At 29.6% G+C, this 57,671-nt stretch carries 61 protein-coding genes (1 of these 61 running past the window's edge); 35 read left to right on the top strand and 26 right to left on the bottom strand.

Annotated features, from left to right (window positions below; all coding sequences use genetic code 11):
* Positions 1 to 706, top strand: the 3' portion of a protein-coding gene (locus tag BA195_RS07505; protein ID WP_068704082.1) for an NAD(P)H-dependent flavin oxidoreductase. Its footprint begins 236 nt before the window's first position; 706 of the gene's 942 nt are visible here — the last part of the coding sequence; the start codon falls outside the window, past its left edge; the stop codon is at positions 704 to 706.
* A gap of 68 nt (positions 707 to 774) precedes the next feature.
* Here the strand turns inward: BA195_RS07505 and ribB are convergent, their stop codons facing one another.
* The 6 genes from ribB to tpx all read right to left on the bottom strand — a co-directional run bounded on the left by ribB (position 775) and on the right by tpx (position 7,495).
* Entirely contained in the window at positions 775 to 1,917 is a 1,143-nt protein-coding gene (gene ribB, locus BA195_RS07500; RefSeq protein WP_068704080.1) for a 3,4-dihydroxy-2-butanone-4-phosphate synthase, read from the bottom strand.
* Positions 1,918 to 1,919: 2 nt separating this feature from the next.
* Positions 1,920 to 3,368 carry an LptF/LptG family permease gene (locus tag BA195_RS07495; RefSeq protein WP_068704078.1) on the bottom strand — a complete coding sequence of 483 codons (1,449 nt, stop codon included), beginning with the start codon at positions 3,366 to 3,368 and terminating at the stop codon, positions 1,920 to 1,922.
* An 87-nt stretch (positions 3,369 to 3,455) separates the two neighbouring features.
* A complete protein-coding gene (gene lolA1 / locus BA195_RS07490; RefSeq protein ID WP_068704076.1) occupies positions 3,456 to 4,109 on the bottom strand; it encodes an outer membrane lipoprotein periplasmic chaperone LolA1 in 654 nt (217 codons plus the stop codon).
* 38 nt (positions 4,110 to 4,147) lie between these two features.
* Positions 4,148 to 6,583, bottom strand: coding sequence for a DNA translocase FtsK (locus BA195_RS07485; protein ID WP_068704073.1), 2,436 nt, complete (start codon positions 6,581 to 6,583; stop codon positions 4,148 to 4,150).
* A gap of 27 nt (positions 6,584 to 6,610) precedes the next feature.
* Positions 6,611 to 6,991 carry a diacylglycerol kinase family protein gene (locus BA195_RS07480; protein WP_068704071.1) on the bottom strand — a complete coding sequence of 127 codons (381 nt, stop codon included), beginning with the start codon at positions 6,989 to 6,991 and terminating at the stop codon, positions 6,611 to 6,613.
* A gap of 6 nt (positions 6,992 to 6,997) precedes the next feature.
* On the bottom strand, positions 6,998 to 7,495 hold the full coding sequence (tpx, locus tag BA195_RS07475) for a thiol peroxidase (RefSeq protein WP_068704070.1): 498 nt from the start codon (positions 7,493 to 7,495) through the stop codon (positions 6,998 to 7,000).
* Between the two features lie 101 nt (positions 7,496 to 7,596).
* On the opposite strand from tpx, the gene BA195_RS07470 reads away from it, so the two are divergent.
* Entirely contained in the window at positions 7,597 to 8,988 is a 1,392-nt protein-coding gene (locus BA195_RS07470) for an MATE family efflux transporter (protein WP_068704069.1), read from the top strand.
* Between the two features lie 21 nt (positions 8,989 to 9,009).
* Positions 9,010 to 9,234, top strand: coding sequence for a hypothetical protein (locus tag BA195_RS07465; protein ID WP_068704067.1), 225 nt, complete (start codon positions 9,010 to 9,012; stop codon positions 9,232 to 9,234).
* Positions 9,235 to 9,321: 87 nt separating this feature from the next.
* On the opposite strand, the gene BA195_RS07460 is transcribed toward BA195_RS07465, so the two are convergent.
* The 3 genes from BA195_RS07460 to BA195_RS07450 form a co-directional block, all read right to left on the bottom strand.
* Positions 9,322 to 10,419, bottom strand: coding sequence for an SMP-30/gluconolactonase/LRE family protein (locus BA195_RS07460; protein ID WP_068704796.1), 1,098 nt, complete (start codon positions 10,417 to 10,419; stop codon positions 9,322 to 9,324).
* 72 nt (positions 10,420 to 10,491) lie between these two features.
* On the bottom strand, positions 10,492 to 11,067 hold the full coding sequence (locus BA195_RS07455) for a Crp/Fnr family transcriptional regulator (RefSeq protein WP_068704066.1): 576 nt from the start codon (positions 11,065 to 11,067) through the stop codon (positions 10,492 to 10,494).
* 89 nt (positions 11,068 to 11,156) lie between these two features.
* On the bottom strand, positions 11,157 to 13,364 hold the full coding sequence (locus BA195_RS07450) for an endonuclease MutS2 (RefSeq protein WP_068704065.1): 2,208 nt from the start codon (positions 13,362 to 13,364) through the stop codon (positions 11,157 to 11,159).
* Positions 13,365 to 13,401: 37 nt separating this feature from the next.
* Here BA195_RS07450 and ung point away from each other — a divergent pair, with 37 nt between their 5' ends.
* Positions 13,402 to 14,064 carry a uracil-DNA glycosylase gene (gene ung, locus BA195_RS07445; protein ID WP_068704064.1) on the top strand — a complete coding sequence of 221 codons (663 nt, stop codon included), beginning with the start codon at positions 13,402 to 13,404 and terminating at the stop codon, positions 14,062 to 14,064.
* Here the strand turns inward: ung and BA195_RS07440 are convergent.
* From BA195_RS07440 to BA195_RS07415, 6 genes are all read right to left on the bottom strand, one after another.
* Complete coding sequence (locus BA195_RS07440; protein WP_068704063.1) at positions 14,051 to 15,073, bottom strand: glycosyltransferase family protein; 1,023 nt, start codon at positions 15,071 to 15,073, stop codon at positions 14,051 to 14,053. The genes ung and BA195_RS07440 overlap by 14 nt on opposite strands.
* 4 nt (positions 15,074 to 15,077) lie before the next feature.
* A complete protein-coding gene (locus BA195_RS07435; protein ID WP_068704058.1) occupies positions 15,078 to 15,935 on the bottom strand; it encodes a UDP-2,3-diacylglucosamine diphosphatase in 858 nt (285 codons plus the stop codon).
* A gap of 174 nt (positions 15,936 to 16,109) precedes the next feature.
* Positions 16,110 to 19,463 carry a preprotein translocase subunit SecA gene (gene secA / locus BA195_RS07430; RefSeq protein WP_068704056.1) on the bottom strand — a complete coding sequence of 1,118 codons (3,354 nt, stop codon included), beginning with the start codon at positions 19,461 to 19,463 and terminating at the stop codon, positions 16,110 to 16,112.
* Between the two features lie 133 nt (positions 19,464 to 19,596).
* Complete coding sequence (locus BA195_RS07425; RefSeq protein WP_028889331.1) at positions 19,597 to 19,818, bottom strand: DUF2795 domain-containing protein; 222 nt, start codon at positions 19,816 to 19,818, stop codon at positions 19,597 to 19,599.
* Between the two features lie 101 nt (positions 19,819 to 19,919).
* On the bottom strand, positions 19,920 to 20,492 hold the full coding sequence (locus tag BA195_RS07420; RefSeq protein ID WP_068704054.1) for a cob(I)yrinic acid a,c-diamide adenosyltransferase: 573 nt from the start codon (positions 20,490 to 20,492) through the stop codon (positions 19,920 to 19,922).
* Between the two features lie 16 nt (positions 20,493 to 20,508).
* The gene (locus BA195_RS07415; protein ID WP_068704052.1) at positions 20,509 to 20,916 is read right to left on the bottom strand and encodes an acyl-CoA thioesterase; all 408 of its coding nucleotides are present in this window, start codon (positions 20,914 to 20,916) and stop codon (positions 20,509 to 20,511) included.
* 171 nt (positions 20,917 to 21,087) lie between these two features.
* Between BA195_RS07415 and dnaA the strand changes: the two genes are divergently transcribed.
* Genes dnaA through BA195_RS07400 form a run of 3 tightly spaced genes read left to right on the top strand, consistent with a single transcriptional unit; the run spans position 21,088 to position 23,677 of the window.
* Positions 21,088 to 22,512: a chromosomal replication initiator protein DnaA gene (gene dnaA, locus BA195_RS07410; RefSeq protein ID WP_068704051.1), complete on the top strand. Its 1,425-nt coding sequence runs from the start codon at positions 21,088 to 21,090 to the stop codon at positions 22,510 to 22,512.
* A 2-nt stretch (positions 22,513 to 22,514) separates the two neighbouring features.
* Positions 22,515 to 22,970 (top strand): low molecular weight protein-tyrosine-phosphatase, encoded by a 456-nt coding sequence (locus BA195_RS07405; RefSeq protein WP_068704050.1) that lies wholly within the window; start codon positions 22,515 to 22,517, stop codon positions 22,968 to 22,970.
* Positions 22,970 to 23,677: an SAM-dependent methyltransferase gene (locus tag BA195_RS07400; protein ID WP_068704048.1), complete on the top strand. Its 708-nt coding sequence runs from the start codon at positions 22,970 to 22,972 to the stop codon at positions 23,675 to 23,677. The genes BA195_RS07405 and BA195_RS07400 overlap by 1 nt, the downstream gene beginning before the upstream one ends.
* Before the next feature lie 51 nt (positions 23,678 to 23,728).
* On the opposite strand, the gene BA195_RS14540 is transcribed toward BA195_RS07400, so the two are convergent.
* The 4 genes from BA195_RS14540 to dapF all read right to left on the bottom strand — a co-directional run bounded on the left by BA195_RS14540 (position 23,729) and on the right by dapF (position 26,834).
* Positions 23,729 to 24,319, bottom strand: coding sequence for a peptidoglycan-binding protein LysM (locus BA195_RS14540; protein ID WP_084443149.1), 591 nt, complete (start codon positions 24,317 to 24,319; stop codon positions 23,729 to 23,731).
* A gap of 199 nt (positions 24,320 to 24,518) precedes the next feature.
* A complete protein-coding gene (mltG, locus tag BA195_RS07395) occupies positions 24,519 to 25,547 on the bottom strand; it encodes an endolytic transglycosylase MltG (protein WP_068704047.1) in 1,029 nt (342 codons plus the stop codon).
* Positions 25,540 to 26,064 (bottom strand): GNAT family N-acetyltransferase, encoded by a 525-nt coding sequence (locus BA195_RS07390; RefSeq protein ID WP_068704046.1) that lies wholly within the window; start codon positions 26,062 to 26,064, stop codon positions 25,540 to 25,542. Before BA195_RS07390 ends, mltG begins: the two co-directional genes overlap by 8 nt.
* Complete coding sequence (gene dapF / locus BA195_RS07385) at positions 26,064 to 26,834, bottom strand: diaminopimelate epimerase (protein WP_068704045.1); 771 nt, start codon at positions 26,832 to 26,834, stop codon at positions 26,064 to 26,066. Before dapF ends, BA195_RS07390 begins: the two co-directional genes overlap by 1 nt.
* Before the next feature lie 133 nt (positions 26,835 to 26,967).
* Between dapF and BA195_RS07380 the strand changes: the two genes are divergently transcribed.
* The 20 genes from BA195_RS07380 to BA195_RS07290 all read left to right on the top strand — a co-directional run bounded on the left by BA195_RS07380 (position 26,968) and on the right by BA195_RS07290 (position 46,050).
* Positions 26,968 to 28,344: a trypsin-like peptidase domain-containing protein gene (locus BA195_RS07380; protein WP_068704043.1), complete on the top strand. Its 1,377-nt coding sequence runs from the start codon at positions 26,968 to 26,970 to the stop codon at positions 28,342 to 28,344.
* Between the two features lie 134 nt (positions 28,345 to 28,478).
* Positions 28,479 to 29,921, top strand: a complete 1,443-nt coding sequence (locus BA195_RS07375) for a glyceraldehyde-3-phosphate dehydrogenase (RefSeq protein ID WP_068704042.1) — start codon at positions 28,479 to 28,481, stop codon at positions 29,919 to 29,921.
* Between the two features lie 105 nt (positions 29,922 to 30,026).
* Complete coding sequence (locus tag BA195_RS07370; RefSeq protein ID WP_141677670.1) at positions 30,027 to 30,401, top strand: hypothetical protein; 375 nt, start codon at positions 30,027 to 30,029, stop codon at positions 30,399 to 30,401.
* Between the two features lie 369 nt (positions 30,402 to 30,770).
* Positions 30,771 to 31,334 (top strand): hypothetical protein, encoded by a 564-nt coding sequence (locus BA195_RS07365; protein ID WP_068704040.1) that lies wholly within the window; start codon positions 30,771 to 30,773, stop codon positions 31,332 to 31,334.
* Positions 31,335 to 31,358: 24 nt separating this feature from the next.
* Positions 31,359 to 33,356 carry an NAD-dependent DNA ligase LigA gene (gene ligA, locus BA195_RS07360; RefSeq protein ID WP_068704038.1) on the top strand — a complete coding sequence of 666 codons (1,998 nt, stop codon included), beginning with the start codon at positions 31,359 to 31,361 and terminating at the stop codon, positions 33,354 to 33,356.
* 49 nt (positions 33,357 to 33,405) lie between these two features.
* A complete protein-coding gene (locus tag BA195_RS07355) occupies positions 33,406 to 34,071 on the top strand; it encodes a lysoplasmalogenase (protein WP_068704035.1) in 666 nt (221 codons plus the stop codon).
* 176 nt (positions 34,072 to 34,247) lie between these two features.
* Positions 34,248 to 34,916, top strand: a complete 669-nt coding sequence (locus tag BA195_RS07350; protein ID WP_068704032.1) for a lysoplasmalogenase — start codon at positions 34,248 to 34,250, stop codon at positions 34,914 to 34,916.
* Positions 34,917 to 34,918: 2 nt separating this feature from the next.
* Positions 34,919 to 35,992 (top strand): esterase-like activity of phytase family protein, encoded by a 1,074-nt coding sequence (locus BA195_RS07345; protein WP_068704031.1) that lies wholly within the window; start codon positions 34,919 to 34,921, stop codon positions 35,990 to 35,992.
* Between the two features lie 28 nt (positions 35,993 to 36,020).
* Positions 36,021 to 36,533 (top strand): DUF6913 domain-containing protein, encoded by a 513-nt coding sequence (locus BA195_RS07340; RefSeq protein WP_068704030.1) that lies wholly within the window; start codon positions 36,021 to 36,023, stop codon positions 36,531 to 36,533.
* Entirely contained in the window at positions 36,533 to 37,408 is an 876-nt protein-coding gene (gene dapA / locus BA195_RS07335; protein WP_068704029.1) for a 4-hydroxy-tetrahydrodipicolinate synthase, read from the top strand. Before BA195_RS07340 ends, dapA begins: the two co-directional genes overlap by 1 nt.
* A gap of 128 nt (positions 37,409 to 37,536) precedes the next feature.
* On the top strand, positions 37,537 to 38,052 hold the full coding sequence (locus BA195_RS07330) for a ferritin (protein WP_068704028.1): 516 nt from the start codon (positions 37,537 to 37,539) through the stop codon (positions 38,050 to 38,052).
* A 120-nt stretch (positions 38,053 to 38,172) separates the two neighbouring features.
* Positions 38,173 to 38,994 carry an outer membrane protein assembly factor BamD gene (locus BA195_RS07325; protein WP_068704027.1) on the top strand — a complete coding sequence of 274 codons (822 nt, stop codon included), beginning with the start codon at positions 38,173 to 38,175 and terminating at the stop codon, positions 38,992 to 38,994.
* Positions 38,995 to 38,997: 3 nt separating this feature from the next.
* The gene (locus BA195_RS07320; RefSeq protein ID WP_068704026.1) at positions 38,998 to 39,318 is read left to right on the top strand and encodes a DNA-directed RNA polymerase subunit omega; all 321 of its coding nucleotides are present in this window, start codon (positions 38,998 to 39,000) and stop codon (positions 39,316 to 39,318) included.
* A gap of 1 nt (position 39,319) precedes the next feature.
* The gene (gene coaBC, locus BA195_RS07315; protein WP_068704024.1) at positions 39,320 to 40,528 is read left to right on the top strand and encodes a bifunctional phosphopantothenoylcysteine decarboxylase/phosphopantothenate--cysteine ligase CoaBC; all 1,209 of its coding nucleotides are present in this window, start codon (positions 39,320 to 39,322) and stop codon (positions 40,526 to 40,528) included.
* A gap of 79 nt (positions 40,529 to 40,607) precedes the next feature.
* Positions 40,608 to 41,498 (top strand): type IX secretion system protein PorD, encoded by an 891-nt coding sequence (gene porD, locus BA195_RS07310; protein WP_068704023.1) that lies wholly within the window; start codon positions 40,608 to 40,610, stop codon positions 41,496 to 41,498.
* Positions 41,499 to 41,500: 2 nt separating this feature from the next.
* On the top strand, positions 41,501 to 41,665 hold the full coding sequence (locus tag BA195_RS14385) for a hypothetical protein (RefSeq protein WP_176714969.1): 165 nt from the start codon (positions 41,501 to 41,503) through the stop codon (positions 41,663 to 41,665).
* 70 nt (positions 41,666 to 41,735) lie between these two features.
* Positions 41,736 to 43,388, top strand: coding sequence for a DNA repair protein RecN (gene recN, locus BA195_RS07305; protein ID WP_068704021.1), 1,653 nt, complete (start codon positions 41,736 to 41,738; stop codon positions 43,386 to 43,388).
* Between the two features lie 49 nt (positions 43,389 to 43,437).
* The gene (locus BA195_RS07300; protein WP_068704018.1) at positions 43,438 to 44,244 is read left to right on the top strand and encodes an enoyl-ACP reductase FabI; all 807 of its coding nucleotides are present in this window, start codon (positions 43,438 to 43,440) and stop codon (positions 44,242 to 44,244) included.
* A 73-nt stretch (positions 44,245 to 44,317) separates the two neighbouring features.
* Positions 44,318 to 45,097 carry a DUF3050 domain-containing protein gene (locus BA195_RS07295; RefSeq protein WP_068704794.1) on the top strand — a complete coding sequence of 260 codons (780 nt, stop codon included), beginning with the start codon at positions 44,318 to 44,320 and terminating at the stop codon, positions 45,095 to 45,097.
* Positions 45,097 to 46,050, top strand: a complete 954-nt coding sequence (locus tag BA195_RS07290) for a glycosyltransferase family 2 protein (RefSeq protein ID WP_176714968.1) — start codon at positions 45,097 to 45,099, stop codon at positions 46,048 to 46,050. Before BA195_RS07295 ends, BA195_RS07290 begins: the two co-directional genes overlap by 1 nt.
* A gap of 27 nt (positions 46,051 to 46,077) precedes the next feature.
* Here the strand turns inward: BA195_RS07290 and arsC are convergent, their stop codons facing one another.
* On the bottom strand, positions 46,078 to 46,419 hold the full coding sequence (arsC, locus tag BA195_RS07285; protein WP_068704016.1) for an arsenate reductase (glutaredoxin): 342 nt from the start codon (positions 46,417 to 46,419) through the stop codon (positions 46,078 to 46,080).
* Between the two features lie 65 nt (positions 46,420 to 46,484).
* The gene (gene prfB, locus BA195_RS07280) at positions 46,485 to 47,582 is read right to left on the bottom strand and encodes a peptide chain release factor 2 (RefSeq protein WP_068704015.1); all 1,098 of its coding nucleotides are present in this window, start codon (positions 47,580 to 47,582) and stop codon (positions 46,485 to 46,487) included.
* A gap of 34 nt (positions 47,583 to 47,616) precedes the next feature.
* Here prfB and BA195_RS07275 point away from each other — a divergent pair, with 34 nt between their 5' ends.
* Positions 47,617 to 48,636, top strand: a complete 1,020-nt coding sequence (locus BA195_RS07275; protein WP_068704014.1) for a threonine aldolase family protein — start codon at positions 47,617 to 47,619, stop codon at positions 48,634 to 48,636.
* On the opposite strand, the gene BA195_RS07270 is transcribed toward BA195_RS07275, so the two are convergent.
* The 3 genes from BA195_RS07270 to BA195_RS07260 all read right to left on the bottom strand — a co-directional run bounded on the left by BA195_RS07270 (position 48,633) and on the right by BA195_RS07260 (position 50,365).
* A complete protein-coding gene (locus tag BA195_RS07270) occupies positions 48,633 to 49,115 on the bottom strand; it encodes a hypothetical protein (RefSeq protein ID WP_068704013.1) in 483 nt (160 codons plus the stop codon). The two genes, BA195_RS07275 and BA195_RS07270, sit on opposite strands and share 4 nt — an antisense overlap.
* Before the next feature lie 104 nt (positions 49,116 to 49,219).
* Complete coding sequence (locus tag BA195_RS07265) at positions 49,220 to 49,867, bottom strand: hypothetical protein (RefSeq protein ID WP_068704011.1); 648 nt, start codon at positions 49,865 to 49,867, stop codon at positions 49,220 to 49,222.
* 3 nt (positions 49,868 to 49,870) lie between these two features.
* On the bottom strand, positions 49,871 to 50,365 hold the full coding sequence (locus BA195_RS07260) for an RNA polymerase sigma factor (protein ID WP_068704010.1): 495 nt from the start codon (positions 50,363 to 50,365) through the stop codon (positions 49,871 to 49,873).
* A gap of 151 nt (positions 50,366 to 50,516) precedes the next feature.
* Here BA195_RS07260 and BA195_RS07255 point away from each other — a divergent pair, with 151 nt between their 5' ends.
* The 7 genes from BA195_RS07255 to BA195_RS07225 are packed head-to-tail and all read left to right on the top strand — an operon-like array spanning position 50,517 to position 54,317.
* A complete protein-coding gene (locus tag BA195_RS07255; protein ID WP_068704009.1) occupies positions 50,517 to 50,933 on the top strand; it encodes a DUF2141 domain-containing protein in 417 nt (138 codons plus the stop codon).
* A 13-nt stretch (positions 50,934 to 50,946) separates the two neighbouring features.
* Positions 50,947 to 52,302, top strand: a complete 1,356-nt coding sequence (locus tag BA195_RS07250) for a 2TM domain-containing protein (RefSeq protein WP_068704008.1) — start codon at positions 50,947 to 50,949, stop codon at positions 52,300 to 52,302.
* Entirely contained in the window at positions 52,283 to 52,594 is a 312-nt protein-coding gene (locus BA195_RS07245) for a 2TM domain-containing protein (protein ID WP_245662331.1), read from the top strand. Before BA195_RS07250 ends, BA195_RS07245 begins: the two co-directional genes overlap by 20 nt.
* Before the next feature lies 1 nt (position 52,595).
* Positions 52,596 to 52,916 carry a 2TM domain-containing protein gene (locus tag BA195_RS07240; protein WP_068704788.1) on the top strand — a complete coding sequence of 107 codons (321 nt, stop codon included), beginning with the start codon at positions 52,596 to 52,598 and terminating at the stop codon, positions 52,914 to 52,916.
* 2 nt (positions 52,917 to 52,918) lie between these two features.
* A complete protein-coding gene (locus BA195_RS07235) occupies positions 52,919 to 53,230 on the top strand; it encodes a 2TM domain-containing protein (RefSeq protein ID WP_084443116.1) in 312 nt (103 codons plus the stop codon).
* A gap of 17 nt (positions 53,231 to 53,247) precedes the next feature.
* The gene (locus BA195_RS07230) at positions 53,248 to 53,550 is read left to right on the top strand and encodes a 2TM domain-containing protein (RefSeq protein ID WP_176714967.1); all 303 of its coding nucleotides are present in this window, start codon (positions 53,248 to 53,250) and stop codon (positions 53,548 to 53,550) included.
* Positions 53,551 to 53,561: 11 nt separating this feature from the next.
* Entirely contained in the window at positions 53,562 to 54,317 is a 756-nt protein-coding gene (locus BA195_RS07225) for a LytR/AlgR family response regulator transcription factor (protein ID WP_068704007.1), read from the top strand.
* On the opposite strand, the gene BA195_RS07220 is transcribed toward BA195_RS07225, so the two are convergent.
* Complete coding sequence (locus BA195_RS07220; RefSeq protein ID WP_068704005.1) at positions 54,314 to 55,309, bottom strand: formimidoylglutamase; 996 nt, start codon at positions 55,307 to 55,309, stop codon at positions 54,314 to 54,316. The two genes, BA195_RS07225 and BA195_RS07220, sit on opposite strands and share 4 nt — an antisense overlap.
* Position 55,310: 1 nt before the next feature.
* Positions 55,311 to 56,543, bottom strand: coding sequence for an imidazolonepropionase (hutI, locus tag BA195_RS07215; RefSeq protein ID WP_068704004.1), 1,233 nt, complete (start codon positions 56,541 to 56,543; stop codon positions 55,311 to 55,313).
* Between the last annotated feature and the right edge of the window lie 1,128 nt (positions 56,544 to 57,671).

The following is a 57,671-nucleotide window of genomic DNA, read 5'->3' as shown; positions in this document are numbered from 1 at the left end:
AATCATGGATATTATTATTGAAGAAGACGTTAAAATTGTTTTTACATCCGCAGGAAACCCTAAAACTTGGACTTCTTACCTGAAGGAAAAAGGAATTACCGTTGTGCATGTTGTAAGTTCTGTAAAGTTTGCGTTAAAAGCCGAAGCGGCAGGAGTAGATGCTGTTGTTTGTGAAGGTTTTGAAGCTGGCGGACATAACGGACGTGAAGAAACCACTACACTTACCTTAATACCAATGGTAAAACAAGAGGTTAAAATACCAGTAATTTCTGCAGGAGGAATAGGATCAGGTAGAGGAATGTTAGCAGCGATGGTTTTAGGTGCAGATGGCGTACAAATTGGTAGTCGTTTTGCAGCAACTTTAGAATCTTCTGCACATGATAATTTTAAAAATACAATTGTAGATGTTAAAGACGGTGGAACACAATTAACATTAAAAGAGTTAGCACCAGTTCGTTTGGTAAAAAATAAATTCTATAATGAAGTACAAGAGTTGTATCAGCAAAATCCATCAATTGAAGATATTAAAGAATTATTAGGTCGAGCAAGAGCTAAAAAAGGTATGTTTGAAGGTGATTTAGATAATGGTGAGTTGGAAATAGGTCAAGTAGCAGGAATTATAAATGATATAAAGTCAGCTAAAGAGGTTTTAGAAGATATTCTAAAAGAATATAATGAAGTTAAATTAGCAGTAGTTAATTTGTAACTGGTGATATTTTACAAAACAAAAAAGGAAGCGATATCGCTTCCTTTTTTGTTTTATAAATATATGTTTTAATAATTTACGTAATCTACAATTTCTAATCCGTAACCAATCATACCAACACGTTTGGTTTGTTTGGAATTTGAGACTAAACGAAGTTTATGTAAGTGTAAGTCATGTAGTATTTGTGCTCCGATACCAAAATCTTTATTGTCCATTACAACATTTGGCGCTTTCATTTCTCCGTTAGTTTGGTTGTCTTTTAAGCCTCTTAAACGGTTTAATAAATTTAATGCCTGACTTTGTTGATTAATAAAAACAATCGCTCCTTTACCTTCTTTATTGATAACATTAAACATTTGGTCTAATTTTTTATCAGCATTATTTGTTAAAGTACCTAGAATGTCATTATTTATTAATGTTGAATTTATTCTTGTTAAAACTGGGTCATTTTTTGTCCAAGTACCTTTAGTTAAGGCAATGTGAATTTGATTATTGGTAGTTTGTTTATAGGCTCTTAAGCGAAAATCACCAAAACGGGTTTGAATATTAAAATCTTCTTTCTTTTCAATTAAAGAATCATGTTCCATTCTGTAAGCTACTAAATCTTCAATAGAAACAATTTTAAGGTCAAACTTTTTAGCAACTTTTAATAGTTGAGGTAAGCGAGCCATAGTACCATCTTCATTCATGATTTCAACAATCACTCCCGCAGGTTGTAAACCAGCTAAACGAGCAAAGTCGATTGCAGCTTCTGTGTGGCCAGTTCTTCTTAATACACCTCCGTTTTTAGCCTTTAAAGGAAAAATATGTCCTGGTCGAGCAAGATCAAAAGGTTTTGTTTCGTTATCAACTAAAGCAGCAATTGTTTTAGATCTATCAGCGGCAGAAATACCTGTGGTAACACCTTTACCGCGTAAGTCAACCGAAACTGTAAACGCAGTTTCCATTGGGTCGGTATTGTTGTTAACCATCATGTTTAGTTCTAGTTCTTTACAGCGATCTTCAGTAAGTGGAGTGCAAATTAAGCCCCTACCATGCGTTGCCATGAAATTAACCATTTCAGGTGTTATTTTTTCTGCGGCAGCTAAAAAGTCACCCTCATTTTCACGATCTTCATCATCAACTACAATAATAACTTTTCCGTCTTTAATATCTTGTATCGCTTCTTCAATTGTGTTTAATTGAATTTTACTTGCTGTTTGTGTTGTCATTGTTATGTTGTTTTCTCGTTTTTAGAGAATAAGTTTTTAAAAGTGTTGCTAATTGAATTTATAAAAGTTTTAAAATCAAATAAACCTTTGTCTTTACTAGCTCTAATAGTTAATATGATAGCCAAAGGTAGCATTAAAAATACACTTAGCCAAGAGCCTGTAATAGCTGTTACAGAGCTTTCTTCGGCTAAATTTCGACCAAAAGTATTGGTGAAAAAATAAAGTACATATATGGCTATTGCTAAAATCATTGGTAAACCCATACCACCTTTTCTAATTATAGAGCCTAGCGGTGCACCAATAAAGAAAAGTAATAGGCAAGAAAGAGAAAAAGCTACTCTGTTATAAAATTCAATGTCATATAAATTTAAGTATTTTCTTTTTCGTTTAAAGGATTCTTTATTTGTTTTAATATTATTTAATGTACGTTCAATTTTAGAGTTTGAAACACTTAAAATAGTTTTTATTTCTTTAGGGTTAAAGTTTTCTAGGACGTTAATTGATAGCTCTTTATTTAATAAAGAATCAGGATGGGCATATAATTTATTTATTTTAAGAGCTAAAAATAAGTTTTTAGCTCTACTAGATATGTGCGAATCATAGCTTTCTTTCATCACAGGTATAGTGTCTTTAAGTTGTCCTAAACTTAACATGTTATACTGTGTTTTATACCTTTCTTCCTCTAAGTCATCACCACTTAAAGATGAGATGTCTATGTTGATTGTGTATTGATCAAAATAAGCATGAGAAGCTGGCATTTTTTGTTTTTCTTTAGTAGTGGTTCCGTTTTTTATATGATGTTCAAAATAATAGCCATCTTCTAAAACTAAGGTCATGTACCTGCTACCTTCTTCAGAAATTATTTTCCCTTTTTTAGCTGTTATAATTTTGTTATTTCCTTTTTTTGCAGATAAATCGTAAATCATAACCTCTTTTAAAAGGTTGTTTTCTTCTCCATATTTTTCTTCAAACTTAATTTGAAAATTAGGTAACTCTGTGTTAAAGCTACCGGCAACTAAAGCAATTGAAGGCTGTTTCTTTTTTATATTTATCTTCATGTTTAGCTGTTTTAACATTGCATATGGATATACATTGTTTAAAAACACAAAGTTAATAGCACTTAAAAAAAGTGTTAAAAATACTAAAGGACGTACCATTCTAGGTAATGAAATACCTGCTGATTTTGTGGCTGCAAATTCATAGTTTTCAGATAAACTACCTAAGGTCATTATAGAAGAAAGAAGTACGCCAATGGGTAAGGCCTGAGGTGCCATTAGCAAGGTGGTATACCAAAGAAACTTTAAAATAATAACAAGACTAATTCCTTTTCCAGCAAAATTATCAAAAGCAAGCCATAACGCCTGCATTACTAATACAAATAGTATGATTAAGAATGTTGCAAAAAAAGGCTGTAAGAAGCTTTTTAAAATATATTTGTCTAATGTTTTCACAGAAGCAAAGGTACTAGGTTAGGTTGATAAAAAAACAAAAGTTTTGTTAATAGGTTAAATTATTACTAACAAATCTCTTTTTAGGTTTTAGTCAATATAATAGCCTTGTTTTATGTATTTATCTTTGTTAAAAGAAAATAAATTTTTAGAAATAGGTTGATTACTTTTAAAAGCAGTTATAGTAAAAGTTGTTTCGGCACCGTTAGATCCTATTTGAACTAGTTTATAAATATGTTTTGTTTTAGCATCAATTCCTAACTGCACCTTAATGATATCAGAATTACTATCAATAGGAGTAAGATTTACTAATTGTATTTTACGGCCGTTATTGTTTGTTAATTGCCCCATTGAAAAGTTATAACCTTCTTTGTAAAAGGTTAATAGTTTAGAAGGGTAAATAAAGCCATCTTCTTCTTCTAAATCTCCATTTGATATGTTTACCTCTTTTTCTTCTTGATTGATAACAACTAATTTTGTACCATCAAAAACAAAATTATTTCCTAAATAATCTAAGTTATATTTTTCACCAGCTAATGTAATTTTACCTCTAATTGGTGGGTCGTTGGTTATTCCTGCCTCTTTGTTTATTAAAGTTGAGTTAAAACCAATAATCATATTGTTATATGCTCCCATTTTATTAGATACTTCATCTAGTAAGTTTTTAGCTTGTGTGGCAGTATTTTGCCCTAAGATGTTAAAAGAAATAAATAATCCAATAAATAATAATCCTATTTTTTTCATGATATGTTTGTGCTTCCGATTTACGGAATAATTTATAATTATTTTTTTTCGTTTTCTAATAATTGTTCAAGAGCTATAAAGTCAGGTACTAAAACTTGTCGTGCCTTACTACCTTCAAAAGGGCCTACTATACCAGCGGCTTCTAGTTGATCTATTAATCGCCCAGCTCTATTATAACCTAGTTTTAGCTTACGTTGTAATAATGAGGCCGAACCTTGTTGTGCAGTAACAATTACTTCAGCAGCATTTTTAAACAATTTATCTCTATCTGCAATGTCTATATCAACATTTGTGCCAGCTTCTTCACCTACATATTCAGGTAATAAATAAGCGTCAGGATAGGCACGTTGCGAGCCAATAAAGTCGGTTATTTTTTCAACTTCTGGGGTGTCAACAAAAGCACATTGTATACGTGTTATATCATTTCCTCCAGAGTATAGCATATCTCCACGACCAATTAATTGATCGGCTCCTGGTGCATCTAAAATAGTTCGAGAATCAATTTTAGAAGTTACTCTAAAGGCTATTCTTGCAGGGAAATTTGCTTTAATAATACCTGTAATTACGTTTACTGACGGGCGCTGCGTAGCTACAATTAAATGAATACCAATAGCACGTGCTAATTGTGCTAAACGAGCAATTGGTGTTTCTACTTCTTTACCAGCGGTCATAATTAAATCAGCAAATTCATCAATAACTAAAACGATGTAAGGTAAAAATTGATGTCCGTTTTCAGGATTTAATTTTCGAGCTCTAAATTTTGTATTATATTCTTTAATATTACGAACCATTGCGTTTTTTAACAAGTCATAACGGTTGTCCATTTCAATACAAAGCGAGTTTAGTGTATGTACAACTTTGGTGGTATCGGTAATAATAGCTTCTTCAACATCGGGTAATTTTGCTAAATAATGACGTTCAATTTTGTTAAATAAAGTTAATTCTACTTTTTTCGGATCAACTAAAATAAATTTAACTTCAGCAGGATGTTTTCTATATAATAGTGATGTTAATACAGCATTTAATCCTACCGATTTACCTTGACCAGTAGCACCTGCCATTAATAAGTGAGGCATTTTAGCTAAATCAACCACTAGTGTTTCGTTGGCAATAGTTTTACCTAAGGCGATTGGTAATTCCATTGGACTTTCTTGAAATCTCTTAGAAGAAATAACAGAATGCATAGAAACAATAGTCGATTTTTTATTTGGCACCTCAATACCGATTGTTCCTTTTCCTGGGATTGGAGCAATAATACGAATTCCTAATGCAGAAAGAGATAAAGCAATATCATCTTCTAAGTTTTTTATTTTTGAGATTCGAATCCCTGCTTCTGGAACAATTTCATACAAGGTAATTGTTGGTCCTACGGTTGCTTTTATTTGTGCGATACCAATTTTGTAGTTTTTAAGAGTTTCTACAATTTTATTTTTATTAGCCTCAAGTTCTTCTGGGTCAATAGATATGGTTTCGTTATATTCTTTTAATAAATTAAATGTAGGAAATTTGTAATTCCCTAATTCTAATGTTGGGTCAAATTCTCCAAAATCTTTTACAAGGCTATCGGATAAATTTTCAGCAACACTTTTTTCTTCAGCAACTTTTTCAATAGCTACTTCAACTTCTTTTATTGTTTCTTCAGATACTATTACCGAAGAAGGTTCCTTTTTTACATTTACATCTAAGGTTATTTCATCTTTTTGTATTGGGGTAACAGTTTTTACTTCAGAGTGTTTTGTAATTGTAGGTTGTAAATCTTCAACAGATAATTCAAAATCAGATTTAGATACTGTATTTTGTTCTTCAGGTTTATTAGCTACGGTATTAGAAACTGAAGCTTCTGTTTTTGTAATAGTTTCGTTAGCAAGGGGAGTGTTATTTGTTTTTATTTTTTCATTAATCTTTTCAGGAGTAATGCTATATCTGATGATTAAATAAGCTATAAGAAAGAATAGTAATAAAATAATTAACCCTGTTTTTCCTAAAAAAGTTTGTAAATACTCATTCAATTCAAAACCAATAATACCTGATAAGATTGCGTTTGTTTTTTCAACAAAACCTAAAGCTATAGAAAACCATAGCATAATTAATAATCCCCAATTCCATGAAATTATAATTCTTTTTAAATTTGTTTGTAATAAAATTCTTGCTCCAGTTAAAAGTAATGTAACTGGTATTACAAAGGCGCCTAATCCAAAACCTTTGTAAATAAAAAAGTTGCTCAATTTTGCGCCAATTTTACCTAATAAATTTTTTGTAGGAATGGCTTTGTTTGAATATTGAGACAATGCACTTTGATCATCTTGCCAAGAAAAGAAAAAAGAAATAAAAGCAACAGTTAAAAATATTGAAAAAAGCACCAAAAAAGCACCTAAAATGGTTTGATTATGTTTGTTAGAAAGAAAAGAAGTGATCTTTTTAAACAAATTATTATTAGGTTGTTTCTTTTTGGTGGTTGTCTTTTTTTTTGCCATGTATTTATACTAAAAATAAATTGAACGTTACAATATAGCTATTATTTTAGGAAGATAAATTATGCTCGCAACAATTAGCGAGGTTAGGGCAGCAAAAGCAGGTGCACCCGCTGCAATATCTTTTATGAAACCTATCTTTTTATGAAAATCAGGATGTACAAAATCAGCCACTTTTTCAACAGCTGTATTTAAAGCTTCTGCTACCAATATCATGCCAATTAAAATGCATTGAATCATCCATTCGGTTGCCGAAATATTAAAGTAAAAACCTAATAAAGTAGCAATAAAACCAAAAAATAGTTGTGCTTTAATACTATCTTCTGTGGTAATTAATAGCCACATTCCTTTTAAGGCAAAGGTCATACTTCGTAACCTTCCTTTTATAAAATCATCATTCGGATTTTTCATAAATTGTTATAAAACTTTTAAAGCAGCTTCGTAATTAGGCTCATCAACAATTTCGTTTACTTGCTCAGTATATATAATTTTACCTTCTTCATTAATAATAACAATACAACGAGAATGTAAGTTGGCTAAAGGCCCATTGGTAATTTCTAATCCGTAATCTTTTCCAAATTTACCTGTTGAAAAATCAGATAACATTACTACGTTTTCAATTCCTTCAGCACCACAAAAACGACCTTGAGCAAATGGTAAATCTCTAGAAATACATAAAACTTTGGTATTGTCTAAATTCGCAACTTTTTTATTAAATTCTCTAACAGAAGTAGCGCAAGTACCAGTATCTACACTCGGAAAAATATTTAAGATTAATCGATTTCCAGAAAAATCAGTTAAAGATTTAGTGGATAAGTCAGTTGCGATTAAAGAAAAATCAATTGCTTTTGTGTTGTTTTTTGGTAGGTTACCTATTGTGTTTACAGGTGTTCCTTTTAGTGTGATTGAAGCCATTTTTTAGTGTTTTTTAGAAAAACAAAGGTAATTAAAAAATGAGGAAGAAAAACAAGATGGACTTCTAAAAAAGTTATCTTCGCGCTTTATATACGATACTTTTGAATTTACATCAATACACATCAGAGTTTAAATATAACTGGAAACTTGCAGCACCTGTAATGCTAGGTATGTTAGGGCATACTTTTGTAAGTTTTGTTGATAATATTATGGTAGGGCAGTTAGGTACGGCCGAATTAGCAGCTGTTTCTTTAGGAAATAGCTTTATGTTTATAGCCATGTCGTTAGGAATCGGTTTTTCAACGGCAATAACACCTTTAATCGCTGAAGCTGATTCGTCTAATAATTTTAAACAAGCAAAATCAACATTTAAACATGGTTTGTTTTTGTGTACGGCAATTGGAGTGTTGATGTTTTTAATGGTTTTCTTTTCAAAACCGTTAATGTATTTAATGAAACAACCTGTTGAAGTTGTTGAACTAGCAATTCCGTATTTAGATTTAGTTGCATTTTCATTAATTCCGATGATTATTTTCCAAGCATTTAAACAATTTAGTGATGGATTATCAATGACACGTTACCCAATGTATTCAACTATTGTAGCAAATGTGTTAAATGTAATTTTAAATTACTTATTAATTTTCGGGAAGTTTGGATTTCCAGAAATGGGAATTATTGGTGCGGCATACGGAACTTTAGTATCTAGGTTTGTAATGGTATTACACCTTTGGTGGATACTTACAAAAAAAGAGCGATCAAAAAATTTGGTTACCAATATTAAATTATTTGTACTTGATAAATTGATGCTTCGTAAAATTATTAATCTTGGTGCCCCAAGTGCGATGCAAATGTTTTTTGAAGTAGCTATTTTTACTGCCGCAATTTGGTTAAGTGGATTGTTAGGTAAAAATGCACAAGCGGCCAATCAAATAGCTTTAAATTTATCATCAATGACATTTATGGTAGCCATGGGTTTAAGTGTTGCATCGATGATTAGGGTAGGAAATCAAAAAGGGTTAAAAAGCTATGTAGAGCTTCGAAGAATAGCATTTTCTATCTTTTTATTAGGAATCATTTTAGCTGTTGGGTTTGCAACTATATTTTATCTTTTTCATAAATCACTGCCTAATTTATATGTAGATTTAAATGATGTTAAAAATTATGCAGATAATATGGAGGTAATGAAAATAGCGGCTAATCTATTAATAGCAGCTGCCTTTTTTCAAATATCAGACAGTATTCAAGTAGTTGTTTTAGGAGCCTTACGAGGTTTACAAGATGTTAAAGTACCTACCATTATTACCTTTATATCATATTGGGTAGTTGGTTTTCCAATCAGTTACTTTTTGGGAACCGAAGAAAAATACGGTAGTTTTGGTATTTGGTTGGGGTTGTTAGCAGGTTTAACAACAGCATCTATTTTGTTATTTATTAGATTTAATAAATTAACATTAAAATTGATTGAAACAAACCCAATTGTTGGAGATAAATAAAATATAAATAATACATTTTTTATGAAATTACCTAAGTTTTTATTGGCAGATAATAGTAATCATCCAGAAGATATTTTTGTTTTACATACTGAGTATCCACGTTTTTTAATCAATTTAAAAGATGATGAAGTTGAGTGGTTTGAAGATTTATCTGGCGAAAGAGAAGAGGATATTACTACTGAATTAGCTGATTTAATGGATAAAGCTGGCGAGTTTTATGATAAAGAAATGGAGGGGTTAGCGTAAGTGAAAATGCTTGTTAGTAAAACTTTATTATATTTTTTTAACAAGCATTTTTTAAGTAAATTAATTATTATTGTAAATAAATAGCTTTTATTCACTTAATTTATATTTTCCTATGTAGCTAGATATATCTCCACCAAGGTATAAATAGCCATTATGTTCTTCAATTGATGTTGCTTCTTTAACAATTTTACCAGTTGTATCATAATATGTTTTTATAATCTTACCTTTATTATCTATATGCATTATCATTCCATAGGCTACAGCTTTTGGATGTAAAAAAGAAGGTAGACCATAAATGATTTTTTTAAGTAAAGGTTTTGGGTGAATTTTATCTAATAACTCATCTCTTTTAGTAGAAAAACCAAGCCAAAAACTTCCGTCTTGTCTTCTTGATATTCCGTTTGGAAAACCTGGTAAGTTATCTAAAAAAATATCAGTAGTACCTTTTTTTTCTCCTTTAAGCCAATATCTACGTATTCTGTATTTTGCTAAATCTACCATTAAAACAAAATCATCATTTTGAGAAACGGCAACACCATTTCCAAAATACGTACCATCTATTAATGTTTTTACGCGTTTTGTTGTTGGATTATAACTATAAAGCCCTCCATCTGGTTTAGATTCCATTAATAATTTCCAAATATGTTTGTTGTTAAAATTCAATTTAGATGATGTGTTTGTAAAATATATCATTCCGTTACTAGCTATATCTACATCATTAGGTATAAGAAACTTATTACCCTTTTCATCTTTATTAGCTAAAACAGTTATACCTCCTTTTTTATCAATACTTATTAGACCTCGTTCTAAATCGCAAGCAATAAGGTTTTGATCACGGTCAAAATGCAACCCAGTAACCCAAGATTTAGAATTTGAAAATATTGAAACTTTTCCAGATGTGTCAATTTTTAAAACACGCCCGTCCGTGAAATCATCTTTTGAAACATGAACTCCACAATATAAGTTGCCAAGATTATCAACAGCAATATCCTCAGGGCCATACCAACCGTTTAAATCAATCGGTTTTGTTGCATTTAATAAATTATTTTTAGCCAAAACCCCTTCTTGTTTTGGAACTTTTAGAGGCGACCACGCTATTGGGTTAATTGATTTAGAGTTGTATAAAACACTAATAAAAAGTAAGCTAATTAAAGAGAATACTGTAATTGTTATTTTTTTTAACATTTGCATTATATTTTTTTAAATTTATATAATACAAAGAAACAACAGCGTTTAGTGTTTGTATCTTGATATTTGTTATGAAATAAAAATTTCTTTTCTAATTCGACTTAGAGATTCGGAGGCTATACCAAGAAAGCTAGCTATTTGATATTGTGGAGCTCTACGAATGATTTTTTTATTGTAATTTTTTAAAAAATCTAGGTATCTTATTTTTGCTGATTTTGTTTGCATTGTTAAATTTCTTTCTAAAGCGCAGATATGGTTTTTTTCAGCTAAAATTCTTCCAAATTTTTCAAAATTTGAAGATGTGTTATAAAGGGTAGATAAATTACTAAAAGAAATCTCATAAACAATACTATCCTCAATAGCTTCTAGAGTTTCTAAAGAATTTGTCTGATTTATGAAGCTATTAAAAATAGTTATAAATTGATTGTCGCAAGCAAAGTAAGTAGTGATATTTTTTTCATCTAAATTTTTATATGTTCTAAATAAACCAGATTCAATAAAATACAAGTTGTCAGCTATTTTTCCTTCTTTAATTAATAAAGATTTAGCTTTATATTCTTGTTTTTTTAATTGACTGCAAAAAACTTCACATTCTTTTTTTGTAAACCCAACTAATTCTTCAAGTATTTTATTTAGTTCATTCATTTTTATTGATTTAAAATGTTAAAAAAAAACACTAGATTGATTTTCATTTTAATAAATAACTAGGGGTTTATTAAATTAAAAGAAGAAAACTACTTTTTAGCTCGCTCCACCAGTTCTAATTGCTCTAATTTAGCTTTGGTTGTAAATAAGCCATAATTTATAAAAACGGTTTTCTTTTCTATTTTATCAATAGTGCCTACTGCGTTTCCATCAATTAAACGAACACGGTCGTTTAATTTGTATATATAGGCAGCTTTTTCTATGGCTATTTTTTTAGCCTCCTCTTTCTTTTCTGCTCTAACTTTTACTACTTTTTGTAGTACTTCTTTTTCTACCTTTTGTATTGCTTCTTTTTGTTTTTGTGCAATAACTTTTTCCTGTTTTTTCTCAGTTTTAGTTAGTTTTTTAAGAGGTGCTTTTTTTATGCGTTTTGTTTTTTCGTTAGCTACCCATTTAAAAAAATCGGCAGATAACTCTTTTTTATTATTGGTTTGAAAATACTTATTAAGTAATTCATTTGTCTTTCTTCCCAAGGTAAGCATTCGCTGATTATTATCGTACAGTTCTTGAAAACCTGAAAGTTTGCTTTGTATTTTTTGCTCTTTTTCTTGTAAACTTTCTATGTGTTCTTGCCCTTTAGATTTTTGTTTAACCAAACTATCGGACGTTTTTTGTAATCGGTTACGTTCTTTTTGAAGCTTAGAAATGGTTTTATCTAATCTAATTTTTTCGGTTTCAACCCTTTTCTTAGCACGATTAATTAAGCTATATGGAATTCCGTTTTTTTGAGCAACTTCAAAAGTAAAAGAGCTACCAGCTTGTCCTACATGTAATTTGTACAAAGGTTGTAAAGTACGTTCATCAAACTGCATATTTGCATTGGTAACATTATCTAGCTCATTAGCTAAAACTTTTAAATTAGCGTAATGTGTAGTAATAATACCAAAAGCTTTTCGCTCGTAAAACTCTTCTAAGAAAATTTCAGCTAAGGCTCCACCTAACTCAGGATCAGAACCGGTACCAAATTCATCAATTAAAAATAATGTGCGTTCGTTACATTTTTTTAAAAATGAACGCATGTTTTTTAATCGATAGCTGTAAGTACTTAATTGATTTTCGATAGATTGATTATCGCCAATATCAGTTAAAATAGTATTAAATAACGTAGTTTCACTACGTTCGTGAACAGGTATTAATAAAGCGCTTTGCAACATTAATTGTAGTAAACCGATTGTTTTTAAAGTAATACTTTTTCCCCCAGCATTAGGGCCAGAAATAACAATAATTTGCTGTTTTTCATCTAATCCAATCGTTTGAGGAAAAGTTTCGATATTTTGTTCTTTATTTTTTTTCCATAAAATGGGATGAAATGCGTCTTTAAAAAATATTTTTTTGTCTTTGCTAATTTTTGGAAGCAATCCGTTTATACTTCTAGCGTATTTTGCTTTTGCTCCCACCAAATCCAGATGGGTTAAAAAATCAGTATATTCATTCAGTAAATAGGTGTAAGGATGTATTTTACTAGCTAAAGCTCTTAAAACTTTTACAACTTCTTGTTTTTCTTCATAAATTAAATTTTGCAATTCCCTACTGTAAGCAAGCGTTGCTTGTGGAGCTATGTATACAATATTTCCTGATTTTGAAGATCCTAACAAACTACCTTTTACTTTACGACGATACATTGCTGTAACAGCTAAAACGCGTTGGTTGTCAATAACGGTTTCTTTAATATCATCTAAATAACCACTGGTTATATTTCGGGTTAAAGCATGTGAAAAACTTTCGGCTATTTTTCCACGAACATTATTAATGTCTTTTCTAAGTTGTTTTAAAATAGGTGAAGCATTATCAGCTACTACACCGTACGAAGTAATTATTTCTTTGATGCTATCTGAAATAAAAGTAGTAAACTCTATTTTATCACTTAAATTAAAAAGCGTAGGGTAGTAGGTTGCAAATTTTTTAAGAAACTTTTTTTGTTCGTTAACAGTCTCGGTAACTGAGGCTACTTTTAAAAAAGCTTCGGTTTCTAAAAAACTGTTTTCTATCGATAATCTTTTAGTTTCTTCTGAGATATCTTCAAAAAAATGATTCGGAATCCTATTTTCATTTTCAAATGAGGATAGGTATTCGTTTACTAAGTTTAGTTCGAAAAATAAATTTCTCTTGTTTGAAATTGGCTGAATTTGTAGCGTTTTTTCTTTTCCTAAATTTGTAATACAGTATTCCGCAACTTGTTTTAAAACAGTTGTAAATTCTAAATCTTGAAGTGTCTTTTCTGAAATGTTTTTAGTCAAAATAGTATATTTGAAACCTGAGCAAAAATAACAAACAATGCAATTAAATATTAGTGATAGCTGGAAAAATATTTTACAAACCGAGTTTGATAAACCGTATTTTAAAAACTTAACTGATTTTATTGATAGCCAATATAAAAATCATACTTGTTTTCCGAACAAAGAAGAAATATTTGCAGCGTTTAATTACTGTAGTTTTAATGATTTAAAAGTGGTTATTATTGGGCAAGATCCGTATCATGGAAAAAAGCAAGCAAACGGATTATGTTTTTCGGTTCATGAAGATGTTAAACATCCGCCGTCATTAAAAAATATCTTTAAAGAAATTGAAACTGATTTAGAAACAACATATCCAGTTTCGGGAGATTTGTCTCGTTGGGCAACACAAGGTGTTTTGTTGTTAAACGCAACTTTAACCGTAAGGGAAGGAGAAGCAGGAAGCCATCAACAAAAAGGTTGGGAAACTTTTACTGATACAGTGATTAAAAAAATATCTGAAAAAAAAGAGGATGTGGTATTTTTACTTTGGGGGAAGTTTGCCGAAAAAAAAGGAAGCATTATTGATGTTAAAAAGCATACGATTTTTAAAGCCCCGCACCCATCTCCGTTGGGTGCTTGGCGAGGCTGGTTTGGTAGTAAGCATTTTTCTAAAACAAACACTTTTTTAAAAGATAAAGGTAAGGAGATTATCCAATGGTAATTTCGGCCAAATCTATTTGTTGATTATCATAATATGGTAAAATAATAGCATCTAATATATCTTCTGTAATATCAGGGTAATTGACTTTAATTGATTGTTTAGTGTTTACCCATGAAGATATTTTAGAAACTTGGTTTTTGTTAAATTTCTTTAAAACAGGGATTCCCATTTGTTTTAAAGATAAAGCATTACATTGTTGTTCGTATTGATTTTTCATAGGAACTACCAGTAATTTTTTTTGTAGAAACAATGCTTCAGCAGGTGTTTCAAAACCAGCACCACATATAACTCCTTTACAAGAACTAATGCTTTTAATAAAATTATGACCATTTATAGGTTTTATAATAACATTATTTTTAAAGATATGCTCGGAAGTGTTTTTTGAAAAAACCTCCCATTTTACGTTTGTTATTTGTGAGAGTACTTTGATGATTTTTTTATCACTGTAAGCAGGAAGATAAACAGTATAATGCCCCTTGTTTGTATTATTACTGTATCTTATTTTTTTACGTATTATTGGTGTAAAAATAGCAGAAGAGTAGGTGTTAAAATGAAAACCAAATTTTGTTTTTATAGGGGCATAATATTTTAAAATTAACCGCTCTACTCTATAGGTTCCATATTTTGGCGCATTAGGATCCAAAACAGCATTTTGATGACTTAATGATATAATTTGAGTGTGTTTAAATTTGGCAGCCCAAGCTGTAATAGGTTCAAAATCATTAATAACCAAATCATAGTTTTCAATAGGAACAGATTTAATTTCGTTTATTAAGTTTTTAATTTTAACTTTTTTAATTGTTTCCCAAAAATTAATTCCGCCTTTTTTTCCAAAAATAAAACTCAATCCGTAATATTTGTATTTTACTTTAAAAGGAAGCTTTAATTCAGATTGATAACCACTAATTAATATATCAACCTCCCCTTTTTGCTGTAAATAAGGTATTATTTCTGTAGCTCTGCTTGCGTGTCCGTTTCCTGTACCTTGAAAAGCGTATAAAATTTTCATATTTTTAGTGAATGTTAAATTCTTTTAAAAGTTCTTCAAAAAGTTTGTGATTACTACTTTCAGCATTCATATACTCGGTATCATTAATTGAAGTATTTTTATGAATGTTTTTGGCAACGTTGTCTTTTTCATATTCGTACAAAGACCAAGATTTGTTTGAATATTCTAACGATGTTAAGTTTTCAATCCAATCACCAGAGTTTAAATATGTTGTTGTCCCTTTTTCTATTTCAATTTGTTTTATTTCAGGTTGATGTATATGCCCACAAACCACATAATCATAGTTTTTTGAAATAGCTATTTCTGATACTATTTTTTCAAAATTATTAATAAATTTTACAGCACTTTTAACACTGTTTTTTATTTTTTTAGAAAAAGATAATCTTCCGTACCCTAATTTATTACTAGTCCAGTTTACGGCAGTGTTTATCATAATTAAAGTGTCGTATCCAATACTACCAAGTTTAGCTAACCATTTAGAATGTTGCATGGTAACATCAAAAACATCTCCATGAAAAAACCATCCTTTTTTACCATCAATATCTAGTATTAACTTGTTTACAATTTCAAAACTACCAAGACGAAATCCTTTAAATTTACGTAACATTTCATCATGGTTTCCAGTAATGTAGTATACTTTTGTGCCAGAAGTTATATAAGACATTAGTTGTTTTATAATTTTCATGTGTGGCTTAGGAAAGTATCTTTTTTTAAATTGCCATATGTCAATAATATCACCATTTAAAATTAATATTTTAGGGTTTATTGTTTTTAAGTAATTGTGCAATTCGCTAGCTCTACAGCCATAAGTGCCTAAATGTACATCAGAAATAACAGCAATATCTAATTTTCGTCTTTTCATTTTAAAGTATGCTAAATATATTTTAGTAAATATACTTTTCGAATGTGTTTTTAAACTAAACTAAATGTAAAGTGTTGGTAATTATAGTTTTATTATATAGTAAGGTGTATGTTTTTTTAACGTAAAAAAGCTCGGTATGTACCGAGCTTTTTACGTTTTATAGATAGGATAAAGTTAGTTGTTGTATAACACCCAAGTTCCTTTTTCTAATAAAGGAATGGCTTGTTTGTATTTTACTTCTTTTTCTTCACCAGACATTACATTTTTAATAGTAACTTTTTCGTTACGACCAATTTTTGGTTGCTCACGAACAATAGTTTCAACAATTTGCTGCTCTTGTGTTTGTTGATTACGAGCGTTACTCATTGCTTGTTGTGTTGAATTTTGAACTTCGTCTTTACGAGTGTCTAATTGTTCACGTTTTTGATGTTGCGGAGCTTCTGATACTTGTGATGCATCTTGACTTGGTAATTGTCCTTTAAATAAGAATGACAATACCTCTTTATTAACTTTATCAACCGTTTCTTGAAATAATTCAAAAGCTTCAAATTTGTAAACTAATAAAGGATCCTTTTGCTCGTAAGTAGCGTTTTGAACGGTTTGTTTTAACTCGTCCATTTTACGTAAATGATCTTTCCAGTTTTCATCAATAATTGATAAAGTAATATTCTTTTCAAAATCATTTACTAATGATTTTCCTTCAGATTCATACGCTTCTTTTAAGTTTGTAACAACCTGCAATGTTTTTACGCCATCGGTAAAAGGAACTACAATACGTTCGTAACGATCTCCTTCATTTTCAAAAACATTTTTAATTACCGGAAAAGCACTGTCAGCGTGTCTTTCAGTATCATTTTTATAATGTTCAGAAACAATTACATATAACTTATCGGTTAATTCTTCTTCTGTAAATTTGTTAAACTCTTCTTCAGAAAAAGGAGAAGTCATTGCTGAGAAACGGATTAATTCGAACTCGAAGTTCTTATAATCATTTTTTATTTTATTTTGTTTTACAATTGAGCTACAAGTATCATAAATCATATTTGCAATGTCAATTTGTAAACGTTGCCCATCTAACGCATGACGACGACGTTTGTATATAAACTCACGTTGTGCGTTCATAATATCATCATACTCTAATAAACGTTTACGAACACCAAAGTTATTTTCTTCTACTTTTTTCTGTGCTCTTTCGATAGATTTTGAAATCATAGAATGCTGAATTACTTCGCCTTCTTTTAATCCCATTCTGTCCATCATTTTAGCAATTCTGTCAGAACCAAATAAACGCATTAAATTGTCATCTAAAGCAACATAAAATTGCGAAGAACCAACATCTCCTTGACGACCAGCACGACCACGTAACTGACGATCGACACGACGAGAATCATGACGCTCTGTACCAACAATTGCCAAACCACCAGCGGCTTTTACTTCATCTGATAATTTAATATCTGTACCACGACCAGCCATGTTTGTTGCAATTGTAACAACGCCTGGGTTACCTGCTTCGGCAACTACATCAGCTTCACGTTTGTGTAATTTTGCATTTAATATATTATGAGGAATTTTACGCATTTGTAACATTCTACCTAATAATTCAGAAATTTCAACAGAAGTTGTTCCGATAAGAACTGGGCGACCAGCTTTTGATAACTGCACTACATCTTCAATAACAGCGTTGTATTTTTCACGCGTAGTTTTATAAACTAAATCTTCTTTATCATCTCTTTGAATAGGTCTGTTTGTTGGAATTTCAACAACATCTAATTTGTAGATTTCCCAAAACTCACCAGCTTCAGTAATCGCAGTACCTGTCATACCAGATAATTTACGATACATTCTAAAGTAATTTTGTAAAGTTACGGTTGCAAATGTTTGGGTAGCATCTTCAATTTTTACATCCTCTTTAGCTTCAATTGCCTGATGTAATCCGTCAGAATAACGACGACCGTCCATAATACGACCAGTTTGCTCATCAACAATCATTACTTTATTGTCCATTACTACATATTCAACATCTTTTTCAAAAACAGTGTAGGCTTTTAAAAGTTGATTCATAGTATGAATACGCTCGCTTTTTACACTGAAATCGCGATATAATTCTTCTTTTTGATTTGCTTTTTCTTCAGGAGAATCATTACTGTTATCAATTTGACCAACAATAACACTAATATCAGGTAAAACGAAAAAAGTATCGTTTTGTGTTTTTTCTGATAAGTGACCAATACCTTTATCGGTTAAATCAATTTGATTGTTTTTTTCTTCAACTGTAAACCATAATTCTGCATCAACTTCAGGCATCAGCTTATTGTTGTCTTGCATGTAAAAGTTTTCAGTTTTTTGAAGAATTTGCTTAATTCCTTCTTGTGATAAAAACTTAATTAAGGCTTTGTTTTTTGGTAAACCGCGGTAAACTCTTAATAATAAAAATCCGCCTTCTTTATCGTCTCCTGCTTTTAATAGTGCTTTTGCTTGAGCTAAAACGCCTACCAAGTATTTGTTTTGAATAGCAACTAAATCGGCAACAAGTGGTTTTAGCTCGTTAAATTCATGACGGTCTCCTTGTGGTACTGGTCCGGAAATAATTAATGGCGTACGGGCGTCATCAACTAAAACAGAATCTACTTCATCAATAATGGCATAATTTGGAGCTCTTTGTACTAAATCTTCTTTAGAGCTAGCCATGTTGTCACGTAAATAATCGAAACCAAATTCGTTATTTGTTCCGTAAGTAATATCGGCATTATAGGCTTTTCTACGAGCTTCTGAATTTGGCTGATGAAAGTCGATACAATCGGTACTTAAACCATGAAATTCGAAAATAGGAGCCATCCATGCACGGTCACGTTTTGCTAAGTAATCATTTACAGTTACTACGTGTACTCCGTTACCAGATAAGGCGTTTAAATATACAGGTAAGGTAGAAACTAGTGTTTTACCTTCTCCTGTCATCATTTCGGCAATTTTACCTTGGTGTAATACTGATCCACCAATTAATTGCACATCGTAATGAACCATTTCCCAAGCAACTTCTTTACCAGCAGCATCCCATGAACTTGCCCAATATGCTTTGTCGTTTTCTAAAGTGATATGGTCTCTTGTAGCAGATAATTCTCTGTCAAAAGCAGTTGCTTCAACTTCTAACTCATCGTTTTTAGTAAAGCGTTTAGCGGTTTCTTTAACTAAAGCAAAAGCTTCAGGCATAATGGCTAATAAAACAGCTTCAGAAGCTTCATAAGCTTCGTCTTTTAATTTGTCAACTTCGGTGTATATTTCTTCTTGTCGATCAATATCAGCTGTTAGTGCTTCTTCTTCAAGAGCTGTAATCCTTTCTGTAAAAGATTTTGTAGCGTCCTTAATTTTGGATTTAAATTCGATTGTTTTTGCACGTAAACCATCATTAGATAAACTGCTTAATGAATTTTCAAAAGATTGTACTTTTTCAACAATCGGTTGTAGTGATTTTAGGTCTTTTTGCTGTTTATCTCCAACAAAAAGTTTTAGAATCGAATTTAAAACGCTCATTTGTAAAATATTGTTTTATAGCTCATTATGTTTTTGATAATGAGTTTTGTTATATGTTATGTTTGTATGCTTAAAAGTAAGCAAAAAAAAAGCCTCTTAATATAATATTAGAGACTTTTTTGTGGTTGTATTTTTAGTATTCGTCTTCGTTCCAAAGATAATCTTCTTCTGTCGGATAATCTGGCCAAATTTCAATTATTGAGTCGTATGAATCACCTTCATCTTCAATATCTTGTAAATTTTCAACTACTTCTAAAGGCGCTCCTGTACGAATAGCGTAATCGATTAATTCGTCTTTAGTGGCAGGCCAAGGTGCATCTGCTAAATATGATGCTAATTCAAGTGTCCAATACATTTCTTTATTTGTTTAAATAAGATTGTCGCAAAAATAATTTTTTTTTGCAAAAAGTCAAGTTTTTTTTAAAAAATGTTAAATCAATAAAAAAAGAACTTTAATTACAGTTTTTCAGGAATCCATTTAACTTCCTCTGCGTTTAAGTCTTTTGTCAATTTTCGTGCCAGTACAAAAAGGTAGTCAGAAAGTCGGTTTAAGTACATTAAAACGGCATTGTTAATAGTTTCTTCTTCATTTAAAGCGACAGATAAACGTTCAGCTCTACGACATACGCAGCGAGCTATGTGACAAAATGACACAGTTTCGTGTCCTCCTGGTAAAATAAAATGAGTCATTTGTGGTAAAGATGTATTCATAACATCAATTTGATTTTCTAAAAATTGAATGGAATCATCCGTTATTTTATTAATATTTAGTCTTTCTTTACCATTCTTTAAGGTTTCCTTTTCAGGCGGAGTGGCTAGCATTGCTCCTAAAATAAATAAATCACTTTGTATTTTAGATAGCGAAGTTCTTAGTATTTCATCGGTGTTTTTATCTCTTATTAAACCAATGTACGAGTTTAATTCATCAACAGTACCATAGCTTTCTATTCGTAAATGGTGTTTGGGTACTCGAGTTCCGCCAAAAAGAGCGGTGGTGCCTTTGTCTCCTGTTTTAGTGTATATTTTCATTTAAGTACTAGAATTTTTATTGTTTTTGTAAAGTTAGTTTTTCTAAAACATAATTTGGGCAACGCATTGGTTTTTTTGTTTTCATGTTTATAAAAGCTAATACAGTGTTACCTGTGCAAATTAATTCGTTGTTTTGATTGATGATTTTATAATCAAATTCAATTTTAACTGTTGGTGTTTTTTTTAGAGTAGTTATAATGGTTATCTCATCATCATATAAAGCAGATTTTTTATAATTGATAGACAGTGAAATAACAGGTAACATCACGCCGTTTTTTTCCATGTTGCTATAAGTAATTCCTGTAGTGCGTAATAACTCGGTGCGTCCTATTTCTAGGTATTGTGCATAGTTACCATGGTATACAACTCCCATTTTATCAGTTTCAGCATATCTAACACGAATTGTTGTTTGGTTTTTTTTCAAGGTGTTTTTTAGTTTATGTTACGCTAACGTTACGTAAAAAATAATTAAGAATCAATAGTGAATTGATTTTTTTATACTGAATTTTATTCACACTTTTGTTCACTCTTACAGGTAGCACTGTAATCCCCTTAAATGAATATAAATTAACAACAAAAATAGTTTTTAAGCCAAATGACTAAAACTGCTGACTCAGTTTGGAATGAATGCCTGTCTTTTATAGAAGATAACATTAAGCCACAAGCGTATAAGACTTGGTTTGAGCCAATTAAGCCAATTAAATTGGCAGGGGGAGCTCTTACTGTTCAGGTACCAAGTAAATTTTTTTACGAATGGTTAGAAGAACATTATATTAAATTATTAAGAGTAGCTTTAGTTAGAGAATTAGGAAGTGAGGCAAAGTTAATCTATGATGTTCGTATGGAAAATACGTATAGTAGTAATAGCCCACAAACGGTTAAAATTCCTAGCTCAAATAGAAATCCATTAAAGCCACAAAAAGTAGCAGTTCCTTTAGAATCTAAAAGAGAGTTAAAAAACCCTTTTGTTATTCCAGGATTACAAAAGGTTAAGATAGAGTCCCAATTAAATCCTAACTATAATTTTGTTAATTTTGTTGAAGGAGATTCTAACAGGTTGGCGAGATCAGCAGGTATGGCGGTTGCAAATAAACCTGGAGGAACCTCGTTTAATCCGTTACTAATTTATGGAGGAGTAGGTTTAGGAAAAACACATTTAGCACACGCAATTGGTGTTGAAATAAAAGATAAGTATGCCGATAAAACGGTTTTATATATTTCTTCAGAAAAATTTACGCAACAATTTATTGATTCGGTAAAATCGAATACAAGAAATGACTTTATTCATTTTTATCAAATGGTTGATGTGTTAATTATTGATGATGTTCAGTTTTTATCAGGAAAAACAGGAACACAAGATGTGTTTTTTCATATTTTTAATCATTTACATCAAAATGGAAAACAAGTAATTTTAACTTCTGATAAAGCGCCTGTTGATATGCAAGATATTGAACAGCGTTTGTTATCTCGTTTCAAATGGGGTTTGTCAGCAGAGTTACAGGCTCCAGATTTTGAAACACGAGTTTCTATTTTACAAAATAAATTATATAGAGACGGTGTTGAAATGCCTGAGGAAATTGTTGAGTATATTGCTAAAAATATAAAATCGAATGTACGTGAATTAGAAGGAGTTATCATTTCTATGATTGCACAAGCTTCTTTTAATAGAAAAGAATTTACGGTTGAACTAGCAAAAGAGATAGTTGATAAGTTCGTTAAAAATACTAAGAAAGAAGTTTCTATTGATTATATTCAAAAAGTAGTATCAAAGTATTTTGATATGGATGTTGCTACTTTACAATCAAAAACTCGAAAAAGACATATTGTACAAGCTCGTCAATTAGCTATGTATTTTGCTAAACGTATGACTAAATCATCTTTAGCAAGTATTGGTAGTCAAATAGGTAAAAGAGATCATGCTACGGTGTTACACGCTTGTAAAACTGTTGATAATTTAACCGAAACAGATAAGCAATTTAAAAAGTACGTTGAAGATTTAACTAAGAAACTAACAATGTAATTATGAAAAAAATACTAATGGTTTGTTTGGGGAATATTTGTCGTTCGCCATTGGCTGAAGGTATTTTACAATCAAAATTACCAATTGATTTTTTTAAAGTTAGCTCAGCAGGAACAGCTGGGCATCATGTGGGCGAATTACCTGACGTAAGATCTATTGAAGTAGCTAAGAAATACGGAATAGATATTACAAAACAACGTTCAAGAAAATTTATAAAATCAGATTTTAAAGAGTTTGACTTAATTTTTACAATGGATCAAAGTAATTATAATGATGTTGTTTCGATGACTGATGATTATAAAGATATTAAAAAAGTAAAAATGATTTTAAACGAGTTGTATCCGTCAGAAAATAAAAATGTTCCAGATCCGTACTACGGAGGTAAGCAAGGTTTTGAAAATGTGTATAAGATGTTAGAGGAGTCTTGTGAAATTATTGCATCAAAATTAAATTATTAATGAAAGGTAAATTATACTTAATACCAACAACTTTAGGTGATACAGAGCCTTTAGAGGTAATGCCTATTTCGGTTAAAAAGGTAATAGAGCATCTTGATCATTTCATTGTAGAAAATGAAAAATCAGCAAGAAGATTTATAAAAAGAATTACACCTCAAAAGGCGCAACCTTCTTTAGAGTTATTATTGTTAGATAAATATTCAAACGATATTGAAATTCAAAATTATTTAGATGTATGTGATTCTGGGACTTCAATAGGTTTGTTGTCTGAAGCAGGAGTTCCGGCAGTTGCAGATCCTGGAGCTAGTATTGTAAAATTGGCTCATGAAAGAGGGGTTCAGGTGGTGCCTTTAGTAGGGCCATCATCAATTTTAATGGCAATGATGGGGTCGGGTATGAATGGTCAAAACTTTGCTTTTAACGGTTATTTACCTATTGATAAATCAGATAGAAAAAGAGCTATAAAAGAATTAGAAAAAATTTCTAGAGATAAAAATCAATCTCAAATTTTTATAGAAACTCCGTATCGAAATGAAAAAATGCTAGATGATTTACGTGCTATTTTATCGCCAGATACCCGAGTTTGTGTTGCTTGTGATATAACATTACCATCTGAGTATATAAAAACTTTCACGATAAAAGAATGGAAAAATAAAAAAACAGATTTACATAAACGACCAGCAATCTTTATACTTCATAAAAACTAAAAAAAATAGCACCTATTTAGGTGCTATTTTTTTATTTATAATTTAATTTTTTTAAACGCTCGGTTTTTTATTTGCACTGATATTTGATACATCATAGTTAGCAAATTTTTTCATATATGATTTTATAGAGGTTCCAAAAGCATCATTAAATCTAATAACTCCGTTAGAGCGTAGGTATTTTTTAACATTACCAGCACCACTTAAATGAGCTGCTGCTAAAATACCGGATTCAGTAATTTTTACACCATTAATAGTTTTACCAACACTTCGTTTAATATCTTTTCTTAAAATCCATTTATTTACTTTACAGTAAGCTATAAAAGCTTTTTCTTGTAATTCAGGTGTTTTAAGGAAGTTTTGAGTGTTATAAATTCTAAATCTTTTTAAGGTTTCTCTTCCAAATTGGTATTTCCCTAAATAACCTAGTTTATTTACTATTCTATATTTTCCTTGAGATTCTTTAAAAGCTAACGCTTCTTTAAAACCAACAAAATCTTTTGTTAAAAAAGGAATGTTAAAACTCTCAGCATAGTGTGCTGTTGTAGTTGGATTGAGTGTAGTTTTTTCTTTTTTTATTTTTGAAGTTGTAAAACTAACAAGTAAAACAAAACCTAAACATATAAATACTATATTCTTGATAATTAATTGCTTTCTATTTGGCGGCGCAAAGGTACATTAATTTACTTAAATCCCTAGTGTTCAGTTGTTTGAAATAATTAATAAATAGATATGTTGCTAATTATTCGTTGATTTGTTGCTTAAAAACTAGTAAAAACATAAATATATTATATATTTTATAATATTTTAAGTGTTATGTTGTGAATAAAATTATGTTAAATATTTACCTATTAATTCCTCGTTGGGTAATCCATCGTTGATATTTAGCAGCATTTCTGTTGTGTTGCGCTAATGAATTGGCAAAATCATGAAAGCCAATTTTATCAACACTAGCACACATATAATAATAGTTGTGTTTTTTGTAATTCAAAACAGCATCTATTGATGATACATCGGGCATAGCTATTAACGATGGCGGTAAACCTGTGTTTTGATAGGTATTATAAGGCGATTTAATTTTAAGATCTTTATTTAAAACACGTTTTACTATAAAATCTTGTCCTTTAAGTTGTTTAATGGCATAAATAACTGTTGGGTCAGCTTGTAAAGGCCAACTGTCTCTTAATCTATTTAAATATAAGCCAGCTACAATTGGACGTTCACTTTTTTTAGCAGTTTCTTTTTGAACGATAGAAGCTAGAGTAATTACTTCCTTTTTTGATAGATTTAGTTTTTTAGCTTTTTCTAAACGCGATGAGTTCCAAAAACGGTTGTATTCACGGAGCATTTTTGTACGGAATGTTTCAGCAGAGGTATTCCAGTAAAATTCATAACTGTTCGGAATATACATTCCTAAGGCATTTTTTTGATTAAAACTGTTTTTAGCTAAAAAACCTTCATCCTTCATTACTTTTATTAATGAAATAGAATCTGTTTCAATCTGTTGTGCTATTCTTCCTGCTAGTTTTTCTAAAGAATCTTGATTGTTAAATGATAATTTAATTGGAGTTTGATTTCCACTCCTCAATAAGTTTACCATATCATTTAAACTCATTCCTTTTTTAAGAATGTATTTTCCGCCTTTTGGTTTGGTAAACTTTTTCTTTTTGGCAACCCAAATAAAATCATCAGGAGTATTTAAATAGTTTGCAAGTTGTTTTTTTAAATCATCAAAAGTATCATCAGATTTTATATAAATAGCGCCATTTTTAGTAACCGCTTTGCTAAATATTTTCTGATAAAAATTAAACCCAATAATTCCGCCAATTAAAAATATAATGGCAATAGCTGTGTATATTATTTTCTTATTCATTTATCAATTGAAATAAAATTTCGTCTTTATATATATTGTTGCTTAGAATCCAATCTTTTTTAACACCGATTTTGTTAAAATTGTGTTTTGTAAAAAGATGGATGCTATTTTTATTATCAGCAGTAATATTAGCATACAACTGATGTAATTGTATATGTGTAAAGCAATACTTAATTAATAATTGTAAAGCTTCATAAGCAAATCCGTTTTGCTGATAATCTGGGTGAATTAAAATTCCGATACCAGCTCTTTTGTGCTGTGGATTAAAATCAAAAAGGTCAATCATTCCCACAGTTTTTTTTGCTTTAATATCTTCAATAATTAAGCGTAATTGTTTTGCTTCATAAATATCTAAATGGGCATTTTCTAAATATTGCTTTAAAATAAATTTAGAAAAAGGAGCTTGGGTATGGCTGATTTCCCAAAAAGATTCGTTGTTTTCTATTTCAAAAAGAAATTCTAAATCTTCAGGCTCTATAGCTCTTAAATTTATATGTGTGCCTTTTAAGGTATTCATTACAATTTAATTTCGCCTTTAAATACACAAACGGCAGGACCTTTTAAAAATATATTGGTGTAATTCCCTTTTTTTTCTTCAAAACTTACTTCAAGTAAACCACCTTCAACAGGCAACTTAATTGAATTATGCGTTGTTTTTTTAGTAGCATGCATGGCAATTGCAACAGCAGTAACTCCGGTACCACAAGCTAAGGTTTCATTTTCTACACCTTTTTCGTAGGTTCTAACCCTAAAAGTATTGTTGTTAATTTGTTGTGCGAAATTTACATTAGCTCCAGGAGTATCGTAACTATATCTTATTTTTTTTCCATTTTCAAAAACAGGATAATCATCTAAAGAATTTACTAATTCAACATGATGTTGCGTTCCTGTGTACGCAAAAACCGAATCGTTATTAATTTTGATGTCGTTTACATCAATCATTTGTAAAGAAACAATTCCATTATCAATTTCGGCATAATGCTCGCCGTCAATAGCTGTAAATGTTGTTTTTTGTTTAAATATGTTTAATTGATTCGCAAAAGATACGGCACATCTAGCTCCGTTACCGCACATTGCTTGGCTACCATCGGCATTAAAATAAATCATTTTAAAATCGGTACTAGTATCATTTTCTATCAAAATTAAACCATCGGCTCCTATACCAAAGTTTCTATCACATAATTTAGAAATTAAAGCAATGTCATTTTTAGGAAAAATGGCGGTACGATTATCAATAATAATAAAATCGTTCCCGGTACCTTGATATTTATAAAATGTTAAACTCATAGAAGGCAAATATACATATTTTATCAGCGAAGCATAAGTGTTAAATAGCGGTTAAAATCAGTTAAAACAAAGTTAAACAGATTTATTAAGAATGTTAAAATACTATATTTGATATATTAAATTTTATAATCACATGAAGAAAATACTTAAAACACTAGGAGTCGGAATATTAGGAGGTGTAGTAGCACTTTCTGGATATAAAATGATAGTCGAAAAAACACCAACAATTATAACAGAAGCAGCGGTGCCAACTTTACAAACCGTACAAGCAAATTATACACCAACGGTTGTAAATTCATCTACTGGACCAACAGATTTTACGGTAGCAGCTGATAAAACCGTACATGCTGTAGTGCATGTTAAAAATACAGCAGTTAGAACACAGCAAAACCCGTATGCGCAACTTTTTGGAAGAAATGGAACAAGAAAGTATGAACGTGTAGGAACAGGGAGTGGTGTAATTATTTCACCTGACGGATATATCGTAACAAACAACCATGTAATAGAAGGAGCGAATGAAATTGAGATTACTTTAAATAACCAGAAAAAATTAAAAGCAGTTTTAATTGGAGCTGATAAAAGTAACGATATCGCTTTGTTAAAGGTTGAGACAGATGAAGAATTACCTAATTTACCTTTCGGAAACTCTGATAATGCCAAAATTGGAGAATGGGTATTAGCGGTTGGTAATCCGTATAACTTAACATCAACAGTAACCGCAGGTATTGTAAGTGCAAAAGGACGTGATTTGGACGGGAATAAAAATATTGAAGCTTTTATTCAAACAGATGCAGCTGTAAATCCTGGTAATAGTGGTGGAGCATTGGTAAATACGAGAGGTGAGTTAATTGGAATTAATACGGCTATTTCATCAAAAACAGGTTCTTTTATTGGATACTCTTTTGCTGTACCATCAAATATTGCTAAGAAAATTGTAAACGATTTACTAGAATTCGGATCGGTACAAGAGGCAATTTTAGGAATAGGAATTGATAATGAAACAGAAGGTTTAGAGGGTGTTAAAATAGGTTCGATAGATGAAGATAGTGATGCTTTAAAAGCAGGTTTAGAAGAGGGAGACGTAATTAAAAAAGTAAATAATATTAAAATTTCCAAGTTTTCTGAATTAAAAGGACAGTTAACAGCAAAAAGACCTGGTGAATATGTAAATGTAACAGTTAGTAGAAATGGTGAAGATTTAACGAAAACAGTAAAATTGAGTAAAAAAAGTACATTTATTTCTCAGACTTTTGGTGTACAGTTAAAAGACTTATCAAAAAAAGAGCAAAAAAAATTAGGGATTTCGGGTGGTGCTAAAATTACAGCGACAAACAATAAAGGTTTTCAGTACTATAGAGTAGGAGCTGGTTATGTTTTAACAAAAATTAATGGTAAAAAAATTAATAATGCTTCTGAAGCTGTTGATCTTCTAGATGCTTATACAGGTAATCAACAAATGATTCTAGAACTAATGAGTCCTGAAGGAAAAAAAGAATATTTTAGATTTTAAAATAAGTAATAATAAGGGCAGATGTCGTTGAAAATTGTTTTTTCAACGACATTTTTATATTACAAAATCGATACGAAATCGTTTGAAATTCCTATTTTTGCAGCACATTTTTAAAATTTAGTTAACACACAACTATGTCAACAATAACAAATTACGAAAAAGAAGTAGTAGGTCAGGCGCAAGTAAGACGAGCTACGGTTGAGTTTATTAATATCGTTAATGATTTATGGTACGATAAATCGATAGAATTAGTTTTATTTAGAAATCCATTAGTAGATAAAAGAGCTAGTGAGGTTTTAAATTTAATCGATTATGCTAAAGAATTTGTAGCAAAAGAGATTTCTATTAACGATGCTTTAGAAATAGCAAAAGCAATTCAGAATATTGATTTACCAGCATCTAAATTAGATATTGGTAAATTAGCATATGAGTATCATTTACAAGATGATGCATCAGCAAATAAATTAGATTTTGTAAAAAATCAATTAAAAGATGCAACAAAGGCAGGAGATATTCAGCCAAAAGATGTTGTATTATATGGTTTTGGTCGTATTGGGCGTTTATTAGCACGTGAGTTAATGACAAAAATGGGTAAAGGTTCTCAATTAAGATTAAGAGCAGTTGTTACTCGTGGTGAAATTAACGAGGCAGTATTAGAAAAAAGAGCTTCTTTATTAAGTGTAGATTCTGTTCATGGAGATTTCTTAGGAACTGTTCAGGTTGATGTAGATAACAATGCATTAATTATCAATGGAACTACTGTGTATATGATTTCTGCTGGTAAGCCAGAAGATATTGATTATACTAAATACGGAATCAACGATGCGTTAATTATAGATAACACAGGTGCTTTTAAAGATAAAGAAGCATTGAGTCGTCATTTAGTGCCAAACGGAGCAAGTAAAGTATTATTAACAGCACCAGGAAAAGGAATTCCAAATATTGTACACGGAGTAAATCATTCAGAAAACAATCCAGATAACGTAGATATTTTCTCTGCAGCTTCATGTACAACAAATGCTATTACGCCAGTTTTAAAAGTTTTAGAAGACAACTTCGGAATTAAAAAAGGACATTTAGAAACGATACATGCATATACTAACGATCAAAATTTAGTAGATAATATGCATAGTAAATATCGTAGAGGTAGAGCAGCAGCTTTAAACATGGTGATTACTGAAACAGGAGCAGGAAAAGCAGTAGCAAAAGCATTACCAGCTTTAGAGGGTAAGTTAACTTCAAGTGCTATTAGAGTACCGGTTCCAAATGGTTCATTAGCAATTTTAAATTTACAATTAAACTCAAATACAACGGTTGAAGCAGTAAATGCTATAATGAAACAATACGCTTTAGAGGGTGATTTAGTAGAGCAAATTCAATATTCATTAAATAACGAGTTGGTTTCTTCAGATATTATTGGAACAACAGCGCCTTCAATTTTTGATAGTAAAGCAACTATTGCAGACGGTAACACAATTGTAATCTATATTTGGTATGACAATGAATATGGATACTCTCACCAAGTTATGCGTTTAGCAAAGCATATTGCTAAGGTGCGTCGTTACACATATTATTAACATATTATAATAATTACTTAAAAAAAGCCAAAACATTTTTTTGTTTTGGCTTTTTTTTAGCTATATTTGAAAAACACAACCCCCTAACCCCCTAACCCCCTAATTATGAGAAAAGTATTCTCTCTGTTTTTGTTGTTGCTAAGTGTAACAATATCATCTTTTTCACAACAAGTAAATGAGCTAGATTTTTTAACTTCAGGTAAATGGCAAGTAGAATCAATTCAAATTGGTGAAGAACTTCAAGAATTTTCAGAAAATAATAATTGGATGATTTTTCATGCAGATGGAAAGTATCAAGTTGTTATGAATAATAGTGAAAAAAGAGGTAATTGGAAGCTCGAAGAAGCTAGTAAAGTTATCAAATTTGAAGAAGATGAAAATTTAGCTAATGGCTTAAAAATAGAATTATTAAATAAGAAAGAACTTTTATTTTCGGCAACTGAAGGTGATATAGTCTATACCATGAAGTTGAAAAGATAAAAAAAATAAGTATATGTAAACCGAAGCAAAAGCTTCGGTTTTTTTGTTAAAAGTAAAAGGTGTTTAATAAAGGGTTATTTATACATAAATTTATACCATTTATACATTGGTTTGGTTGTTTATTGTTAATTAAAGTATCTTTGTAGCATAATACACAAGGGAATCATAATTGATGAATTGGGGGATTAATCAATAATGAAGATTTAAAAAGCATCACTTTATAAAGTGATGCTTTTTGTTGTTATATAACCTAGCTTGTTGATAAGTATATTTGTAATTTTGTAACTTAAAATTAAATAAGATTATTAAACATAATAGGTGTAAGTTTTTACCTAAAACTTTTCTTAATTTAGCCTTAAATTTTAAAATATGAAACCATTTTTTTCTTCACTTTTTCTTCTATTAGCGATAGTAACAGTTAATTCACAATCAAAACTACCTTATTATGAGGTGCCACATGCAGCTGTTGAATATACAGCAGGTGCTGTAGTTAGTAGAATGGTAGATGGCCTTGGTTTTCGTTATTATTGGGCAACAGAAGGATTGGTAAAAAAAGACTTAGTATTTAAACCAAATAAAGAATCGAGAACAACATTAGAAACGGTTGATCACATTTTAAGCTTATCACAAGTTATTTTAAATGCAACTTTAAGTAAAAAAAACGGAGAAAAACAACCGAAAATGACATTTGCTGAAAAGCGAAAAAAAACACTAGAAAACTTAAAGCAAGCAAGTGATATTTTAAAAACAAGTAAAGATTTATCACAATATAAAATCATTTTCGGTAAAAAAGAATTTCCATTTTGGAATGCTATTAATGGTCCCATAGCAGATGCTACTTGGCATGTTGGTCAAATAGTTTCTTTTCGTCGTTCATCAGGTAACCCTTTACCCAAAGGAATACAGTTTTTAACAGGAACAGTAAAAAAGTAATAAATTGTTAGCGCTATTATTTTAATGACAATTCAACAAAAAATACAATCGCTTCGCGAAGAGCTAAATCAGCATAATTATAATTATTATGTGTTAGATAATACAACTATTTCAGATTATGATTTTGATATAAAACTGAAAGAATTAGAAAAATTAGAAATAGAAAACCCTCAGTTTTTCAACTCAAATTCACCAACGCAAAGAGTAGGTGGAGAAATTACTAAAAACTTTGAAACTGTTGTCCACAAAAATCGCATGTATTCTTTAGATAACTCTTACTCTAAAGACGATTTGTTAGATTGGGAAAAACGTATTCAGAAAATGTTAGGTTCTGATGATATTGAATATACATGTGAACTTAAATATGACGGAGCTTCTATTAATTTAACTTTCGAAAATGGTCAGTTTGTAAAAGCTGTAACACGTGGTGATGGTTTTCAGGGAGATGATGTAACTACTAATATTCGTACTATAAAATCAATTCCATTAATAATTAATGAGGATTTCGTTTCAGAATTTGAAATGCGAGGGGAAATCATTCTTCCACTTGCAGGGTTTCGTAAAATGAATGAAGAAAGAATCGAGAACAACGAAGAAGAATATAAAAACCCTAGAAATACCGCAAGCGGAAGTTTAAAACTACAAGATAGTGCAGAAGTAGCAAAACGACCGCTAGATTGTTTGTTGTATCAAGTTGTTACATCAGAAAGGAAATATAAAACGCATTTTGAAAGTTTAGAAAATGCACGAAAAGTAGGGTTTAAAGTACCAAAAACAATAGCTTTAGTAAAATCAATTAATGAAGTTTTTGATTTTGTAAATAACTGGGAGGTTAACCGACATGATTTACCTTATGAAACAGACGGAATTGTAATAAAAGTAAACAATTTACAACAACAAGAAGAATTAGGCTATACATCCAAAGCCCCTCGTTGGGCAGTTGCCTATAAATTTAAGGCAGAACAGGTTTCTACGGTTTTGAATGAAATTACGTATCAGGTTGGTAGAACAGGAGCTATAACACCGGTAGCAAATTTAAAACCAGTACAATTAGCAGGTACAACTGTAAAAAGAGCTTCATTACACAATGCAGATCAAATTGAAAAACTTGATATTAGAATAAATGACACTGTTTTTGTAGAAAAAGGTGGAGAAATTATTCCTAAAATTATTGCGGTTGATTTTACAAAACGACCACAAAATTCAGAGCCAACAATTTATATAACGCATTGTCCCGAATGTAATTCTGAATTAGTTAGAACAAAAGGTGATGCAAAACATTATTGCCCAAATGAATTTGGATGTGCACCACAAATAACAGGAAGAATCCAACATTTTATCAGTAGAAAAGCGATGGATATTGATGGATTAGGAGGAGAAACTGTTGATTTGTTACGTAAAGAAGGGTTGATTGAAAACTATGCAGATTTATATGACTTAACAACAGCGCAAGTAATTCCGTTAGAAAGAATGGCAGAAAAATCGGCGCAAAATATGATTGCTGGAATTGAAAAGTCAAAAGAAATTCCGTTCGAAAAAGTATTATTTGCTTTAGGTATCCGCTTTGTTGGAGAAACCGTAGCAAAAAAACTAGCCAAACATTTTAAATCGATAGATAATTTAATGGCTGCTAATTTTGAAACATTGATTTCAGTCGATGAAATAGGAGAAAGAATAGCACAAAGTATTATTGATTTTTCGAATAACTTAGGTAACATTCAATTGATTGATCGATTAAAAAAACATGGAGTTCAATTAGAAGTTTCAGCTGAAAGTTTAGAGGGGCAAACAGATAAGCTTACGGGAAAGGTATTTGTGGTTTCAGGAGTTTTTCATCAAATGAGTAGAAATGAGCTAAAAAAAGCGATTGAAGATAATGGCGGAAAAGTAAGTTCATCAATATCTAAAAAAACAAGTTTTATTGTTGCAGGTGATAATATGGGGCCAAGTAAATTAGCGAAAGCTGAAAGTTTAGGGATACCAATTATTACAGAGCAATATTTTATAGATATGATAAGTTAAATGACTTATAAGTTTTAGATTAATAGTAAATTAAACTCCAAAAGAAATAATGACAAAAAAAACTAAAAAAACCATTGCCTCTATATTGTTTTTACTAGTTGCTATTATAGATGTATACGCTGTAATAGTTCAAGATAAAAGTTTAGAAATTATTTTTAAACCTTTGTTAATGATGGCTTTAGTAGTTGTTTATTTAGTTTCTGTTAAACAAGTCAATTTTTGGTTAATATCTGCTTTGTTTTTTTCATTTTGGGGTGATGTATTTCTGTTAGATAAAACAAATTATTTTGTGTTTGGGTTAGCGTCATTTTTAATAGCGCATATTATGTATATAAAAATGATATCTAGTTTTTTAAAAAAACAATCTTTTATAAAGGTGATAAAAGCCGCAATTATATTTGTTACCTTATTTGCAGGTGTCCTATTTTTAATAAAAGATAATTTAGGAGAAATGTTAGCTCCGGTAATTGTGTATGGAGTTGCAATTTCTACGTTTGGAACTTGTACTTTATTAAATTATCAAGAAAATAAAACAATAGCCAATTTATGGTTGTTATTAGGTGCTATTCTGTTTATAGCATCTGATAGTTTAATAGCGTTGAATAATTTTTATCAACCAACGCACATGTTTGATGTTTTAATCATTATTTTATATGTTGTGTCTCAGTATTTAATAGTAAATTCAATGCTTAAAAATAACAAGAAGTATAAGTAACTTTTTAAATGTTATACCATTTAAAAAGTTGAATTATTTTGTTAAAAAAATAAAAGCTAAAAAATAGTAGTAGTAATTTATATAAAAAACTATATTGCTACATTCTGAAAGAAAAATTAAAAAAGCTAAAAAAGTAACGATTAAAATTATTTTAAATAAAATCATATAAAATAAGTATGACAAAAAAAACTAAAATAGTAGTAGCAACTATATTATTTTTTATTGTTTCGGTAGCTGACATTTTTGCTGTAGTTTTTCAAAATAAAACAATGGAAATTGTTTTTAAACCATTATTAATGATTTCGTTATTAGTAGTGTATTTTTTTTCGAAAAAAAAAGTTAATTGGTGGTTGGTTTTAGGGCTATTTTTTGCTTTTTTAGGTGATGTTCTTTTGTTAGCTGATCAAAGTTATTTTGTTTTTGGAGTAGCTTCTTTTTTAGTAACTCACGTATTATATATAAAAATAATAGTTGGTTTTCTTGAAAAGAAATCATTTACAAGAATGGTTCTTTCTACTGTCCCGTACATGACATATTTTTTAACAATCATGTATGTAGTTTTTGATAACTTAAAAGACATGTTAATTCCTGTAGCTGAATATGGACTAGTGGTGTCGATATATGGGGCAGTTACATTTTTAAATTATCAGCAAGAAAAATCAAAAGGAAATTTGTTATTGTTTTTTAGTGCCATATTTTTTGTCATTGCTGATGGTTTTATTATTTTAAATATATATTATGAGTATAATAAAATACTTGACTTTTTTGTAATTTTATTATATATCACTGCACAATATTTAACCGTAAAAGGATTAATTGTAAGAGAAGAAGTTAATAAAATTTAAAAATGAAAACAGTAAGATTACTAATTATTGCTTTGTGCTTTGTGTCTTGTAAAAAAGAAAAATTACAACTGCATTTTTTAAACGAATATATAGTTAAAGACTCTTTATTAATAGATAACACTGTAATAGGTGGTATTTCAGGTATAGATTATCATGAGAACCAATATTACATGGTTGTTGATGATGCAAAAAAACCGAGAGTTATAATTGGAGGTATTCAAATTGAAGAAGATTCAATAAAATCGATAAATTTTAAAAAAGTAATTAAATTAGATAATACAAATTCTTTTTCTAAACAGAATGCGCTAGATTTAGAGTCTATTTTTATTTCAAATAATAAAATTAACTTAGTAAGTGAAGGGGCTATCAACATAGGTAAAAACCCAACAATTTTCGCTGTTGATATGAAAGGCGAATTTCAAAAAGAATTTAATATTCCAAGTTATTTTAAAGCAAATTCTAAAGCAGAACCAAAACATAACGCAGTTTTTGAAGGTTCTTCAAAAAGTTTTGACAAGAAAGGTTTTTGGGTTGCTATGGAAGGTGTATTAGCTGCCGATGGAGAGGAAGCAACGTTTCATAAAACACAATCACCAATTAGAATTACGTATTTTGATAATCAAACAAAAAAAGCAACAAAACAATTTGCGTACCAATTAGAAAAAATAGACAACCCTGCAAAAGGAAACATAAATTTAAATGGCGTAACAGCTATTTTAGAATACCAAAAGAATCATTTTTTTATTGTTGAAAGAATTTATCAAAGTGGTTACGGTACTTTAGGAAATACCATCAGAATTTTTAAAGCAACAATTAAAGAAGAATCAACAAATACATTAAGTATTAAATCTTTAAAAAACGAAGCGTATATTCCATTAAAAAAAGAATTAGTTTTTGATTTTAAAAATGTACAACATAAATTAACAGATACAATAATTGATAATATTGAAGGGATTACCTTGGGACCTAAATTATCAAACGGTAATAGGTCTTTAATTTTAGTCTCTGATGATAATTTTCAGGTATATGGCAAGCAATTAAATCAGTTTTTATTGTTAGAAATTGATGAGAAGTAAAACGTATTAAGGTTAGTAATTAATAGGAATGATAAATAGACTTAAGCAAAAATCAATTCAAAAAATTTACAATAAAACAATTGTAAAAAAATCAGTTAAAAATAAAGAAGAGAGAAAGATAAAAAAAGTCGCTATTTTATTAGATAACGAATCGTTAGAGAATATTGTTTTAGCTAATTTAAGCAATAAACTATCTTTTGTAAAAGAAAATATAACTGTTTTAATTTATAGAGAATTTTCTAAAAAAGAAGAAGTTTTACCTAAATTTTTCACAAATAAAGATATTGGTATGAAAGCGAGTTTAAAATCAGACAATTTAAAAAACTTCGTTAAAAACGATTATGACTTGCTTATAAGCTATATAAAAACACCAAATTTATATACGAATATGGTAACTTTGCTGTCGCAAGCAAGTTTAAAAACTGGTTTTGCAGGAGTTGATGATAGATTGTATGATCTTGTTATTTCCGATGAAGGATTTAATGAGGCAGTTTTAAATCAAGAATTAAAAAAATACTTAACGATATTAAATAAAATATAATGCAAAAATTTGTTGGTACCGGAGTCGCTTTAGTAACTCCTTTTAACGAAGATTTAAGTGTCGATTATAACGCACTTAGAAAGTTAGTAAATTATAATATTGATAACGGAACAAATTATTTAGTTATTAACGGAACCACGGCCGAAAGTGGAACGATAACAGTAGCAGAAAAAGAAGAAATAATAAAAGTAATAGCGCAAGAGAACAACGGTAGATTACCTTTAGTTTTAGGAGTTGGTGGTAATAATACACAAAAAGTAATTGAGGAGTTAAATTCACTCGATTTGTCAAGTATCGACGGTATTTTATCTGTAGCACCTTATTACAGTAAACCAACACAAGAAGGTTTTTATCAGCATTTTAAAGCAATTTCATTGGTAAGTTATAAGCCAATAATTTTATACAATGTACCTGGTAGAACGGCTAAAAACATGGAGCCATCAACTATTATACGGTTAGCGAATGATTTTGATAATATCATAGGTGTTAAAGAAGCAGGTAATATTCAACAACAATATTTAGAATTGCTAAAAAATAAACCAGAAGATTTTTTAATAATTTCAGGTGATGATGATTTAGCTTTAGGAGTTGTTTTAGCAGGAGCATCTGGAGTAATATCAGTAATAGGACAGGGATTGCCAAAAGAGTTCTCGAAAATGATTCAATTAGGATTGGCGGGAAAAAACAAAGAAGCTTACGAAATACATTATAAATTAATGGATATTGTAAACTATATTTTTGAAGAAAACAATCCGGCAGGAATTAAATCAGTTTTATTAAAAAAAGGAATTTGTTTAGATGAAGTTCGTTTACCTCTAGTAAAAGCTACTGAAGAATTACAAACTAAAATATCAGACTTTATAGATAATTTATAATTTGTCTAAAAAAGAATATGAGTTATAAAAGACTACAATTTTTTAATTGTAGTCTTTTTTTAGCATCTTTGTTAAGAATCTTTATATAAGTTATTATAAAGCTAAAAATTAATAAAAAAAATAAAAATATGTTATCAAAAGCAATAGAAAAAGCTTTAAACGAGCAAATAAAAATAGAAGCAGAATCATCACAAGTATATTTATCAATGGCATGTTGGGCTGAAATTCAAGGTTTTGAAGGTGTAGCACAATTTATGTACGCACACTCAGATGAAGAGCGTATGCACATGTTAAAGTTAGTAAAGTTTGTAAACGAAAGAGGAGGACATGCATTAGTTTCTGATTTAGCAGCACCACCAGCAGAGTTTGGCTCTTTTAAAGATATGTTTCAAACCTTGTTTGATCATGAAGTAATGGTTTCAAAATCAATTAATGATTTAGTACATATTACTTTAGAAGAAAGAGATTATGCAACTCACAATTTTTTACAATGGTATGTATCTGAACAAATTGAAGAAGAAGCATTAGCAAGAAATATTTTAGATAAAATAAACCTAATAGGTGATGACAAAGGAGGTTTGTATTTGTTTGATAATGATGTAAAGCAAATTGTAGCTCAAGGAGCTGCCGATACAGCTTTATAAGATTAACAAACATTTAGGAACTATTACTTATTATTATAACAGATTTATAGTTTATTGCAATACTCTATTAAGAGTAAAAAATCGTTTTAATAATCCATATTTAATCACTAATTTTGCCAAATGCAAAAAATTAAAAATTTAGCGTATTTAATTGTAATGCTTTTAATTGTATCTTCATGTGGAGAATATAATAGAGCATTAAATAAAGGTACAGTACAAGAACAATATAAAATGGCTGTAAAAATGTACGAAGTACAAAAATACAGCAAAGCTTTACGTTTGTTTGAAAAAATAACGCCTTCTTACCGTGGTAAACCACAAATGGAACGTATTCAATATATGGTGTCTCAATCTAATTTTAATGAAAAAAATTATGGATTGGCAGGATATTATTTTAATAGATTTACAAAAAATTATCCTAAAAGTTCTAAAAGAGAAGAGGCTGCATTTTTATCAGCATTGAGTTATTATAAAGCAGCTCCTAGTTTTAGTTTAGATCCAACAGATACTCAAAAAGCGCTAGAATCTTTTCAGTCTTTTATTGATAAATATCCAAATTCAGATAAGCAAGAAGAGGCTAATAAATATTATGCTGAATTGCGTAATAAATTAGAAAAAAAGGCTTTTGAAATAGCAAAAGTATATTATACTACAGCTGGATATGACTCTAGAAATTACAGGGCTGCCATTGTAGCTTTTGATAATTTATTGGAAGATTATTTAGGGACAAAATACAAAGAAGAAGCATTGTACTATCGTTTAAAGGCTACACACGATTTTGTGTTAAAAAGTACACAACGTAGAAAACCTGAAAGAATTAAAGCTGCGATAAAAGCATACGATAAGTTAAAGAGAAGCTTTCCTGAATCTAAATTCATGAAAGAGTCAAATGAAATGTTGGCAACATTAAATAAAGAACAAGAACAATTAGTTAAAAGTTAAAAAATGGATTATAAAGAAACGAAAGCGGCATTAAGTACTATTACTTATAACAAAGAAGCTATCGAAGCTCCAACAGAAAACATCTACGAAGCTATTTCAGTTATCGCTAAAAGAGCAAATCAAATTAATTCTGATTTAAAAAAAGAATTAGTTGATAAGTTAGATGAATTTGCTACGTATAACGATAGTTTAGAGGAAGTTTTTGAAAACAAAGAACAAATTGAAGTTTCTAAGTTTTACGAGCGTTTACCAAAACCTCACGCTATTGCAGTTGAAGAGTGGTTAAACGATAAAGTATATCACAGAACTCCAGACGCAGAATAATATGTCTGTATTAAGCGGTAAAAAAGTATTACTTGGCGTTACCGCAGGTATTGCCGCATACAAAACAGCGAACTTAGTTCGTTTATTTATAAAATCGGGCGCAGCAGTCAAAGTAATAATGACTCCTGCGTCTAAAGATTTTATTACTCCACTTACACTTTCTACTTTATCAAAAAATCCAGTTCATTCAACTTTTTACGAAAAAGAAGATGAAAATGAATTATGGAATAACCACGTTGATTTAGGACTTTGGGCTGATATTATGATAATTGCTCCGGCAACCGCAAATACCTTGTCTAAAATGACAAACGGAACTTGTGATAATTTATTATTAGCAACCTACTTATCAGCAAAATGCCCTGTATATTTTGCACCTGCGATGGATTTAGATATGTATATTCACCCATCAACAAAAGTGAGTTTAAATACATTGCAAAGTTTTGGTAATATTTTAATTCCTGCCGCTTCAGGAGAGCTAGCCAGTGGTTTAGTTGGTGAAGGACGAATGGCTGAACCAGAAGATATTGTTTCTTTTATAGAAAAAGATATCGTATCTAAATTACCACTTCGTGGAAAGAAGGTATTAATAACAGCAGGCCCAACTTATGAAGCGATTGATCCAGTTAGGTTTATTGGAAATCATTCATCAGGAAAAATGGGGTTTGAAATAGCAAAAACAGCAGCTAATTTAGGAGCAGAAGTTTTTTTAATAGCTGGTCCATCACATCAAAAAGTAAAACACTCATTTATTCATCGAGTTAATGTAAAATCAGCTCAAGAAATGTACGATGCCTGCCATAAATATTATGCAGATGTTAATATTGCTATATTATCGGCTGCTGTAGCAGACTATCGTCCAAAAAATGTAGCTACTCAGAAAATAAAAAAGAAAGATTCAGCGTTAGTAATAGAGTTAGAGCCTACGAAAGATATTTTAAAATCTTTAGGTGAAGCAAAAAAACAGCAATTATTAGTTGGTTTTGCGCTAGAAACTAATAATGAAGTTGAAAATGCAAAGCGTAAAATAACCAAAAAGAATTTAGATTTAATTATTTTAAATTCATTACAAGATAAAGGAGCTGGTTTTGCAACTGACACTAATAAAATTACAATTATTGATGCCGATTTTAATCAAAAACCATTTGAATTAAAATCAAAAAGAGCAGTATCTGTTGATATTGTAAATGAAATCATCAATAAAATTAGTTAAAAAAATCGATGCTTTTTAATATAGTTTTGATTTTATGAAACTTAAATTAAAATCAATTTGATAAACAAACTTATAGTAAATGCGTAAAATTATATTCTCTTTTTTTATAATAGTATCAATTTTTACAGTTAATTCACAAGAGTTAAACGCATTAGTTGTTATAAATACCGACAAAGTTCAAAGTAGTAATAAACAAGTTTATGAAACATTACAAAAATCATTAACCGAGTTTATAAATGATAAGCAATGGACTAATAAGAAATATAAACAGCAAGAAAAAATTAACTGCGCATTTACCATTATCGTAAATGAACAAAGTGGCAATAACTTTAAAGCAACTTTGCAGGTACAATCTACACGGCCAGTATATAATTCTAGTTACGCAACACCTGTTTTAAATATTAATGACACCAATTTTAATTTTCGTTATAACGAGTTTGATCCATTAAATTTTAATCCTAATAATTACGATTCTAAGTTAGTTTCATTAATCGCATTTTATGCATATACAATCATAGGTGTAGATGCTGATACCTTTGCTTTAAAAGGCGGTACACAATACTTAAAAGTAGCTGAAAGTGTAATGTTACAAGCACAATCAAATGGAGAATTGGGTTGGCAAAATGAAGTAGGTAAACAAAACCGTTTTGCATTAATTGATAATTTATTATCTTCAAAATTTAGTACACTAAGAACTATTTATTACAACTATCATCGTAAAGGGTTTGATTATTTTTCAGAAGACAAAACCAAAGCGAAAGAAACTATACAAAACAATGTAATAATGTTAGATAAATTATATAATGTTGGTATAGGTAATTACATGATTCGTATTTTTTTAGATGCAAAAGGTGATGAAATCTCAAGTGTTTTTTCTGATGGAAAGCCAGTTAAAAATACACAAAAAATGTTGAGTGTTTTAGATAAAATTGCGCCTACTTATAAAAATAAGTGGAAAACAATTAATTAAAAATGAAGAGAATAGTTTTTGTCATAATTCTTACAATCATAATGTTATATGTGATTTCTAGAGGAATTATTAATGATAAGCTCAATAGTATTGAAAGCTTTTTATTAGCTTTTGTACTTTTATCAATTATAATTGGTAACTTATTATCAAGAAGAAAAAAACAATAAAGATCTCTTATTTTTAAGTATATATATATCCACTAAAATACGTATTTTTATCTTTTAAAAAAGATGAAATTTGCTTACACATTTAACCATACATAATTACGCATTAATCAATCAGTTGTCGATTGATTTTTCAAAAGATTTATCAATCATCACAGGTGAAACTGGAGCAGGAAAGTCAATTTTACTAGGAGCTTTAGGCTTGGTTATGGGAAATCGTGCTGATTTATCATCGTTAAAAAATGCTGAAAAAAAGTGTATTATCGAAGCTAAATTTGCTGTTGAAGGCTATGCTTTACAAAGTTTATTTGAAAAGTTAGATGTTGATTATGAAGCGGAAACAATTATCCGTAGAGAAATTCTTCCCTCAGGAAAATCAAGAGCTTTTGTAAATGATACGCCAGTAAATTTATCGGTTTTAACAGCTTTAAAAACAAAGTTGATCGATGTTCATTCGCAGCATCAAACCATGCAATTATCTGATACAAGTTTTCAGTTTTCGGTAATTGATGCCTTGGCAAAAAATCAAGCAAAAATAGCATCCTACAAAAGAGGAATACGTAAATACTCACAATTACAAAAAGAGTTAAAAACGCTTCAGACTGAAACCGAAAAATCTAACGAACAGTATGAGTATAATTTGCATTTATTTAATGAGTTAGAAGAAGCTAAATTAATTAAAGGTGAGCAACAAGAATTAGAAGAAAAACTAGAGCGTTTAAATAATATTGAAGAAATAAAACTTAGTTTATCAGAAGCTCTGGCTATAACAACAAATGAAGAAATAGGGCTACAAAATTTACTGTATTCATTAGAAAATAACTTGCAAAAAATAAATAGTTATTCAAAAAAGTATGAAGAAATAGCCAGTAGAGTAACGAGTATAAAACTAGAGTTAGACGATGTGGTTACTGAGCTAGAAAATGAAAATGAGAATGTTGATTTTAATCCGAATGAAATTGAAGAATTAAATGATCGATTACAATTAATTTATAATTTACAAAAAAAACATTCGGTAGATTCTATTAAAGAATTAGAAATTATACACCAATCCTTAGCTAAAAAAGTAGCACAGGTTGAAGATGCTGGAACTATAATTGAAGCTAAGAATAAAGAAATAAGTGAGGTTGCTAAAAAATTAGATGATGTAGCAGCGATGATAACTAAATCTAGAAATAAAGCGATTCCAAAACTGAAAAAGCAGTTAGAAGCTTTACTTAAAGAGTTAGGAATGCCTAATGCTCGTTTTTTAATTGAATTAAGTGATTCAGAAGAGTATTTTACTAACGGAAAAGACATATTATCATTTTTGTTTTCAGCAAACAAAGGCGGAAACTTTGGTGAGCTTAAAAAGGTGGCTTCCGGTGGAGAGTTATCTAGAATAATGCTTTCTATCAAAAAAATACTATCAGAAAACATACAGTTGCCAACTATTATTTTTGACGAAATTGATACAGGAGTTTCAGGAGAAGTATCAAATAAAATTGCAAAAATTATGCAAGATATGGGCGTAAATATGCAAGTAATAACCATTACACATTTACCACAAATAGCCGCAAAAGGAGTACAGCATTACAAAGTATTTAAAGGCGAAGAAAAAGGAGTTACAACCTCTAATTTAAAGTTATTATCTTATGATGAGCGAGTGGTTGAAATAGCAGAAATGTTAAGTGGAAAAGACATTTCTGAAAGTGCATTAACACATGCAAAAGAATTATTAAATTAAAACTATATTTGTTTAACAAACGAACAACTATAGATTAAAACACATAAATATGTACAATTTATTAAAAGGAAAAAAAGGAATCATTTTTGGAGCTTTAGATGAAAATTCTATTGCATGGAAAGTTGCAGAACGTGCGCATGAAGAGGGTGCCGAATTTGTTTTAACCAACGCACCGATAGCAATGCGTATGGGGCAAATTAAAGAGTTAGCTGCTAAAACAGGTTCAGAAATTATACCAGCAGATGCTACTTCAATGGATGATTTAACAAACTTAGTTGAAAAATCGATGGAAATTTTAGGAGGTAAAATCGACTTCGTTTTACACTCAATTGGTATGTCGGTTAATGTTCGTAAAGGACGTCATTATACCGATTCTAAATATGACTTTACTACTAAAGGATGGGATGTTTCAGCAGTATCTTTTCATAAAGTAATGAATGTTTTATACAATAAAGAAGCTATGAATGAGTGGGGAAGTATTGTTGCGTTAACTTACATGGCAGCGCAAAGAGTTTTTCCTGATTATAACGATATGGCAGATAATAAAGCTTATTTAGAAAGTATTGCTCGTAGTTTTGGTTACTTTTTTGGACGCGATCAAAAAGTACGTGTAAACACCATTTCTCAATCACCAACACCAACCACGGCTGGGCAAGGAGTTAAAGGTTTTGATGGGTTTATATCATATGCCGAAAAAATGTCTCCACTTGGCAATGCAACCGCTTTAGAGTGTGCAGATTATACAATTTCTTTATTTTCTGATTTAACTAAAAAGGTAACTTTACAAAACCTATTTCATGATGGCGGTTTCTCAAATATGGGAGTTAGTGATGCTGTAATGGAAAAGTTTGAGTAGTTTTTATAAAACTTAGAATATAATAAAAATGCAAATCGTTAGGTTTGCATTTTTATTAAATAAAACTATTAAAATGAATACTATTTTAAGCATCGAAAAGGAGCTAGTCCCTTTAAGAAAACAATTAAAAAACCATGAATTATATACATCATTAAAAAATATAGATGATGTAAAAATATTTATGGAATCACATGTTTTTGCAGTATGGGATTTTATGTCACTATTAAAAGCCTTACAAGAAAAATTAACATGTACTACGTTACCATGGTTTCCTGTTGTAAATTCTAAAACGGCAAGATTTATTAATGAAATAGTTTTAGGAGAGGAAACAGATGTAAATGAATTAGGAGAGCCTAAAAGTCATTTTGAAATGTATATTGATGCAATGAAACAAGCTAAGGCAAGTACAATTGAAATAGCTAGTTTTATAAATAATATTATTGACGGAAATACGATTGAAAAATCATTAAATGAAGGCTCGGTTTTAAACGAGGTTAAAGAATTTGTATTGTTTTCTTTTAATGTTATTGATACACAACAACCACATATTATAGCGGCTAGTTTTACTTTTGGAAGAGAAGATGTTATTCCTGATATGTTTTTAGAAATTATTAAGAATACAGAAGAAAATACAAGTTTAAACTATAGCAAATTAACCTATTATTTAAAAAGACATATAGAGTTAGATGGCGATGAACATGGTCCATTATCTTTACAAATGATTGAAGAATTATGTGGTAATGATGAACAAAAATGGAATGATGTTTTATTTTACGCAAAAGAATCTCTTAAAAAAAGAATTAATCTTTGGAATGGAATATCTACACAAATAAAAAATAACCATGTAGTTTAATGAAGTTGAAATTTTCTTTAATAATACCTGTTTACAATCGTCCGAAAGAGATAGAAGAGTTATTAGAAAGTCTTACGAAACAAGATTTTTTAGATGATTTTGAAGTTATTATAGTAGAAGATGGTTCAGAAAATTCATCACATAAAATTGTAAACAATTATAAAGATAAACTTAATTTAAACTATTTTTATAAAGAAAATAGCGGAGCAGGAGCAAGTAGAAATTATGGAATGCAACAAGCTACCGGAAATTACTTTATCATTTTAGATAGTGATGTTATTGTTCCGTCACAATATTTATCCGAAGTAAAAAAAGCTTTAGAAAATAACTTTACAGATGCTTATGGCGGTCCAGATGCTGCTCATAAAAGTTTTACACCATTACAAAAAGCAATTAATTATTCGATGACGTCGGTTTTAACTACAGGCGGAATTAGAGGTAAAAAGAAAGGTATTGGTAAGTTTCAACCTCGTAGTTTTAATTTAGGATTATCTGAAGTAGCTTTTAGTAAAACAAACGGATTTTCGAAAATGAAAACGGGTGAAGATATCGATTTAACATTTCGTTTATGGGAAAACGATTTAAAAACACAGTTAATAGAAAAAGCCTTTGTGTATCATAAACGCAGAAGTACAATAGGTCAGTTTTTTAAACAAACATATTCATTCGGAACAGCAAGACCAATTTTAAATAAAAAATATCCAGAAACTGCTAAGATTACGTATTGGTTTCCGTCTTTATTTATTATCGGATTTGATATTAGCATTATTCTTGCATTTTTTGGTTATTGGCAGTTTATTGCTTTTTATGGATTTTATTTTACGTTATTATTTATAGATGCATTAATTCAGAATAAAAATATAAAAGTAGCTTTTTTAAGTATTATAACTTCTTTTACGCAATTTATAGGCTATGGTTTAGGTTTTTTAGAATCGAAGTTTATAAAAAAATAAAACTCCCAATTTCTTGGGAGTTTTATATTAAATAATTTCTAAAATATTTTCTGGTGGACGACCTATTACAGCTTTATTACCATTAATAACAATTGGTCGCTCAATAAGTTTAGGGTTGTTAACCATTGCTTTTATTATTTCTGCATCAGATAATTCTTTTCCTTTAAATTCCTCTTTCCAAACTTTTTCATTCTTACGAACTAATTGAATAGGAGTAATATTTAATAAGTTAATAATTTCGTTTAGCTCTTTTTCAGAAGGAACATTGTCTAAGTATTTTACAACCTCAAATTCTTTACCAGAGTTTTCTAAAATTTCTAATCCGCAACGTGATTTACTGCATCTATTATTGTGAAATATTTGTATCATTTTGTTTAATTTTTATCAGTTTGAGTGATTTTAGATTTTAAGAGAAAATTATAGCGAGAACTTTATTATGAATTATCTTTTTGTCCGTTTAACATTAAATAGGATTTTAAAAACGGATTAATATCTCCATTCATAACATTATCTACATTACCAGTCTCATGTCCCGTTCGTACATCTTTTACTAACTTATAAGGATGCATTACATAATTACGAATTTGACTTCCCCATTCGGTTTTTAATTTTCCTGCTTCAATGTTTTCTCTTGTAGCTAAACGTTTTTGTAATTCAATTTCATATAATTGCGATTTTAGCATTTTTAAGGCAGTTGCTCTGTTATCATGTTGTGAACGTGAGTTAGAACACTGAATTTGAATTCCGCTTGGTTTATGTGTTAGTTGCACTTTTGTCTCTACTTTGTTAACATTTTGTCCACCGGCACCACTAGAACGTGCAGTAACAATTTCTATATCAGCAGGATTTATTTCAATTTCAATACTATCATCAGCCACAGGAAAAACATATACAGAGCCGAATGTGGTATGTCGTTTTCCGTTACTATCAAAAGGAGAAATACGCACCAAACGATGCACGCCATTTTCACCTTTTAACCATCCGAAGGCATAATCGCCATCAATCTCAATAGTAACTGTTTTTACACCTGCAACATCACCTGCTTGGTAATTGAGTGTTTTTAATTTAAAACCTTGCTTTTCTGCCCACATGGTATACATGCGCATCAGCATTTCTACCCAATCACAACTTTCGGTACCTCCAGCACCAGCAGTAATTTGAATGGTTGCGCTTAAATTATCTCCTTCATCAGAAAGCATATTTTTAAACTCAATATCTTCTAAAAATGTAGCCGTTTTTTCAAACTGTTCTATAACTTCATTTTCATCAACTTCACCTTCTTTATAAAAGTCATACAGAATTGTAAGATCCTCGTTTAATGTGATTACATTGTTGTAATCTGAAACCCATTTCTTTTTAAGTCGAAGGGATTTCATTAAAACTTCAGCTTCTTTTGGGTTGCTCCAAAAATCAGGATCGGCAGTTTTTTCTTCTTCATTATTTATTTCTATTAACTTCTTGTCAATTTCTAAATAAGCTTTTAACTTGCCAATTCGTTCAGTAATATCTTTTAACTGTTCGTGTGTAATCATACAACAAAAATACATTTTAAAACCGTAGATAAAAATGGAAATAAATTTAATAAGCGATACAGTTACCAAACCAACAACATTAATGATGGAGGCAATGATGAATGCTGAAGTAGGTGATGATGTTTTTGGTGCTGATCCGACGGTAAACGCATTGCAAGAAAAGGTTGCTAAAATGTTTAATATGGAAGCTGCTTTGTTTTTTCCTTCAGGTACGATGGCAAATCAGACAGCTATAAAAATACATACACAACCTGGTGATAGAATGTTTTGTGATAAGTGGGCACATGTATATAATTATGAAGGCGGTGGCGCTGCATTTAACTCAGGAGTAACCTCTCATTTAATAGATGGGCATAGAGGTATGTTTACAGCCGATCAATTAAAACAAGCAGTATCTGGTAGATCAGATATTCATGCACCATACAGTCGTTTAGTTTGTATAGAAAACACCACAAATAAAGGAGGTGGTGCTTGCTGGGATTTTGAAGAGTTAAAAAAGATTCAGAAAATATCAAAAAAAAATAATTTAGCGTTTCATTTAGATGGAGCGCGTTTATTTAATGCTTTGGTTGCTAAAAATGAAACTCCTGCGCAATATGGAGAATTGTTTGATACGATTTCTATTTGTTTGTCTAAAGGATTAGGAGCGCCTGTAGGTTCTATTTTAATAGGAACTAAAAAGGATATGGAAAAAGCGTTACGTGTGCGTAAATTATTTGGAGGAGGAATGCGACAAGCTGGTTTTTTAGCAGCAGCAGCAATTTATGCGTTAGATAATAATGTAAATCGTTTGGCAGAAGATCATCAAAAAGCACAACAGATAGGAACTGTTTTAGAAGGATGTTTATACGTAACAAAAGTCGAGCCTATTGAAACCAATATTATTATTTTTTATGTAGATGATAAGATTGATCCGATGGATTTTATCAATAAAATGGCAACAAAAGGTATTTTATTAATTTCGATGGGGGAAGGGAAAATACGAATTGTTACGCATTTAGATTTTACAGACACAATGTTGACTGTTTTATTAAAAGAGCTTAAAAATTTTTAGAAAAAGATTCTTATAAAAGGAGAAAAAGCATTTGCATAAATGCTTTTATCTTCTTCGTATAGTACATCATACTGAACACCAAAAGTAACTTTACCAGTAATATAAGCGACTCCAATATTTAAAGAAGGATAACTATAGTTGTCTTTAACGGTACCAATTTTTTTACTAACATAGGATTGTAAAAGCTCACCAGAAAATTCTATTTCTGGTATTGGTCTGTATAAAGTAATAACACTAGCAGAATACATATTTGCACTATAGTTACTACTTTTATTGTATAGGTAGCCGATACTACCTCCCAATGAAAACTCTTCATTAAAATCATAAACAGCGCTAGGTGATATAGAAAGAGTAGTTGTATTACTACCAAAACTAAAACCAAAACTACCACCAAAACGTGTGTTGTTCCAAAAACTAGACTCTTGAGAAAAGCTAAAAAGTGAATAAAAGAAAATACTAAACGTAATTAGGGTTTTCATAACAAATTAATTTTTTATAAAAGTAAGTAATTAAAATTGTTATAGTAAATAATTTTTAAACAAAAAAATAATTCTATATGTTATAGTTTATTGATTTTAACTAATTATTTGCAATTATTATCTATTCTAATTAATTCTTTGTAATTCTTATCTAATTTACGTAATAAAATACCATAAAGTAATTGGTAGAAGAGCCAAAAAAGCGCTAAGAAGATTATTAAAAAAACAATTTGAGTAACTAGCATTATTGTAAAAAAGCTTGAATCACTAATATTAATATTGTCATTATTAAAAACTTCTTTTAATTTATTTTGATCGCTAAAAATAATGACGTTAACAATAATAGATAAAATGATAAAAGTAATTAAGTTATAGTAAACATATATTTTTACAGTTTTACGAACGTTAAATATCTTTTTTAGTAACTCTTTTGTACCGTCCATTATAGAAATAGATGAGTGATTTTTATAAAAAATATATAAAAATATAATTATCACTAGATAATGAATATAATAAGTAATATTTAAAAATGTAATTAAGTTTAATTTTTCATAAACTTCCATATAGCTACTGTTAGAAGTAAAAAAATTTAAAATTAACCAAAAAGAAAACTCTAGTATTCCAATAATAAAAATCCATTTTACGATTGATGATGACTTGGAATGTGCCATTTTATAGATATCAACTTTAGAAACCGTATCAGTTTCTTCAGGTTGATTATTCCATGCTTTTTTATATTTATCTAAATCCATTAATTATGGGTTTAATACTTTTTTTAATTTATCTTTTGCTCTATTCATTTTTACACGAGCATTTACTTCACTAATACCTAAGGTTACAGATATCTCTTTATAAGGCTTATCTTCTAAGTATAAAAATATTAGTGCTTTATCAATATCATTTAACTTTCTAATGGCATTGTATAATGCTTTTAGTTGTAACTCTTCTGTTTCGTCATAATCTTCCGCTTTAATTTTAAAAGCATATTCGGTAATATCTCTAGTTTTTACTGTTCTAGTTGATTTTCTGTATAAAGAAATAGCTGTGTTTAAGGCAACCCTGTACATCCAGGTACTAAATTTAGCATCTCCTCTAAATTTACTGTAGTTTTTCCATAGTTGAATTGTTACCTCCTGAAACAAATCATTATGAGCATCTTGGTTTGTCGTATAAATTCTACATACCTTATGCACAATGTTTTGATTGGCTTCAAAATCAGATAAAAATTTATTTTCTAATTCTTTATTCACTAAGTTTAGTATCGTTGATTAGTTACAAGTCGCTCAAAAATACAAATTGTTACAGTTCATCCTTAAAAAAATACGGTTCAGTTTTTTTTAGTTTTAAAAACGATAGATCAGTAGCATATTTGTAGTGTAATTAACCATAAAAATATAAGAAATGAAATTTTTAACATTAGTTTTAATCGGAACACTACTTTTTATATCAAAAAATATAATTGCTCAAAATAACACAATAACAGCAACTGTAGTTAATGCTACATCTAACAAAGGAAAAATAAGTTACGCACTATTTACAAAAGATAATTTTAGAGGTAAACCTTTACAAGCTATCTCATCTAAAATAAAAGAGAACAAAAGTGTAGCTGTTTTTAAAAATGTACCAACTGGTGAATATGCAATTATCTGTTTTCATGATAAGAATAATAATGACAAAATGGATTTTGAACCTAATGGGATGCCAATAGAAGATTATGGGGTTTCTAACAATGCGATGAATCGTTTTGGTCCACCTGAATATGAGCAAGCAAAATTTAAGGTTACTGATAAAAATGTATCTTTAAAAATTAAATTTTAGAAACACAAATACAATGCAAAAATATACATCGAATACATTTATAGACTTAAAAAAAGATTTATTAGTATGTTTAAAACTTACAATTGTTTTTGGGGTTATTTTTACAATAATAAATCAACAGTTTACGCTTAAAGGTGCTGCAATTGTGTTCTTGTTTTCAGCAATGTATTCGTTTATATTAGGCTTAGGTAATGGATTAATTAATAATTATTTAAATACTAGGTGGAACTGGGCTACACAAACTAATGAACGAGTTTGGGCAGGTATAATTGCAACTATTTGTTATACTGTTATAGCGGTTTTGTTAATTCATTATATACAATTTGTATTAATTTTTAAACATAAGTTTTCTGATTTTTTTGATGGAAAATTATTTTGGTCGCATTTATTTGCGATTATAATTTCTTTAGGAATTGCAAGTTTTTTTCATGCACGTAGTTTTATGATTAATTGGAAAGCGTCATTAAAACAAGAAACAACACAACATGAAATAGTTGCGAAAACTGAAACCGCAAAGTTTGAAACTTTAAAAAGTCAGTTAGACCCTCATTTTTTATTTAATAGTTTAAATGTATTAACATCATTAATTGGCGAAAATCCAAAGCAGGCAGAAAAATTTACCACAAAATTATCAAAAGTATATCGGTATGTTTTAGAGCAACGTAATAAAGAGTTAATTCCGTTAGAAGAGGAGTTAAGGTTTGCAAAAACATATATGGAGTTATTACAAATGCGATTTGAAGATGCTGTACAATTTAATATTCCAACCACGGTAAGTAACTTAGATTTAAAAATAGTACCATTATCATTACAATTATTGTTAGAAAACGCAGTAAAACACAATGTAGTTTCATCGGCAAAACCTCTAGAAATTTACATTTTTGAACAAGATGGTTTTTTACAAATTCAAAATACGGTTAATCCTAAAGAAGCAATTGGAAAAAGCACAAAAGTTGGATTAAGAAATATAGCCGATAGGTATGGTTTAATTACTAATAAACGAGTAGAAATTAAAAATAACAATAAAACATTTACAGTGAGTTTACCGCTGTTAATAAAAACAAATAATATGTCGTTAGATTCAAAAAATATAGAAAACAGCAAGTATGTAAGAGCTGTTGAAAGAGTAGAGAAATTAAAGGAGTTTTATCAAAATTTAGCATCTTATTGTATTGTAATTCCTTTTTTAATATTTATAAATTTACGATTTTCACCAGGTTTCCATTGGTTTTGGTTTCCAATTTTTGGATGGGGAGTTGGATTAACCTTCCACTTCTTAGAAGTAAATAATTACAATATCTTTTTAGGAAAAAATTGGGAAGAACGAAAGATTAAAGAAATGATGAAAGATGATAAAAATTATAAATAAAATGGAAGATAGAGAACCACAGCAATATATTCAAGCTCAAAAAAGAGTTAAAAAGATTAAAGGATTTTATACACATTTAACAATTTATTGTATCGTTATACCAATAATTATTTTTGCAAATTTAAAATTTGAACCACATTTTCATTGGTTTTGGTTTTCATTAATTGGTTGGGGAACAGGACTTTTTTGTCATTTTTTAAGTGTTTTTGTATTTAGTAAAACAAGTATAGTAAAAAACTGGGAAGAACGTAAGATTAAAGAAATAATGAATGAAGGTAAAAAAAATAAATAAGATGGAAATAGATTATTCAGAAGAACAAAAATATATTTTAGCAAAAAAAAGAGTTGAAAAAATTAAAGGTTTTTATATTCATTTAGCCGTTTATATAGTTGTCAATATTTTTATATCAGGAATTATTGTGTTTGGTTTAACTAGTGAAGATAAACTTAGTTTTCTAGAAGCAGTTACTCATTTCGGAACCTATTCAACTTGGTTGTTTTGGGGGATAGGATTATTTTTTCATTGGTTAGGAGTTTTTGGGTCTAATTTGTTTTTTGGGAAAGATTGGGAACAAAAAAAGATAAAGGAATACATGAACGATAATGATTTTTAATTATGAAATTAACAAATGACTATATAAAAGCCGAAAAACGAGTAAAAAAAATTAAAAATTTTTACAATCACTTACAAATATTTGTAATTATGATGCTAATATTAGCAGTTTTTTCAAATACAATATTTAATTTTTTTGAAAGCCATATTCATAATAAAGGAACTTTAAAATGGGCGAAATCAAATATTTGGATAAATTGTTTATTATGGGCTTTCGGGGTTTTAGTTCACGGACTATATGCTTTTAAAAATAAAATTACTTTTTTTGAAAATTGGGAAAACAAAAAAGTAAACGAGTTTATGAACGAAAAATAAGTAGTAGTATGGAAAAGATGAAAAATCAATCAGAAAAATACTTGAAAGCACAAAAAAGAGTTGAAGATATTAAAAGTTTTTATAAACATTTAGCTGTATATGTGTTGGTTAATTTATTTTTTATAGGAAGAAGAATTTATAAAGATATTCAATTTGGAGCTTCTGTAAAAGAAGCATTAACAGAGGCAAGTAATTATAAATTGTTTTTTATTTGGGGATTATTTTTAATTTTTCATGCTATTAGTACTTTCGGAATTGTAAATTTACTCGGTAAAAACTGGGAAGAGCGGAAGATTAAAGAATACATGGAAAAAAACTAACTTTATAAGTAATGAATGTAATTATTATTGAAGATGAAAAGCCGGCGGCAAGGCGTTTAAATAGAATGTTATCTGCCTTAAGTATAGAAGTAAAAACCATGTTACACTCTGTTGAAGAGTCTATTAATTGGTTTCAAAATAACAAACATCCTGATTTGATTTTTTTAGATATTCAATTATCAGACGGATTATCATTTGAAATATTTGAAGAAATACAAGTAAAATCGGCTATCATTTTTACCACGGCTTATGATGAATATGCTTTGAAAGCTTTCAAATTAAATTCGATAGATTATTTATTAAAACCCCTTGATGAAGATGAGTTAAAATCTGCTGTTGATAAGTTTAAAGATAATCAAACAAAACAATCAGATGTAAAGGTAAATATTGATGATATTAGAAAATTATTGATAAACCCGGTTGATAGAAAATTTAAAAAACGATTTACAATCAAAGTAGGGCAGCATATAAAAATTATTCATGTTGATGAAATTGAATGTTTTTACTCAGAAAACAAAGCAACCTATATTCATACAAACTCAAACCGAAATTATTTAATCGATGATTCTCTAGAGCATTGGCAAGAGCAATTAAATCCTGAAAATTTTTTTAGAGTAAATCGTACTTTTATTGTACATATAAATGCTATAAAAGATATTGTTTCATATACAAATTCACGATTACAATTAATTTTACAATCGTATGCAGAAGCTGAAATTATCGTAAGTAGAGAACGTGTAAAAGATTTTAAAAATTGGATTGATTAATGTTTTTTAGCTTTTATAAAATCGGTAATTAAATAACTTATAAATTTACCTACTTGATTTGTTGCAGTAGGATCTTGCATAACAGCCGGAGCACCTTCGCAGATATGAATGTAATTTGCATTTTTATTTTTAGCAAAATAATGCACAAATTGTCTTGCTTGTTGTGATGTAAAACCACTAGGTGTCATTGCACTACTTGGAAAATTTTGTATGCAATCTAAATCTATTTCTATGCCAAAAGGTTTTTCTTGAATAAAATTCTGGGCACGTAACAATTCATTTTTAAACGGAATCGATTTGTAAATTTCTAATTCTTCATAGGTGTTGTAATCAATATTTACATTGGTATGTATATAATCAAAAACGTATTGTGGAGTATAGTTTTCATGTAGTCCAAACATAAAATATTTATTTAAATACTTGTGTTCAATTGCATACGAAAACCCGTTACCGCTATGACGTTCTTCTAAACGACGTAAATCAGTATGTGCATCTAAATTAATTACATTTATTGCTTGCTTTTTGCCTTCAGATAGTCCTTTTAAATTACCATAAGCATTGTTATGACCACCACCAATTACTATCGGAATTTTATTAGCTTCAATAATTGTTTTAATTATAGAGGATAATTCTCTATCAATAGCTTTTACCAATAAATCGCCTTTTTCTCTATCAGAACCATCAAAGTTTAAAGTTTCTTTTAAAAAATTTAAATAGCCTAAAACAAGAATTTCTTTACCGTTGATAAATTGATTTTCTTGTGTGTTTAAAAATGATTTTAATGTAGGTGTAAATGCAGTGTGCGCTCCGCCATTACCATAATTCATTTTTACTCCAATATCTTCAGGGGCACCAATAATAACAAATTTGGCAGATGTAAGATGTATGTTTTCAAGATTAGAAATTGTTTGTACAGATTGTCCTAATTTAGTTTCTCCTTCTCGCAGACTTACAAAACTGGTAATATCATTTTTAGAAAATAGCTGAAGCATTTTAAATTTCTTTTCCGTTAATAAATACTGAGTCGATTAAAACCGAACCGAAGTTATACGGAATAGCACCGTAGCTCAAAATATCTTTGGTAACAATAAAATTAGCTTTTTTACCAATAGTAATACTTCCTACTTCGTCAGATAAGTTCATGGCATAAGCACCGTTTATAGTAGCGGCATTTATAGCTTCTTCTGGAGTCATTTTCATTTTTATACAGGCTGTTGCTACAACAAAATTCATATTTCCAGATGGGGTAGAACCAGGATTAAAATCGGTAGCTAAAGCCAAAGGTAAGCCAGCATCTATAATTTTTCTAGCAGGTGTGTACGGAATACTTAAAAAATACGAACAAGAAGGTAGTGCAACAGGCATTGTATCGGTACCTTTTAAAGTTTCGATATCATCAGTGTTCATCACTTCTAAATGATCTACTGATAAGGCATTGTGTTTTACGCTAACTTGAACCCCGCCAATTGTTGTAAATTGATTTACATGAACTTTAGGTGTTAAGCCATATTTTTTACCAGCTTCTAATATTCGGTCAGTATCTGCTACCGAAAAGTAACCAGTTTCACAAAAAGCATCAATAAAATCAGCTAAATTTTCTTCAGCTATTTTAGGTAACATTTCATTAATAATTAAATTAATATAACCTTCTTTGTTGTCTTTAAATTCTTTAGGAAAAGCATGGGCCCCTAAAAAAGTAGCTTTGATCGGTAACTTATAATTTTCACGTAGTCTTTTAATAACACGTAACATTTTTAATTCAGCACCAACTGTTAAACCATAACCTGACTTTATTTCTACAGAACCTGTACCAAGTTTCATAACTTCTTCTAAACGTACAGTAGATTGTTGGTATAAATCTTCTTCAGAAGTGTTTTGTAGTTTTTTAGCCGAATTTAAAATACCACCACCTTTATTTGCTATTTCTTCGTAGGTTAACCCATTAATTCTATCAACAAATTCTTGTTCTCTGTTACCGGCGTAAACAATATGTGTATGAGAGTCACACCAAGTAGGTAAAATCATTTTACTGGCACAATCAATTGTTCTATCAGCAGAAGATGATAAATTATCCATAAGACCAAAATCAAGAATCTTATCATCTTTAATCAGTAAAAAAGCATTCTTAATGGTAGGTAAAATGCTCATTTCTTTACCTGAAGCTTTTTTTATTGAAGCTTCTCTTACTTGAATTAATTCTTTAATGTTAATAAATAAAGTTGTCATGTAAATTACTTAAAATGTATTGTACAAATTTAGGGTAAAAAGATAAAAACAACTTGTTTTCTATAATTGAAATTTAAAAAATATGTTTATTGCTTTAATAAAGAAAACGTATTCATTTCTTAACATTACAATTATAAACACTCTTAAGTTGTTTGCTTTGAATATTAATAATGATTTAAGGGTGCTTCATATGGTTTTTCTATATTTACATAAACTTGTTTTTTATTTTTGTATTGATGATATTTGAATATATATAGTGTTTTGAAAAATGTATAAATGTTAGATTTAACAACTTTCGTTTACCCTCTGCTTTTAATGTATTTATATTGCTCTTCGAGTAAATCATTTTTACTACAATATATGTCAGTTATTTTTATGGCGCGACAATTTTTCGCAAAAATTGTCGGGCTTTCACTCCTCGCTTTTTAGCTTTACCAAGCAAAAAGAGCTCAAACAGATCGTTCAATCCCTCGCGCAAAACTATTTAAAGATGATTATATAAAATAAAAAACAGCTAACTATCTAAAAAACAATACACAGTAAAAAACATCAAAAAAAACATAAAATAAAGCATTGTCATGTTAAAAAAGGGATCTATATTTGCACCCGCTAAGGGAAAAACGCAAGTTTAAGATTAGTAAAAGTTCATAAAACATTGTTAAGATATCATCAAGAAAAGATTAAAAATAAGTTGCAAATAACTTGTTTAAATCAAAAGAAAGAAAGTATCTTTGCAGTCCGTTTAAAACTCGGAAGTTCATTAAAAACATCGCGAAAATAAACTAAAAAAAACTTCAAAAAAGTTTTGTCAGTTTTTAAAAAGTTTATATATTTGCAACCGCTTTAAGAAAGCGAAAACGATCAGAGAAATTTTGGAATGATTTGGTAATAAAATCAGTTAGTTCGAATCTAGCATTTCTACAAGAAGTCTGAGAAGATAATCAAGTTGAAAATACTTGCGAGTGTCGACTCGACACGTTCATTGAAAATATTGAAATTGACAGCGTAAACAAAGAGTAGAATAACCATGTTTAACTTCGTTAAACAAATTCTTTTGAAACTTATTCATTAATATTATTTAAAATATACAATGAAGAGTTTGATCCTGGCTCAGGATGAACGCTAGCG

The organism is Tenacibaculum soleae (assembly GCF_001693415.1).
In the GTDB taxonomy this organism is placed as follows: Bacteria; Bacteroidota; Bacteroidia; order Flavobacteriales; family Flavobacteriaceae; genus Polaribacter; species Polaribacter soleae.
This window is presented reverse-complemented; position numbering and strand designations above follow the sequence as displayed.

Bases quoted from the DNA above. Each gene is read 5' to 3' on its own strand.
- ribB (WP_068704080.1), bottom strand. From the start codon at position 1,917: ATGACAACACAAACAGCAAGTAAAATTCAATTAAACACAATTGAAGAA.
- lolA1 (WP_068704076.1), bottom strand. From the start codon at position 4,109: ATGAAAAAAATAGGATTATTATTTATTGGATTATTTATTTCTTTTAAC.
- BA195_RS07485 (WP_068704073.1), bottom strand. From the start codon at position 6,583: ATGGCAAAAAAAAAGACAACCACCAAAAAGAAACAACCTAATAATAAT.
- BA195_RS07480 (WP_068704071.1), bottom strand. From the start codon at position 6,991: ATGAAAAATCCGAATGATGATTTTATAAAAGGAAGGTTACGAAGTATG.
- tpx (WP_068704070.1), bottom strand. From the start codon at position 7,495: ATGGCTTCAATCACACTAAAAGGAACACCTGTAAACACAATAGGTAAC.
- BA195_RS07465 (WP_068704067.1), top strand. From the start codon at position 9,010: ATGAAATTACCTAAGTTTTTATTGGCAGATAATAGTAATCATCCAGAA.
- BA195_RS07460 (WP_068704796.1), bottom strand. From the start codon at position 10,419: ATGTTAAAAAAAATAACAATTACAGTATTCTCTTTAATTAGCTTACTT.
- BA195_RS07455 (WP_068704066.1), bottom strand. From the start codon at position 11,067: ATGAATGAACTAAATAAAATACTTGAAGAATTAGTTGGGTTTACAAAA.
- ung (WP_068704064.1), top strand. From the start codon at position 13,402: ATGCAATTAAATATTAGTGATAGCTGGAAAAATATTTTACAAACCGAG.
- BA195_RS07440 (WP_068704063.1), bottom strand. From the start codon at position 15,073: ATGAAAATTTTATACGCTTTTCAAGGTACAGGAAACGGACACGCAAGC.
- BA195_RS07435 (WP_068704058.1), bottom strand. From the start codon at position 15,935: ATGAAAAGACGAAAATTAGATATTGCTGTTATTTCTGATGTACATTTA.
- secA (WP_068704056.1), bottom strand. From the start codon at position 19,463: ATGAGCGTTTTAAATTCGATTCTAAAACTTTTTGTTGGAGATAAACAG.
- BA195_RS07425 (WP_028889331.1), bottom strand. From the start codon at position 19,818: ATGTATTGGACACTTGAATTAGCATCATATTTAGCAGATGCACCTTGG.
- BA195_RS07420 (WP_068704054.1), bottom strand. From the start codon at position 20,492: ATGAAAATATACACTAAAACAGGAGACAAAGGCACCACCGCTCTTTTT.
- dnaA (WP_068704051.1), top strand. From the start codon at position 21,088: ATGACTAAAACTGCTGACTCAGTTTGGAATGAATGCCTGTCTTTTATA.
- BA195_RS07405 (WP_068704050.1), top strand. From the start codon at position 22,515: ATGAAAAAAATACTAATGGTTTGTTTGGGGAATATTTGTCGTTCGCCA.
- BA195_RS07400 (WP_068704048.1), top strand. From the start codon at position 22,970: ATGAAAGGTAAATTATACTTAATACCAACAACTTTAGGTGATACAGAG.
- mltG (WP_068704047.1), bottom strand. From the start codon at position 25,547: ATGAATAAGAAAATAATATACACAGCTATTGCCATTATATTTTTAATT.
- BA195_RS07390 (WP_068704046.1), bottom strand. From the start codon at position 26,064: ATGAATACCTTAAAAGGCACACATATAAATTTAAGAGCTATAGAGCCT.
- dapF (WP_068704045.1), bottom strand. From the start codon at position 26,834: ATGAGTTTAACATTTTATAAATATCAAGGTACCGGGAACGATTTTATT.
- BA195_RS07380 (WP_068704043.1), top strand. From the start codon at position 26,968: ATGAAGAAAATACTTAAAACACTAGGAGTCGGAATATTAGGAGGTGTA.
- BA195_RS07375 (WP_068704042.1), top strand. From the start codon at position 28,479: ATGTCAACAATAACAAATTACGAAAAAGAAGTAGTAGGTCAGGCGCAA.
- BA195_RS07370 (WP_141677670.1), top strand. From the start codon at position 30,027: ATGAGAAAAGTATTCTCTCTGTTTTTGTTGTTGCTAAGTGTAACAATA.
- BA195_RS07365 (WP_068704040.1), top strand. From the start codon at position 30,771: ATGAAACCATTTTTTTCTTCACTTTTTCTTCTATTAGCGATAGTAACA.
- ligA (WP_068704038.1), top strand. From the start codon at position 31,359: ATGACAATTCAACAAAAAATACAATCGCTTCGCGAAGAGCTAAATCAG.
- BA195_RS07355 (WP_068704035.1), top strand. From the start codon at position 33,406: ATGACAAAAAAAACTAAAAAAACCATTGCCTCTATATTGTTTTTACTA.
- BA195_RS07350 (WP_068704032.1), top strand. From the start codon at position 34,248: ATGACAAAAAAAACTAAAATAGTAGTAGCAACTATATTATTTTTTATT.
- BA195_RS07345 (WP_068704031.1), top strand. From the start codon at position 34,919: ATGAAAACAGTAAGATTACTAATTATTGCTTTGTGCTTTGTGTCTTGT.
- BA195_RS07340 (WP_068704030.1), top strand. From the start codon at position 36,021: ATGATAAATAGACTTAAGCAAAAATCAATTCAAAAAATTTACAATAAA.
- dapA (WP_068704029.1), top strand. From the start codon at position 36,533: ATGCAAAAATTTGTTGGTACCGGAGTCGCTTTAGTAACTCCTTTTAAC.
- BA195_RS07330 (WP_068704028.1), top strand. From the start codon at position 37,537: ATGTTATCAAAAGCAATAGAAAAAGCTTTAAACGAGCAAATAAAAATA.
- BA195_RS07325 (WP_068704027.1), top strand. From the start codon at position 38,173: ATGCAAAAAATTAAAAATTTAGCGTATTTAATTGTAATGCTTTTAATT.
- BA195_RS07320 (WP_068704026.1), top strand. From the start codon at position 38,998: ATGGATTATAAAGAAACGAAAGCGGCATTAAGTACTATTACTTATAAC.
- coaBC (WP_068704024.1), top strand. From the start codon at position 39,320: ATGTCTGTATTAAGCGGTAAAAAAGTATTACTTGGCGTTACCGCAGGT.
- porD (WP_068704023.1), top strand. From the start codon at position 40,608: ATGCGTAAAATTATATTCTCTTTTTTTATAATAGTATCAATTTTTACA.
- BA195_RS14385 (WP_176714969.1), top strand. From the start codon at position 41,501: ATGAAGAGAATAGTTTTTGTCATAATTCTTACAATCATAATGTTATAT.
- BA195_RS07300 (WP_068704018.1), top strand. From the start codon at position 43,438: ATGTACAATTTATTAAAAGGAAAAAAAGGAATCATTTTTGGAGCTTTA.
- BA195_RS07295 (WP_068704794.1), top strand. From the start codon at position 44,318: ATGAATACTATTTTAAGCATCGAAAAGGAGCTAGTCCCTTTAAGAAAA.
- BA195_RS07290 (WP_176714968.1), top strand. From the start codon at position 45,097: ATGAAGTTGAAATTTTCTTTAATAATACCTGTTTACAATCGTCCGAAA.
- arsC (WP_068704016.1), bottom strand. From the start codon at position 46,419: ATGATACAAATATTTCACAATAATAGATGCAGTAAATCACGTTGCGGA.
- prfB (WP_068704015.1), bottom strand. From the start codon at position 47,582: ATGATTACACACGAACAGTTAAAAGATATTACTGAACGAATTGGCAAG.
- BA195_RS07275 (WP_068704014.1), top strand. From the start codon at position 47,617: ATGGAAATAAATTTAATAAGCGATACAGTTACCAAACCAACAACATTA.
- BA195_RS07270 (WP_068704013.1), bottom strand. From the start codon at position 49,115: ATGAAAACCCTAATTACGTTTAGTATTTTCTTTTATTCACTTTTTAGC.
- BA195_RS07265 (WP_068704011.1), bottom strand. From the start codon at position 49,867: ATGGATTTAGATAAATATAAAAAAGCATGGAATAATCAACCTGAAGAA.
- BA195_RS07255 (WP_068704009.1), top strand. From the start codon at position 50,517: ATGAAATTTTTAACATTAGTTTTAATCGGAACACTACTTTTTATATCA.
- BA195_RS07250 (WP_068704008.1), top strand. From the start codon at position 50,947: ATGCAAAAATATACATCGAATACATTTATAGACTTAAAAAAAGATTTA.
- BA195_RS07245 (WP_245662331.1), top strand. From the start codon at position 52,283: ATGATAAAAATTATAAATAAAATGGAAGATAGAGAACCACAGCAATAT.
- BA195_RS07240 (WP_068704788.1), top strand. From the start codon at position 52,596: ATGGAAATAGATTATTCAGAAGAACAAAAATATATTTTAGCAAAAAAA.
- BA195_RS07235 (WP_084443116.1), top strand. From the start codon at position 52,919: ATGAAATTAACAAATGACTATATAAAAGCCGAAAAACGAGTAAAAAAA.
- BA195_RS07230 (WP_176714967.1), top strand. From the start codon at position 53,248: ATGAAAAATCAATCAGAAAAATACTTGAAAGCACAAAAAAGAGTTGAA.
- BA195_RS07225 (WP_068704007.1), top strand. From the start codon at position 53,562: ATGAATGTAATTATTATTGAAGATGAAAAGCCGGCGGCAAGGCGTTTA.
- BA195_RS07220 (WP_068704005.1), bottom strand. From the start codon at position 55,309: ATGCTTCAGCTATTTTCTAAAAATGATATTACCAGTTTTGTAAGTCTG.
- hutI (WP_068704004.1), bottom strand. From the start codon at position 56,543: ATGACAACTTTATTTATTAACATTAAAGAATTAATTCAAGTAAGAGAA.